This window comes from Rhizobium sp. BK661 (assembly GCF_024808825.1).
In the GTDB taxonomy this organism is placed as follows: Bacteria; Pseudomonadota; Alphaproteobacteria; order Rhizobiales; family Rhizobiaceae; genus Rhizobium.
Genome location: NZ_JANTYT010000007.1, coordinates 169,262 through 224,547, shown reverse-complemented (window position 1 = coordinate 224,547; position 55,286 = coordinate 169,262). Strand labels below are relative to the sequence as shown.

Here is a 55,286-nt window from a genome sequence, read left to right as displayed (position 1 = left end):
GGCGAAAAAGTTCCGGGAATCCGGGCCCTCCGCTCGCTTTTTTTGCTAAAAGTCACCCGGCGAACGGAAAAACCGATCTTCTCCTTGCTCCGCTCAATGTTTTGCCGGCCCCCTCGGGACCGTGGAGCCGGTTGCCGAAACCGGGTCGCTCGCCGGGAATGTGCCTTCCAGTCCCTCGTCGAGCTGTTCTTCCATTGTACTTTGATCACCCGACGCACGAGCGCTGGGCCGCGCTGTCACGGGATCGGAAGTACCCTCGTCGGTCGCGGCGGCGATCTCCAGCATCAGCGCCTTGGCGCGTTCGACCGCGTTTCTTGGGTTGACCGATTGCGCCTCGTCGTTCCGTAGCAGCACGGAAACCACCTCTCCACCATCGCCAACGAATTCGATGGTAAAGCCCCGTTTGCCGCCCATTTCGGGAATGACCTGCGTACCGACGACCTGCATGACGCTCTCCTTAAACATCTCTTCTTTGAAGGAACGGAAGCGACAACCGAAGGTTCCAAGTTGCTGGAAAGGGAGCGGCGCACAAAAAGAAAAGCCACCGCTCCCGCGGTGGCTAAGGTGTGAGGTCAAGAACCTCCAGAGGGAACAGTTGCTTCATCGACCGGGAGGATGGCCGACATGCGTCAGCAACTGCCGGCAATATGCCGCGTTGGCGCCGCCGGCTCAATCAACGAGGCACCGAAATCCTTTGCTTGAGGCAATCAACTTTCCAGATTCCAGGGGAACCGCGCGATATTCTACTCGCAGGCAGCCCTGAAACGGCTCGCTCGCGGCGCGCCGGACGAGGAAGACTAGGACCTGGACGGTCTCGCCGGCCCCGTCGATTCGCGCAGAATGAGTTCGACGGGCCAGAGCTCGTGGATTTCCAATGGAGACCGACCCGACAGCAGTTGCAGGACAAGATCCGCACATCGCGTTCCGGCCGCCCGCATCGAGGACCGCGTCGCCGACAGCGACGGCACCATGTTGTCGGCGGTGAGATACGGAAAGACGTCGTCATGGGCGATGACCGAGACGTCGCGCCCGATCTGCATCCCAAGCGATCGGACCGCGCGATAGACACCGAGCGCCGTCATCATGGATCCCGCCACAAAGGCTGTTGGTGGGTTCGGTTGCTCCAAGAAGGACCGCGCAAACCGAAAACCGAGCTCGTCCGTGAAGTTGCCGCTCGCCATCAGCTGCGGATCAGGCTCGATGCCGTGACTTTGAAGTGCCTTGCGGAAGCCACTGTCCCGGTGAAGAGCGTAGGTCGCGCCCGACCGACCATTGATCATTGCAATGCGCCGGTGGCCAAGATCGATCAGGTGCGACGTGGCGCGCTTGATCGCAGCTTCGTTGTCGATGTCGAGCCAGGCATGCGGCACATCGATGGCCGACCGCCCGTGCACGAGGAACGGCATGCCGAGTTCGTGGAGCAGCGCAATGCGCTCGTCATTGGGTTTGGGCGAGTGCACGATGATCGCGTCGACACGCCGGCTCTCCACGAGTCGACGGTAGAGCTGCATCTCATCCTCATGGTTGGGATCCGCCATCGGGATGACGAGAATGTCGGTCTCCTCCGCCACCAGCCGCTCCGCCATGCCGGCCATGAACTCCGCGAAGTGAAATTCGCCGGCGCGCCCCATTACCACGCCGATAGCCCCTGCTCGACCGGTTTTCAGCCGCACGGCATTGACGTTCGGGCTATAGCCCAGCCGCGCAGCAGCTTCCGCCACACGGGCGCGCGTGGTCTCGCTCACCTCGGGGTAGCCGCTCAGCGCCCGACTGACCGTGGTCGGGGACAATCCTACCTGCTTCGCGAACTCTTTAAGCTTCATCCGACAGTGCGTCTTTCGTCCTGACCTGGCTGGCTGGACGCCAGCAGGTGCTGTCTCCCTTATGGCCTAAGCGTATCAGTTCGCAAATAACCAAACCGTTTTCAATTTTAGATATTCCTTCGAGTGAGGTTTGTCTCTTTTTCCCACAACCGAAACTACCGCCATCCCTATGATTTTTCTTTGTTATCAATATGTGATCGCGGTTGTGCGACTTTGACACGTGTGCCCGCTTGACTCAATATCGACCTTCTGACAATTTTTTCCAGCCAAACCGTTTTCAATTTTTCCAATGTTTGGTTCTTTTGGGAGGAAGATATGAAATTTCATTTCACAGCGGTCGCCATCGCGGCCGCGCTGCTCGGTGTCGCACAGCCCTCGTTCGCCGCCAACATCAGTATTTCCGCAAGCTCGACCGGCAAGAACCTCGACCTGTTCCGCAAGCAGCTCGACGAGTTCGAGAAGGCAACCGGCAACAAGGTCAGCATCGTGACCATGCCGTCGTCTTCGACGGAGCAGTTCTCGCAGTATCGCCTGTGGCTCGCCGCCGGCAACAAGGACGTCGACGTTTATCAGACCGACGTCATCTGGGCGCCGCAGCTCGCCGACCAGTTCGTCGACCTCAAGGATGCCGCAAAGGATGTCGTCGGCGATTTCTTCCCGTCGATCATCGCCTCGCAGACCGTGAACGGTCGCCTCGTCGCCATGCCGCTCTACACCGATGCGCCGGCGCTCTTCTACCGCAAGGACCTGCTCGACAAGTACGGCAAACAGCCGCCGAAGACCTGGGACGAAATGGCGGCGACCGCCAAGGAAATCCAGGACAAGGAACGCGCAGCCGGCCAGAAGGATCTCTGGGGCTATGTGTTCCAGGGCAACGCTTATGAAGGCCTGACCTGCAATGCGCTGGAGTGGGTCAAGTCCTCAGGCGGCGGCCAGATCATCGAGCCGGACGGCACCATCTCCATCAACAACGAGAAGGCAGCAGCGGCGATCGACCGCGCCAAGGGTTGGGTCGGAACGATTTCGCCAGGCGGCGTGCTCGCCTACCAGGAAGAAGAGTCCCGCGGCGTCTGGCAGACCGGCAATGCCGTTTTCATGCGCAACTGGCCCTATGCCTACGCTCTCGGCAATGGCGGGGACAGCGCCGTCAAGGGCAAGTTCGACGTAACGACACTTCCGGTTGCCAAGGAAGGCGACACGCCATCCTCGACGCTCGGCGGCTGGAACCTCGCCGTCTCCAAGTACTCTGAGAACCCGGACGTCGCAATTGCGCTCGTCAAGTTCCTGACCTCCAAGGAACGCCAGAAGCAGCGCGCCATCGAGCTCTCCAACCTGCCGACACTGTCTGCGCTCTACGACGACAAGGACATCGCGGCCGCAGCACCGTTCATGCCGAACTGGAAGCCGATCTTCCAGAACGCCGTTCCGCGTCCATCGGCATCCGCCAAGGTCAAGTACAACGAGGTCTCCTCGAAGTTCTGGACCGCCGTTCATAACTCGCTTTCGGGTAACGGCACCTCCGCAGAAAACCTCGAGCTTCTCGAGGCCGACCTGACGACGCTGAAGGGCGAGAACTGGTAACCGACGGCATCGGCAGCGGCGGGCGTCCGCCGCTGCCCTTCCCCGAAGCCGCCATCGTCAAATCGCCTCAAGAAGCGGGTACCTCATGACTGAAGCCGCAGTTTCCTCAAGCGTCGGATCGCGAGCGCGCGCCGTCAATACCTCGTCGGACCTGCGCTCCGAGCGCATCCGTTCCGCCTGGATATTCCTGGCCCCCACCCTGTTCATTCTGGCCGTTGTTGCCGGATGGCCGCTTTTCAGAACGATCTATTTCAGCTTCACGAACGCATCCCTCACGAGCCTCGGTGACGCCCAGTTCGTCGGCTTCAAAAATTATCTCTCATGGATCACGCTTAAGAGCGGGCGCACCGTCTATAGCGGCCTGCTTGCGGACCCGAACTGGTGGCGCGCCGTCTGGAACACGATGAAGTTCGCGTTCCTGTCGGTGACCATCGAAACCATTCTCGGCCTCGTCGTCGCCCTGGTGTTGAACGCCAATTTCCCCGGCCGCGGCATCGTGCGCGCCGCCATCCTCGTTCCCTGGGCAATCCCGACAATCGTTTCCGCCAAGATGTGGGCCTGGATGCTCAACGACCAGTTCGGCATCCTGAACGACATCCTCCTCGGCATGGGCCTGATCACCCAGAAGATTGCCTGGACCGCAAATCCCGACACGGCCATGATTGCCGTTCTGATCGTCGACGTCTGGAAGACAACGCCCTTCATGGCGCTGCTCATCCTCGCCGGCCTGCAGATGGTTCCCGCCGATATCTACGAAGCCGCCAAGATCGATGGCATCAACCCGATCAAGGTCTTCTGGCGCCTGACCCTGCCGCTGGTCCGCCCAGCCATCATGGTCGCCGTGATCTTCCGCATGCTCGACGCCTTGCGCATCTTCGACCTGATCTACGTGCTGACGCCGAACAATGCTCAGACCAAGACCATGTCGGTTATGGCCCGCGAAAACCTCTTCGACTTCGACAAGTTCGCCTATGGCGCAACCGCCTCGACGGTACTCTTCCTGATCATCGCGACGATCACCGTGCTCTACATGTGGCTCGGTCGCGTCAAACTCGGCGGGAGCGAACGCTGATGCTGCTGACCGCTACCAAGAACACCCTCTTCTACCTGCTCGTCGCCGTCATCGTCGTCATCGCGGTATTCCCGTTCTACTATGCGATCCTGACGAGCTTCAAAGCCGGCACGGCCCTCTTCGAGGTCAATTACTGGCCGACCTCGATCTCGCTCACCAACTACACGACGGTCCTGACCACGGGCAGCTTCATCCGCAGCCTCGGTAACTCGCTGCTTGTCGCCATCCTGGTTGTCGCGGCTTCGCTGTTGCTCGCCGTCACCGCATCTTACGCGCTTGCCCGCGTCAATTTCCGCGGTCGCGCGCTGCTGATGCTGACGATCCTGTCGGTGTCGATGTTCCCACAGATCGCCGTGCTCGCCGGCCTGTTCGAGCTCATCCGGTGGATCGGCATCTTCAACACGCCTTTCGCGCTGATCTTCTCCTACATGATCTTCACCCTGCCCTTCACGGTCTGGGTTCTGACCACCTTCATGCGCGATCTGCCGATTGAAATCGAGGAAGCGGCGATCGTCGATGGCGCCTCGCCGTGGGTGATCATCACCCAGGTTTTCATGCCGCTGATGTGGCCTGCTCTGGTCACGACCGGCCTGCTTGCCTTCATTACGGCCTGGAACGAATTCCTCTTCGCCCTAACATTCACTTCATCGGACGCTCAGCGAACGGTGCCGGTTGCCATCGCCCTGCTTTCAGGCGGCAGCCAGTTCGAAATCCCGTGGGGCAACATCATGGCAGCATCCGTCATCGTCACGGTCCCTGTCGTTGTCCTGGTCCTGATATTCCAGCGGCGCATCATTTCCGGCCTGACTGCCGGTGGCGTCAAAGGTTGAAGAAAGCACGATATGGCACAGATTCGACTCGACAATATCCGTAAGAGCTTCGGTGCGCTTGAAGTCATCAAGGGCGTCTCGCTCGATATCCGCAAAGGCGAGTTCATGGTCTTCGTCGGCCCGTCCGGCTGCGGCAAGTCCACGCTGCTGCGGCTGATCTCCGGACTGGAAGACATCAGCTCGGGTACGCTTTCCTTCGATGGCGAGGCCGTCAACCGCTACGCACCGTCGAAGCGCGGCATCGCCATGGTCTTCCAATCCTATGCGCTCTATCCGCATATGACCGTATTCGAGAACATGGCCTTCGGGATGAAACTGTCAGGACGCACCAGGGAAGAATGCAGGGCCCGCGTCGAGCAGGCCGCCGGCATGCTGCAGCTCTCGCCTTATCTCGAACGCCTGCCCCGCCAACTCTCCGGCGGCCAGCGCCAGCGTGTCGCGATCGGCCGCGCCATCGTCCGCGATCCCAAGGTGTTCCTGTTCGACGAGCCGCTGTCGAACCTCGATGCGGCGCTGCGCGTCGCAACGCGTCTGGAGATCGCCAAGCTTCACCGCAGCATGCACGGCACGACGATGATCTACGTCACCCACGACCAGGTCGAGGCGATGACGCTGGCCGACCGCATCTGCGTCCTGCGGGATGGCGTCGTCGAGCAGGTCGGCACGCCGCTCGAACTCTACGAGACACCGAATTCCGTCTTCGTCGCCGGCTTCATCGGTTCGCCGAAAATGAACTTCCTGACCGGTGAATTCGCGGCACCCTACAGTGCCCACACCATCGGTGTTCGCGCCGAGCATATGGAGATCGTTCAGCAGGACGCCGCCTGGAGCGGCACCGTCATTCATTCCGAAATTCTCGGCTCGGACAGCTTCGTCTATCTCGACATCGGCACATCGGAGCCGCTGGTCGTGCGCGAGACGGGCGTCTCCGGCCACCAGCCCGGCCAGAAACTCGGGGTTTCCCCGATGGCTGGCCGTGTTCACCGCTTCGACCAATCCGGACGCGCGCTCGAAAGAGTACCCCTCAAGGGCGCGGCCTGACACCTACCCGAAACCACAGGATCCGCCTCGCTTCCCATCGAGGTCGATCGACCATCCGCATGAAGGAGCAATCACTTGGCTATTCGCACCATTGTCTGGGGTGAAAACATCCACGAAACCACCAATGCCATCGTTCGGGGCATCTATCCCGAAGGCATGCACACCACCATCGCCAATGCCCTGAACACCGATCCGGCGATCCAGGCGACGACGGCCACGCTGCAGGAGCCCGAGCACGGCCTGACGGAAGCCCGCCTTGCCGAAACCGATGTCCTCACCTGGTGGGGTCACAAGGATCACGGCGCGGTCTCCGACGTCGTCGTCGAGCGCGTTGCCAAGCGCGTCTGGGAAGGCATGGGCCTGCTGGTCCTGCACTCCGGCCACTTCTCGAAGATCTTCAAGCGCCTGATGGGCACCCCCTGCGCGCTGAAGTGGCGCGAAGCCGGCGAGCGCGAGCGTCTGTGGACGATCAACCCGCGCCACCCGATCGCCGCTGGCCTCGATGAAAACTTCGTCCTCGAAAACGAGGAAATGTACGGCGAGCAGTTCTCCGTGCCGGAGCCGCTGGAGACGGTCTTCATCTCCTGGTTCCAGGGTGGCGAAGTCTTCCGTTCGGGCCTCACCTGGCGCCGCGGCGCCGGCAACATCTTCTACTTCCGCCCTGGCCATGAAACCTATCCGACCTATCATGATGCCAACGTCCAGAAGGTACTCATCAACGGCGTGAAATGGGCCTATAACCCGCAAGGCGATCTGAAGAGCATCACCGATGCCCCGAATGTCCCCGTCGAAAGGGCTCTTGAGCCGATCGTCGAGCGCGGCCCGCGTCTGCATCAGGCCGGCGAAGCCGGTTACCGCTGAGGAGCACACATATGCGTCTACTCGTTCTTGGTACCGGCTCGATGGCCAGAAACCAGGTTGCCAACTTCCTCGCCATCGATGGCGTGGAGGTTGTCGGCGCCGTCGATACCGATCCGGCACGCCTTGCCGAATTTGCCGATCACTTCCATATCCAGAATCGCTTCCTCTCCCTCGAAGAAGCGATCGCATGGGGTGAATTCGACGCGGCGACCAACGTCACGCCGGATCGCATCCACCATGCGACCAGCCTGGCGCTGATCGCAGCAGGCAAGCATGTATTCTGCGAAAAGCCGCTGGCGGAGCACTATGCCGATGCACTCGAGATGACGGAAGCCGCTGAAGCTGCCGGCGTCATCAACATGGTCAACCTCACCTATCGCAACGTCGCGCCCCTGCAGCGCGCCCGCGAAATGGTGCTGGCTGGTGAGCTCGGCACAATCAGACACGTTGAGGCCTCCTACCTGCAAAGCTGGCTGGTCTCGCGCGCCTGGGGTGACTGGCGCACGGAATCGCGCTGGCTGTGGCGCCTGTCGACCGGCCACGGCTCGAACGGCGTGCTTGGCGATGTCGGCATCCACATCCTCGACTTCGCCGCCTATGGCGCAGCGACCGATATCGACCACGTCTTTGCCCGCCTGAAGACCTTCAACAAGGCTCCCGGCGGCCAGATCGGCGAATATCTGCTGGATGCCAACGACAGCTTCACGATGTCGGTCGATTTCACCAACGGTGCGCTTGGCGTCATCCATGCGACCCGTTGGGCAACCGGCCACCTCAACGAGCTGAAGCTTCGCATCTATGGCGAAAAGGGCAGCCTCGAGGTCATCCATCGCCCGGATGGTTCCGAACTGCGCGGCTGCTTCGGCGAGGACATCGAGACCGCCACCTGGCGCGACATCGAAGTGCCCGCCGTTCTGACGAACTACCAACGCTTTGCCGAAGCCGTCAGAACCGGAAAGCAGGACGACCCGACCTTCCGCCACGCCGCAAACCTGCAGAAGGTCCTCGACCTTGCGATCGTGTCGGAGAAGGAGCGGCGGGAGCTCAATCTGCTGGAGGCCTCCGAGCAGGCTAACCCGGCAAACAAGCGGATACCGCCGCTAACGGTCGTCGTCTGATACGAGAATTCGCCAAGAGGAATAAAGGCCCGCCGATGCGGGCCTTTATCATTTCAAACTACCGCAGACGATCCGCGAGCAGGCTGATCGAAGCAGCGTCGGCATTGGCGAAGGCAAGCCTGAGATAGTGCTCCTGACCTTCCCCGAAATAGCTTCCCGGCAGGCAGACGACACCGGCCTCCTTCGCCAGGCGCTCCGCGACAGCGGCTGAGCTGAGCTCCGCGAACGGATGGCGGATGAACGCGAAATAGGCGCCAAGCGCCCCGATCTCCCAGCCGGGCAACCCTGATATCACGGCCCGCAACGCATCAGCGCGACGTGCGATCTCCAGGCGGTTTTCTGCCTGCCAGTCGGCAAGGATCGGCATCGCCGCGGCAACCGCAACCTGGGCCGCGCGTGGCGCGCAGATCTGCATATTGTCCATGACCTTGGCGATCTCGGCAACGACGTCGACGCCTGCCGTGATCGCCCCGAGGCGATGGCCGGGAATGCAGAAGGACTTCGAGAAGCTGTAGAGCAGGATCAGCGTGTCTTCCCAACCGGGGATCGCAAGCAGCGGATGCGGAGCGCCGTAGCCGTCGGGAAGGAAGTCGCGGTAGGTCTCGTCGACGATCAGCCACGCCCCATGCTTGCGGCAGAGGTTGAACAGCTCCAGCAGCAACTCAGGCGGATAGATCGCGCCTGTCGGATTGTTCGGTGTCACGACCGCCAGTACCTTGGCGCCATCAGCCAGGGCCTTCTCCGCCGAGTGAATCTCCGGCAAAAAGCCGTTCTCGGGGTCGCACTCGACCAGAACGCGCTTGATGCCGAGCATCGACAAAGTCGTCTCCTGATTGAAGTAGAACGGATTGGTCAGTCCCACCGTATCGCCGGAACCGGCAAGCGCGATTGCCGCCGACATGAAGGCCTGGTTGCAGCCCGCGGTGATATGGATGTTGGCTGCCGAAACGGACGCCCCATAGACCTTGGACATATGCCCGGCATAAGCCTCTCTCAGCACGCCCTCGCCCTCGATCGGACCATAGCCCGTCGTCTTCGGCGACGATGCCGCTTCGCCAAGCAGCCGCAGCATTTCAGGATGGGCCGGATAGCCGGGCACCGCCTGCGAAAGATCGACCAACGGCCCCTTGTCGCCCTTGTATTCGCGAGCCCAGGCGAGCACCGAGGGAATGGGAGGCGGAGACAGACGGGAGACAAGCGGATTGGCGAAGGCAGACATGCAGCTCTCTTCTCAAACGAGGTGAACTGTCACTCCTGCACGGAATGAGCTTCCTCGGCAACCGGCATTGAAGGGTGTCGCACAGAGATCGTCAGGAGCCGCAGCAGGCCTTGAGCTTCGAGAGCTTCGGCACCTCGATATGCCTGTTGGCAACGATCGAGATCACCCCATCGGCCTTCAGCTTCGACATCTGGCGAGAGACCGTCTCGATCGTCAGCCCAAGGAAGTCAGCAATGTCAGCCCGCGATAGCGGCAGATCGAACTTGCGCTTTTCGCCGACGGCCTCGGGATCGAGATGCGTTGCGATCAAAAGCAGGAAGCTCGCAACCTTCTCCGCCGCCGTCTTGCGCCCAAGCGTCACCATCCAGTCGCGGGCTTCGTCGAGCTCGCGCAGCGTCTGCGACATCAGGCGTTCGGCAAGCGCAGGATTGCTTTTGACCATGCGCTCCAGCGCCGCCTTCGGAATGCGACAGAGGTTGACGTCGGAAGCCGCCTCCACCGACACTGCATTCTCATTCGCGTTCAGCCTGCCGAGAAGATCGGGCGCGAACTGCAGGCCGACAATCTGCTGGCGTCCGTCCTCCAGCGTCTTGGTGAGCTTCACGACGCCGCGGATGACGGTCGCGTAGGACTCGGCCGGCATCTTCTCGCCGGCAAGCTCATCGCCGGATTCGTGGTTGACCAGGCGCGTATGCGCGGAAAGCGCCAGCAATTCATCGGCGCTGAGCGCACCGCAAATGCCCTTGTGGCGAACCTCGCAGCTCATGCAACGCACTGGTATGTTTGAATTATGTATGTCTTTGCGCATCAAATCAGCTCCGCGCAAAAGCATAGACTACAGCTGCAGCGGGAGAACAGCGTTTTCTTGATCGAGATCAAAGTGTCGCCGTTCGGGGCCGGTTATGGCTTCCCCAAAAGGACACGCCATGAACGCCGAACTCATCGCCCGCTACGCCGCTCGCGTGCCACGCTACACCAGCTACCCAACGGCTCCGCACTTCCATGACGGCGTCGACGAAGCGGTCTATCGGGAATGGCTCGGCCAGGAGGCGGATGGATCGCTGTCGCTATATCTGCATATCCCGTTTTGCGATCGGCTCTGCTCCTATTGCGGCTGCCATACCAAGCAGGTGCGCCGCTACGACCCGATCGCCGCCTATCTCGATGTTCTCAACAGGGAGATCGAGCTTGTTGCCGGGTGCCTGCCCGAGCGGCGCAAGGTCAGTGCGATCCATTTCGGCGGCGGTTCGCCGACGATCGTGAACCCAATAGACCTGCAGAGATTGCGCGACACACTGGATCGGCATTTCGATATTGCATCGAACGCCGAGATCAGCGTCGAGATCGACCCGACTCATGTCGACGCCGAGCGCCTGCAGGCATGGAGATCCCTGGGCATAACGCGGGCAAGTGTCGGCGTGCAGGATTTCGAGCCGATCGTACAGACCGCGATCAACCGCCCACAAAGCTTCGAGGAGACGGCTGACGTCGTGACCACGCTAAGAGATCTCGGTGTCTCCTCGATCAATCTCGATATCGTCTATGGCCTGCCGCACCAAAACAAAACGATGCTGTTGAGAACGATCGAACAATGTCTCTCCATGGCGCCCGATCGGATCGCCATGTTCGGCTATGCCCATGTCCCCTGGATGAAGAAGCATCAGTCGCAGATTGATGCAGCGACGTTGGCCGGTCCGGTGGAACGCTTCGAGATGGTGGCTGCCGGTGCCGAGGCCATTCTTGCCGCCGAATATGTGGCTGTCGGGATCGATCATTTTGCAAAGCCAGGTGACTGCATGGCACAGAAGCTTTCCCACGGCACGCTTCGACGCAATTTCCAAGGCTACACCACCGACGAGGCGGACGCATTGATCGGTTTCGGCGCGTCCTCGATCGGGCGGCTGCCGCAGGGCTATGTCCAGAACATCACGGCGACGGGGCAATACTGCCGGGCAATCCTGGACGGTCGTCTACCTGTTGCTCGCGGCTTTTCCCTCTCTGACGGCGACCGCGCAGCTGCGTCCGCCATCGAGGATCTGATGTGCAGCTACGCCTTCTCTGTCTCCGATCTCCGATCACGCTTTGGACGCGCCGCCGACGCTGTCGTCACCGATGCGATGCGGGCGCATCTATTCAACGAGGATGAACTGACGACATTCGACGGCAACACCTTCGCGATCACACCGAAAGGCCGGCCCTTCGTGCGGGCGATCGCTGCGAAATTCGATCGTTATCTCGATCAGGGGCGGGCGAAACATTCGATCGCCGTTTGATCCAGATCAAGTTCTGTCGCGGCGAATCTTCCTATGACTCGCCGCGACACCAAATTGCCGCAGCCTTTGTTCCCCGATTGCCCATAGAGCCAAGCCAGTTATAGTAATTTCAGAAATTTCTGAAATCACAGACATAACGGAAACCCCGATGAACCTTCCGCCGCTTGTTCAATCCTTCGTTCTCCACTTCGGTGAAATGGGCTCGCGCTGGGGCATCAACCGCACGGTCGGCCAGATCTATGCGCTGCTCTACGTGTCTCCTTCGCCGCTATGCGCCGAGGAAATCGCCGATGCCCTCAGCATCTCGCGCTCGAATGTCTCGATGAGCCTGCGCGAACTTCAGACCTGGAACCTGGTGCTGCTGAAGCACAAGCCGGATGACCGGCGCGACTTCTTCACCACGCCCGACGATGTCTGGCAGATTCTGCGCACTCTGGCCGAAGAGCGCAAGAAGCGAGAGGTAGACCCGACGCTCTCGGTCCTTCGCGAAATCCTGATGCAGCGGCCGGCAAGTGAAGCCGAGCGCCATGCGCAAGAGCGCATGAGCGAGATGCACGCGCTGATCGAGCAGCTAACGCATTGGTATGAAGACGTAAAACAACTTGAAACCGAGCGCCTTGCAACGCTACTCTCTTTAGGTGCGAAAGTGACGAAGCTGTTGGAGGCCAAGGATCGAGTTGTTTCGCTCGGCCGCAGCCGCCGGCCCAATCCTGCGAACAAGAGTTAGCGCTATGGGGAGTGCTTACTTAGACGCAAGTGGAAAGCAGGCTTTCGGCAAGCCGGAAAAACCTGTGCCCAGACATCGCGGGCTTCGAATGGCAGCAGCCGTCCAGACGCTCGCATCGCTGATCTGGATACCGCAGGCGGCCATTCTCGCCACCGCAGTCGGCAGGATCGCAGATGGCGGCGGCTTCAACGAGGTCTTCGGGCTCGCCGTTTATATCGCCCTGCTTGGGATAACGAAAAGCTGTCTCGAAGCGGCGGGCGGTCGCATGGCATTTCGTGCCGCCCGAACCGAACTGACGGCCCGGCGCGAACTTGCCACAGCAGCCCTCGCCAGACGCTCGCCGATCGACAGCACAAGACCGAGTTCCGGCGAAGCCGCAAGCGTCATCGGCGAGCAGGCCGAAATGATCGTTCCCTATCTCTCGCGCTTTCAGCCGGCCCGTTTCAAGGCGAGTGCCGTACCATCGGTCATCCTAGCCTGCGTTGTCCCGATTTCGTGGATTGCCGCCCTCATTCTCCTGTTTGCCATGCCACTGATCCCGGTCTTCATGGCGCTGATCGGCTGGCGTGCGCAGGCGGCCAGCGAGAAGCAGCTGGCCGCGACCGGAGGCCTCAACGGCTTCCTCCTCGATCGCCTGCGTGGCATGGCGACGATCCGTTCGCTGGGTGCCGTCGATGTTACCGCAACAAGACTCAGGGCAGACTCTGAGTCGCTGAAAACCCGAACGATGGCCGTCCTGAAGATCGCCTTCCTGTCGTCGGCTGTTCTGGAGCTTTTCGCAGCGCTGGGCGTCGCTCTGGTCGCCGTCTACGTCGGCTTCTCGCTGCTCGGCGAAATCCGTTTCGGCGCCTGGGCCGGAGGCCTCGATCTGACGAGCGGCCTCTTCGTGCTGCTGCTTGCACCTGCGTTCTTTGAGCCGCTGCGGGAGCTCTCTGCCGTCTGGCATGATCGCGCCGCCGGCGAGGCCGCCATGAAGGCAATCGATGCTTTAAATGTGGAAGGCCTTCAACTGCCCACCGCAACCGACGCACCCGCCGTGGCACCGGCCGGCGCCATCCGCCTGGCCAATGTCGGCTTCCGTTACGGCAAGGACAGCAACGCCGCCATCGATGGATTTGATTTGAGCGTCCGTGCTGGCGAGCATGTTGCGCTTCTCGGCCCCAGCGGCTCTGGTAAATCGACCCTGCTCGCGCTGATCGCTGGTCACGTGACCGGCGACACCGGCAGCGTCACGATCGACGGACAGCCGGTCAGCCCCGCCCTTCATGATAAGATCGCCTGGGTCGGCCAGAAGCCGCACATATTTGCCGGCACCATCGCGGGCAACATTTCGCTCGGCCGACCGAACGTTTCCATGCAATCTGTGGCAGAAGCACTCAATCTCGCAAAGCTCAACCGTTTCGCCCGCAGCCACGCTCGCCGTCCGCTTGGCGATGGTGGTGTGGGAGTATCAGGCGGCGAAGCGTTGCGCCTCGCCATCGCCCGTGCCGCCTGCAATGCGGAAGCGTGTATCGTACTTGCGGACGAGCCGACCGCGCACCTTGATGCCGAAACCGCAAGCGAGATCACCGAGAGCCTCCTTGCCCTTGCCAAGGGACGCACGCTCGTTGTCGCGACTCACGATCCGCAGCTTGCTGCCCGCATGGAGCAGACGATCCTCCTCGATCGCGAAACTGTACGGGAGGCCGCCGAATGAGCGCATCGCTTTCCACCCTCAGGCCGATCGCCAAGCTTTTCCTTGCCGAACGCCGCCGCGGCCTGCTCCTCGGAGCTGCGCTTTCGGCGACCACGGTATCGGCAGGAATTGCCCTGCTTGGTCTCTCCGGGTGGTTCATCACTGCCACCGGCATTGCCGGACTTTCCGCAGCGGCGGTCGCTACGTTCGACGTGTTCATGCCGTCGGCCGGCATCCGCCTGCTTGCACTCGGCCGGACCGCCTCGCGTTACGGCGAGCGGCTAACCACTCACGACGCAACGCTGAGCGTACTCGCCGCCCTGCGCGAGCGCCTATTTCGTGGATGGGCGGCACCCGGCGCCGCACGCGAACTCGCACGCCGGCCCGCCCGGCTGCTTTTCCGTCTGACCGGCGACATCGACGCGCTGGATTCCCTTTATCTACGTGTGCTGGTTCCGACCGGCGTGGCAATCATTGCGGCACTTTCCGCAAGCATCGCCCTCGGTCCAATGAACCCGCTCTTCGGGCTGGCCGTCGGTGCCACCCTCCTCGGCACGGGGCTCGGCATTCCACTGTTGGCCGGACGCCGGGCAACAAAGCATGCCCGCCGCCGCACCTACGGCATCGAAGCCATTCGCGCCCGCACCATCGATCTCGTCGCTGGGCAAACCGACTTGTTGATGGCCGGACGCCTCGACGCCCAACGGGCTGCGATTGCCGACGCTGACCGCTACGCAGCCTCTGCCGATGATCGCCTGAACCGCATCGAAACCGGCGTTACCTTCGGTTTCGGCTTAGCGACGACCGCTCTTCTGGCCGGTTCGCTACTTGCCGTTGCGGCATTGGCCGGAGCGCAAGCAATCAGCCCAGCGGTTGCCACGCTGGGTATCCTGATCGCATTCGCCGCGGTCGAACCCTTCGGTGCGCTGCGTCGCGGAGCGATGGAACTTGGCCGCACGCTTCTTTCTGCCCGCCGCATCGCGCCTCGCCTGTCGGCAAACGAAGACCCGCACAGCAACGCGACTCCGCGTCCCGGATTTGCGTTTCGCCTGGATCGCGTCAGCGCAGGATACGACGCGGAAACGCCTGTGCTTCACGAGGTCGACCTCGACCTACCGGCAGGCGCGAAGCTGGCGCTGGTCGGCGCCAGCGGTGCAGGTAAGTCGACACTTCTGTCGCTCCTCGCAGCCGAAATGTTCCCAACCGAAGGAGCCGCCGAAGGACTCGACGCCACGCTTCTGACGCAACGGACGGAGCTCTTCCAAGATAGCGTTCGCGGCAATCTCCAACTCGCGAGCCCCGACGCAGCGGATGCCGCGTTGCGCGACGCACTTATCGCTGCAGGCCTCCTGCAGGATGTCGCAGCCCTACCGCGTGGCCTCGACACTCAACTTGGCGAAGGCGGCATGGGGCTCTCGGGTGGTCAGTCGCGCCGCCTTGCTCTTGCCCGCCTGTTCCTCCGCGACACGCCACTCTGGCTGCTGGACGAACCAACGGAGGGCCTCGACGGCGCAACCGCGCGGGACGTCATGCAACGTCTGGCCGAGCAAGCCGTGGGGCGCTCGCTTGTCATCGCCACGCATATCCGTCGCGAAGCAGCAATCGCGGATGTCATCGCCGTCATGGAGGATGGGCGCATCACAGAAGTTTCACGTCGCGGAGAGGCGGCGTTCGAAAAGGCTTTGAACCGGCTGAGACCGGACTGAGCCACACCGCATGGCCGCCCGGCAATCCGGCTTGGCGGAGACTCTTCATATCCCGTGGGACCGTGGGAGAAAGACAATGGAACTGGACATAGTTGCGCTATCGCGCTTCCAATTTGCGCTGACTGCGCTTTACCACTTTTTATTCGTACCTTTGACGCTAGGGCTCTCCGTATTGCTCGCTATCATGGAGACGGTCTACGTCATGACCGGCCGCCAGATCTGGCGGCAGATGACGAAGTTCTGGGGCATACTCTTCGGTATCAACTTTGCGATCGGTGTCGCCACCGGCATCGTCATGGAATTCCAGTTCGGCATGAATTGGAGCTACTACAGCTACTATGTCGGCGATATCTTCGGCGCTCCGCTCGCGATCGAGGGGCTGATGGCCTTCTTCCTCGAGGCGACCTTCGTCGGCCTGTTCTTCTTCGGATGGGACAAGCTGTCAAAGGTGGGTCACCTGGTGGCGACATGGTGCGTGGCGCTTGGCTCCAACTTCTCGGCGCTCTGGATTCTCATCGCCAACGGCTGGATGCAGAACCCGGTCGGTTCGGCGCTCAATCCGCAAACGATGCGGATGGAGGTCACCAGCTTCTTCGACGTGGTCTTCAACCCCGTCGCCCAGGCGAAATTTGTCCACACCGTCTCGGCTGGTTACGTCTGCGCCTCGATCTTCGTGCTCGGCGTTTCTGCCTGGTACATGCTGAAGGGTCGCCATCTGCAAATGGCCAAGCGCTCGATGACGGTTGCCGCATCTTTCGGCCTGGCATCGGCGCTTTCGGTCGTCGTCCTCGGCGATGAAAGCGGCTACCTCGCAACTGAAAACCAGAAGATGAAGCTTGCCGCCATCGAGGCCATGTGGAAGACGGAACCGGCACCGGCTGCCTTCACCGCCTTCGGCTTCCCGGATCAGGAAGCTCGCGAAACGCATTTCGCCGTTCATATTCCCTGGGTAATGGGCCTGATCGGTACCCGCTCCCTGACAACGGAAATCCCCGGCATCGACCAACTGGAACAGAAGGCTGAGGCTCGTATCCGCGACGGTATCAAGGCTTACGACGCGCTGATGCAGATCCGCGCGGCCGCAACGCCGGATGCGATCGCACCTCAGCTGCGCAGTTCCTTCGAGGAAATCGGGCACGAGCTTGGCTATGCTCTCCTTCTGAAGCGCTATGTCGATGATCCACGCCAGGCGACCGACGCGCAGATCACCCAGGCCGCACGCGATACCGTTCCGCATGTGCCGACGCTCTTCTGGTCGTTCCGCATCATGGTCGGGCTCGGCATGTTCTTCATCGTCCTGACGGCAACCTTCTTCTGGCTGTCGGCGCGACGTCACTTGGACAAGTACCCATTGCTGCTGAAGATCGCCGTCTTCGCCATCCCGCTTCCCTGGATTGCCATCGAAGCCGGCTGGATCGTCGCAGAGATCGGACGCCAGCCCTGGGTCATCGAAGGCGTGCTGCCGACGGCAATGGCCGTGTCGAGCCTCGGCGCAAGCACGGTTCTGCTGACGATCTGTGGCTTTGCTGCCCTCTATACCGCCCTCATCGTCGTCGAGATGACGCTCATGATCCGGGCCATCCAGAAGGGACCGGACCCTGACAACGAGCCGGAAGCCGAACTCATCTCCGAAACTCTCGTCCCCGCAGCGGAGTGATCCATCATGATCCTGCACGAACTCATAGACTACGAAATCCTGCGCATGATCTGGTGGCTGCTCCTCGGGGTGCTGCTGATCGCCTTCGCCGCCACGGACGGCTTCGACCTTGGCGTCGGCACGCTGCTTCCCTTCGTCGCAAAGACGGACACGGAGAGGCGCGTCGCCATCAACACGATCGGCCCGGTCTGGGAAGGAAACCAGGTGTGGCTGATCCTCGGCGGCGGCGCCATCTTCGCGGCTTGGCCGCCGCTTTATGCAGTGTCGTTCTCAGGCTTTTATCTCGCGATGTTCGCGATTCTGCTGGCGCTCATCCTGCGTCCGGTTGGGTTTAAATACCGCTCGAAGCGAGAGAGCGCGCGTTGGCGCAGCAACTGGGATTGGGCGCTGTTCATTGGCGGCTTCGTCCCGTCACTGATCTTCGGCGTCGCGGTCGGTAATGTGCTGCAAGGCGTGCCGTTCCGCTTCGATCCAGCTGATATGAGGATCTTCTATGAGGGTTCGTTCTTTGGACTGTTGAACCCCTACGCCCTGCTTTGCGGACTGCTCTCGGTCTCCATGTTGGTCTTGCACGGAGCCTCCTGGCTGGTCCTTAAAACCACAGGCCCGGTTGCCGAGCGGGCAAGAACCTATGGCAGCCTTGCCTCGCTCGCCGTGATCGTTCTCTTTGCGCTTGGCGGAATCTTCCTGGCGATTGGGGTGAACGGCTATAGCATTACCAGTGAGATCAACCCTGGCGGCCCGTCGAACCCGCTCTTCAAGACGGCCACTCATGACGGCTCGTGGCTCGCCAACTACGGCACTCATCCGTGGATGCTGATCGCCCCGATCCTCGGCTTCGCGGGGGCCGCCGCTGCCTTCCTCGCGCTGCGGGCAAGGTGGGAGGTCGCGGCTCTGCTCTTCAGCAAGCTGTCGATCTTTGGCATCATTTCCACCGTCGGCCTTTCGATGTTCCCGTTCATCCTGCCCTCGTCGCTAGAGCCCAACTCGAGCCTGACGGTATGGGATGCATCGTCGAGCCATTCCACCCTGTTCACCATGCTCGTCGTCTCGGTGATCTTCCTGCCGATCATCTTCGCCTACACCGCCTGGGTCTACAAAGTGCTCTGGGGAAAGGTCGACGAGAAGACGGTCACCGACAAGAGCGGCCACGCCTACTGAAGGAGAACAACAATGTGGTATTTCGCATGGATACTTGGCCTGCCCTTGGCCGCCGCCTTCGCAGTCCTCAACGCGATGTGGTACGAACTGATGGATGACGAGGCGAAGAAGCGAAAGCAGTAACGCGCTCCGGCCTCGATTTGAGAACGACAAAGGGACGGTCCTTCGAGGGACCGTCCCTTTTCTTTAGCGGGATAGCAGCGCTTCCGCTGCCGTATTCCTTAACCCTGGCAGACTTCAGTAGCTTGCGGCGACGAAGATCCGAGCCAGCGCCTCAACGCCAGCTTGGTCCTCGGTGTCGAATCTCGCCGCCGTCGGGCTGTCGAGATCGATAACGCCGAGGATCTTGCCGTCGTGATGAAGCGGCACGACGAGTTCCGAACGCGAAGCTGCGTCACAGGCGATGTGTCCCGGAAACGCATGCACGTCCTCGACGAGGATCGATGCCCCTTTTTCGACAGCGGTTCCGCAGACCCCGCGGCCAACCGCGATGCGGACACAGGCCGGTCTGCCCTGGAATGGTCCGAGAACCAGCTCGCTATCCGACTTGAGGAAATAGAAGCCCGCCCAGTTCAGATCCGGCATCATTTCGAACATGAGCGCCGAGGTATTCGCAGCATTGGCGATCGCATCGCTCTCGCCATGCAGAAGCCCCTGCAATTGCTGGCAAAGCTCTTTGTAGAAATCGGCCTTGTTGGCAGAATTTATCGTCGCGGCTTGAAACATGTCCGTTATCGCCCTGTTTGTCTCATCAGCGACGATATAGTCGCACGCATCCCACTTGCCAAACGCAATCGTGAAGGGCGACATGAACCGTCACGTCACCAGATGGTGATAGTTGTCAGCGGCCATCTTGCCGGTCGACAATAAGACTCTATCTAGTTCCTATCGCGACCTATTGCGGATCGCGACTTAAGTCGGCCGGCAGCTGCGGTTTGCGCGCACGGCGATACGGACGGTTAGGTAAAGCGCCTGCCGCCCCTCATTGTTAGGGCATTCCGACAAGCGGAGCAGCCAACTCGACCACGGCTGCGCAGGAAGTCATGAACCGCTTCGGCTGGGCAGATAGATGCATTGATTTCACGCAGAGGTAAGAACGATGACACCGGAAGACAGACGGGCGGTCTTTAGCCACCGCCAGATCGCCGCAATTATTGAAGGCATCATGCAGGAAGACGGCACCGAGGAGCCGATCATGGGAAAATCGCTTGGCGAGGCGATCCTCTTCGTATCGGAAGAAGCGGCGACCAGCGCATCCAGCGCCCATGTCATTTACGGCGACAACGGCTCGCTTAGCTATACCGATTGCCTGAGCGTTTACCGCGACTACGGCGCGGCGCTTCGCCAGACTCCGAATTGAGACAGCGCGCTGGGCTCCCCGCCCAGCGCTCCTCCCGATAAGCGAAGGATGCAGTCGATATGGCGAAGCGAAGTGCAGGTCTGTTGATCTACCGCCTCCATGATGATGACTACGAGGTCCTCCTGGTCCACCCGGGGGGACCCTATTGGGCCAAGAAGGATATAGGCGCCTGGTCGATCCCCAAGGGCCTCGTCAACGAAGACGAAGATGAACTGGACGCAGCAAGGCGTGAAGCCCGCGAAGAACTCGGGATTGAAGTCGAAGGCAGCTTTCATCATCTCGGTGACTACAAGCAACCCGGTGGCAAGATTGTTGCTGCCTGGGCCGTTGAGGCCGACATCGACCTGGAAGCGGTGGCCAGCAATAACTTTCGGATGGAGTGGCCGCCGCGCTCTGGGGTGATGGCGGAGTTTCCGGAAGTCGACCGGGCCGAATGGTTCACATTGTCGGATGCCGAGCGAAAGATTCTGAAAGGCCAACAGCCGCTGCTCGCGGATTTCCTCCGGAGGCGATCGCAGAGCCCATTAGAGATATATGTAACCTAAGGTCCGGCGAACGCTGGCCAGCGATTGTGCATGGCAGCTATTCGCAATCGGCTGTCGCTTTGCCGTCAGCAATCCGTAAAGATTGCAAGACCCTCTTCCGGACGAATCTGACTCATGACAGCCCCCTCCTCTGCACTGCGCGGTGTTCTCGTCGCGTTTGGTGCATATGCCGTGTTTGCCTTCAGCGATGCATCGATCAAGCTCCTGCATGGCGGCGTGCCAGCTTACCAGATCGCTTTTATCGGCGCGCTCTTCGGCGGTGCTGCCCTGCCGTTTATCAAAGGAAGGGGCGACTCCTGGTTCGATATTGTCAGAAGCACGAACCGCCCTCTATGGCTACTGAGGTTCGCCTGCGGCGCGATAGGTGCGATCGCGTCGATCATCACGTTTACGAAGCTGCCGATGGCCGAGGCCTTCTGCTTGCTGTTTCTCCTGCCGTCGTTCGTGACCATCCTGTCGGTAATCTTCCTCAGGGAAGATGTCCGCTGGCAGCGCTGGGCTGCTGTCATCGTCGGCTTCTTCGGCGTTCTGGTCGTGCTGCGACCGGGCTTCCGCGAACTGTCCGCCGGTCACCTGGCCGCGGCGATCGGCGGTCTCGTTGCTGCAATCTCGATTGTCGTGATGCGTAAGATGGGGCCAGCCGAAAAGCGCCTGTCGCTATACGGTGCGGCACTGCTCGGTACGATCGCCGTCAGCGGCATCATGATGCTGTCCGAGATGGTCGTGCCGACACCACGCCAATGGCTGTTCATTGCAAGCTACGGCCTTCTCGGCGCGGCTGGCAACGTGATGCTGATGACCGCCGCCCGGCTGGCGCCGGCCAACCTCGTTGCCCCACCTCAGTACAGTCAGATGCTGTGGGCAATCGCGTTCGGATATCTGATCTTCGACGACAGCATCGACCTGCCGATGGCTGCCGGTATCGTTCTCATCGTCTGTTCCGGCTTGTTGACGCTGGCACGTGAAAAGAAGCGCGGCACTCCGCTGCCACGGGCCGTCGTTTCGGCTGACAGCCAGGCGCCGCTTGCAACCTCGGCGGAAGAGACTGACCACGCAGAACGGCCGGCACAGAGCGGCTCCCACGCGGTCTCCCACGCCTAAAAAAACCGCCCTTGCCTAGGTCGGAAAGACCGTTGGCAAAGGCGGTTCTATTTCGTCAGAGTTTGGCGACGGCAACCGTTAACGCAGGACCGGGCAGCCACGGACGTTGCCGAAGCTGATTTCGTCAGCACCGCGACGCGTCCAGCCTGTCACGATCACACGGCGTGGCGTCACGTCGACCACACGGGCACGGCGGAAGCCGTAGTCGCGTGCGATATCTTCAGCAAGCCGCGGGTCGCAGCCGCGCGGACGTGGCGGCGGGCGATTGTAGTCAGGCGGTGGCGGGCGGTAGTAGCCGGGAGGCGGTGGCGGACGACCGCTGCCAATGTAGACATCTACCTGGGCGGAAGCCGGCGCAACCGCTCCGGCAACCGTGCCGGCAGCGAGCAGAGTCGCGAGGCCGGCCTTGGCCAGAAATTGCATCATCGAAAATTCTCCATCAGGGCACGGAAACGACCGTCCCATTCGATACACTCTTGCCGGAAAAGCTCAGGTCCAACCTTTCCGGATTTTCGCAGTCATATGCGATTCGCACAAAGCAGGCTGAAAATGGCGTCGCCAAGGCAAGCGGGGGCCACCATTGTGGACGAAGCGATTTAGCGGCGGATCAGCGGGCAACCACGAACGTTGGCGAACACCATCTGGTCCCAGCCCCGGTAATTCCGGCCGGAGACGACAACCCGGCGCGGAGTGACATTGGTGACGCGCGCATAGCGCACCCCTGCCCAGCGCGCCTTCTGAACGGCCTGCACGGACGAGCAGGCGTAGACGGGACGATATTGGACACTGGCGACCGGCGGACGTCCCCATTCGGAAGCCGAGGCGTTCGGTGCCGTGAAAGGAATTGAAGCCAATGCGATAAGGGCCGCAAACGAAGCCTTGGCGAGAAAATGGGTCATCATACTACTCTCTAAACGCTCTTTTTTGCATCTCCCGTTTGGGATTGTGCAGACCATAACTATCTGAAAATGAATGATCTTCGAACCTTCCGTTCAGTTCCGGTTCAGGCGCTCAGATGCAGCACGATCTCGCGTCGGTGCGGTCTGTCGCGATGTTCGAACAGGTAAATCCCATGCCAGGTGCCGAGTGCCAACCGACCGCCGATCATGGGAATACCGATGGAAACCTGCGTCAAGGCGGCCTTGATATGCGCGGGCATATCGTCGGGTCCCTCGGTCGTATGAACGATCCAACGCATCGACGGGTCGCTGCTCGGCGGCACCAATCGGCGGAAGAACGCATCGAGGTCTGTCCGAACATCTGGATCCGCATTTTCCTGGATGAGCAAAGAGCAAGACGTGTGGCGCACGAAAACGGTCAGCAGCCCTTCGGCCGCGCCGTTAGCGCGAACGAAGGACGCCGCTTCCGCAGTAAACTCGTAAAGGCCCTGGCCTCTGGTGGAAATGCTGATGATCTTCTGAGCCATAGCCACGATTCCGCTTGCGTCTCTCTTATGAGACGTGGCGTCGCGCTGCCCTCATGTCAATGCAGGTTTCCCGCGCCGCTCAAAGCTGCAGGAAGGGAACAAACCCGCCGAAGATCATGCGCTTGCCGTCGAAGATCGACTTCCACTCGTCGCCTTGCAGACGGGGGTCTGCCATCACCTTCGTCATGATTTCATCTCGCTCCTGGCGTGAGCCGTAAACGATCCAGGAAAAGACCACGACCTCATCGTCGGCCGCCTGAACCGCCCGGGGAAACGAGGTCAGTTCACCGTAGGGGACATCGTCGGCGATGCATTCCACATATTCCTTGGCACCATGGGCCTTCCAGACAGCGCCGGTTGTGGCTGAAAAGGCTTTGTAGGCCTCGATGTTCTTCTGCGGCACGGCCACGACGAACCCATCGACATAGGACATGTTTTACTCCCTTTGCGTTGTTGCACGTCCAAGGACGAACGGAGTTGGCTTGGACCGACATCCCTCTTCGAAAGAAAACTAGGCGGGATCGACGACAGGCAAGGATGTGCGGCCAACTTCCCATCGGGAATAATTCGCCTTCGATTGTCGGCAACTCTCCTCTTTTGGCGTCCTTGCCACAGATTAAACGCCCAGGAGGACAACCGATGCAGAAGATCACGCCTTTCCTTTGGTTCGACAACCAGCTCGATGAAGCCATCAGCTTCTATAGCGCGGTATTCAAGAGCACCGTGGATCCGCAGGTGAAGCGAGGCCCGGACGGTAGGGCATTCGCCGCCACGTTCGACCTGGAGGGCCAGCAGTTCATGGGACTGAACGGCGGCCCTCAGTTCAAGTTCACCGAAGCCATCTCATTCTTCGTCCGCTGCAAGGACCAAGCCGAGGTCGACTACTACTGGGAAAGGCTCCTCGATGGCGGCAAGCCGCAGCAGTGCGGCTGGCTGAAGGACCGCTTCGGCCTCTCCTGGCAGATCATCCCCGATGCGCTGATGCGCTATCTCAACGATGCGGACAGCGAAAAAGCCATGCGCGTGCAGGCCGCGATGATGCAGATGGTGAAGATCGATGTCGCGACGCTCGACGAGGCCTATGCGGGCTGACCTCCGGAAAGCGCGAAAAGCGGTATCCGATCCTTCAATTGCGCTTGCATCTCGGCTTCCTGGCACTGCGTGGTGACGCGCAGCGTGCGAAATTGTTCCACGAGAAAGTCCACGAGCGCCCGAACAGCCGTCGGCAGTCCTCGCGATGCAGTGAAGACGAGATAGATCGTCGCCTGGGACATCTGATGATCTGGCAGAAGGCGAACCAGCCGGCCGTCGCGTATTCCTTCGGCGCAAATGTGGTCTGGCAAGAGCCCGACCCCTACGCCGGCATAGATAGCCTCAAGCACTGCGGAGACGCTGCGGCAGCTCATGCGCGGTTTGTGCTGGTGCCGGTACCGGGTGCCGTCGGGTCCAGTGAATTCCCATATATCCAAGTCCTGCCATTCCGTGAGCGGTCCGGCAAACGATACCGTTGGCGCATCGACGAGACAGTCGATGCCTTCGATCGACGGCAGCGAGCTTGCAACCTTCTGGTTAGCAACAAGGATCAGATCCACCTTGCTAAGCACACGCATCGTCAGCTCAGAATCGGTCTCCTCGGTCAATTGTGCGCGAACAGCAAGGTCGAGGCGCTCGTCAATGATATCGACCCGTCGATCCGTTGTGAATATCTGCAGCTGAACTTTGGGGTATCGATTGAGAAACTCCGGGATCATGGTGCCAAGCGCACCATCCAGCAATCCGTGTGGCACACTTATGCGGATCTGTCCCTGCGGCTCTCCCGTGGCATCGTTGATCGCCTTCGCCGCTCGATCCGCTTCACGCAGCATATTTTCACAGTGATTGTAAAAAGCACGCTCGACTTCCGTCACCCGGAACCGATTGACAGTCCGCTCCAGCAGCCTGACTCCAAGCCGCGTCTCGAGCGCAGTGATGTGCCGGCTGAGCTTGGATTTCGGCATGCTGAGTACCCGCCCCGCGGCGGAGAAACCGTTGTGGCGAACAACTGCGGCAAAATAGACGAAATCGTTCAGATCCTGAAAAACACCCTCTGCGTTGAGCATCGGGGAACCTCTTTCCATAAAGCGATAGGCCTGCGATCGCTACCGATTACCGCTCGCGGCGGGTAATGCCAACCGCCCTACAGAAGTTTTCGTTCCAAATTTGGAACACTGCGTTCCAATCCCTGCCCTTCAATTGGGAGAATGGCGGGATTATCTGCGGGGAGATTTTCTTTGGCGCCATTGCAATGGTGGCGCCAGACGCGCTCCTTATGAGCCTCCGAAAACAGTCTTAGCCGTCCCAATGCCCGCAGCACTGCGGTGCAGTGTGATTTTTCGCCTATGTATTTGATATTGTTACATAAAAACCACACAGAATACCAAAGAACCGTCACAAGGAGGCATTTTGATACCGGGAGAATTGATAGATTTAATCAAGGATGAAATTAAGGCTTCAGCGGTTCGCTGATCCGCCAGCCGAAAGGCAAACTATCGGAACGGCCCCATCTCCCATGGCGGCTGTTCAGTCGAAAAGGAAATGGATTTCAAATGAACATACGGATGGCTTTGTTGACCTCCGCCGCAGCGTTTGCTGCTGGGTCCACGCCGGTCTTCGCTGCTGATGCAATCGTCGCAGCTGAACCCGAGCCGGTTGAATACGTCCGCGTCTGCGACGCGTACGGCACAGGTTACTTCTACATCCCGGGCACCGAAACCTGCCTCAAGGTCAGCGGTTACCTGCGTTTTGAAGTTTACGGCGGCCCGGATCAGAAGGGTACCTCGGACTGGAACGCCCGTACGCGCGCTCAGGTTCAGTTCACCGCCAAGAGCGACACGGAATACGGTCCGCTCACCGGCGTAATCGTTCTCCGCAACAACGGCGACAACACGTCGACCAACTCGACCCTGGACTCGGCCTACATCGACATCGCCGGCTTCCGCGCTGGTCTGTTCTACAGCTGGTGGGATGACGATCTTTCGGGCGAGCCTGACGTTCTGTCGAGCTTCGAAACCCTGCACAACTCCATCCGCTACCAGTATGAAAACGGCGACTTCTACGCCGGCATCAGCGTAGACGAGCTGGAGGACGGCTACTACAAGGACGGTGAGAACCCGAACAACGTCGGCGTTGCGTTCGGCATCGGCGGCAAGGCTGGCGTCGTCAGCTACCAGGTTATTGGCGGCTATGACACTGACAACGAAGAAGGTGCTGTCCGCGGCATGATCTTCGCTGATATCGGCCCCGGCACGCTCGGCTTGGCGGCTGTCTACGCGTCTGGTCCGAACTCTTACTACGCTCAGTCGGAATGGACCGTTGCTGCAGAATACGCGATAAAGGCAACCGACAAGTGGACGGTTACCCCGATGGCTCAGTACTTCGGCAACTACGCTACGGACACGGATAACGGCGCTATCCCGCACTCGTTCGACGGCCTGGGCGACGCATGGAAGGTCGGCATCACCGTCGACTACCAGATCGTAGACAACCTCTATGCCAAGGCGACTGTCGACTATACCGACCCGGATGACGCTGACGAAGTGACGAAGGGCTTCTTCCGCCTGCAGCGCGCGTTCTAATCCAAAAAATCCCGGCGCCCTGGATCAACCTTGGGCGCCGTGTGTATCGCGTTTTCTGATCCGATTGACCTCCGATCAGTTACGGGGACTGGTCCGGTTTCCCTGCCGGACCGTCCTTGTTTTTCTCCTCCCAAGCATGCCACCGCACTTCCGCGGCATCAGCCCGGCAACTCCTCGATTGAATCGACCCGATCGGGATAGAAGGCGAGATGATCCTTGATCTCGCTGACCGCCGCGTACGGACTTTCATAGGTCCAGATCGCATTCGCGAAATCTTCTTCACCCATCATGATGTTGAAATACGATGCTTCCCCCTTGTAGGGGCAATAGGTGTGGTGATCACTTCGAGTGAGAAGCGCCATGTCGACATCGGCACGCGGTACGTACAGCACGGCAGGATAAGAGGCTTCCTTCAGTGTTAAGGCTTTGCGGCTATCGGCAATAACCTGCCCACGCAGCTTCACGACGACGCGGGCTGGATTAGGCCTGACGGTAATCGGGTGATCGGGACCTGGGACTTTCATGGGGTGTGCGGACATCAGCAGCTCCTTTCGGCCAGAAACCAGATATAGGAGCCGCTGTATCAGATTGCAGGAGCCGTGCTCAGCTTCCGCGTATTTCGGAACTACCAGCGTTCTAGCCCAAGCAGCTTGCGTCCAAGCGGCGAAAGCTCTGCCGTCGCCGTATTGTATCTCTCCCATTCGCGCGGATCACCGGGAAAGGCGTCACGCTTAGGGTGGTCACGTTCGCGCCACAGGCGGATGCGCTCGTCCCGCTCGCCGACGTCGTCGTGCTCTGCGGGATGCATTGAGATATATTGGGCCATCCGGACTCGATCGGCCGAGTGGTTCGGTCGCACGCCATGCGCGAGCAGCGAATTGAAGATCATCAAATCTCCCGGCTCCATGTCGATATTGACGATCGACAGTCCGGTCATATCAGGGTGCATGGGGTCGCGGTCTGCCGGCTGCGTCTTCTCCCATTCCTCGAAATGCTGAAAGAGCTCTGGAACACACTGGAACCCACCGACATCGCCATCCTGCTTCTTCAGGCTGAGCACGCCCTGCACGCCGATCGGCAACGGCCGGATCGAGGTGTCGACGTCCCAATGAATGAAGCCGTTCGGATTGCCTTTGACTTGCTTTGGCGGATTGAGATTGGCGCGATCGATGGTCACCCACAGATCTTCCCGGTCCCAGATATCGACGAAGGCGCCGTAGACGCGCGGCTCCATACGGTTATCCCACAGCGCCTGGTGATTATAGATTTCCAGCATGCCGGTGTTGTTGAGCTCTTTCATCTTGTGCTCACGGCGCTGCGGCGCATACCAGGTGGATGCGTCGTTCGGGTCCTTCTCGTCAAAACGCCAGAGCACTTCGACAAGCCGCTCGACATTCGCCGCAGGGACGGCCTGGCGAACGATGACATAACCTTTCGTAATCCAATGTTGCCAGTCCGCCTCCGATAGCACGCGAAGCGGCAACATCTTCTTGATATCCTTGAGTTGCGTCGTCGTCGTTGACGTTGTCGGGTGCGCGTCCCGCTTGAGTGACTGCTGCATATTTATCCTCCATCGAGCCAATCCCTGTTCCACAGGTGATGACGAAGAATACCAAGCCAGATAGTCGGATGTTGTCGCGGCTTGGCAAATACTGATACTATTCTGGCGTCATGAAAAATGCGGGCGCCGGATGAGGCCATATCTCGAAAAACTGATACAAGAACCGGAGAGCTCTCTTAGCCGCCTGAATAGGCGTCTGGACGATTCCATTCCCTTCCAGTGGCATCATCATCCCGAGTTCGAATTGACCCTGACGCTGAACTCGCGAGGCCAGCGCTTCATTGGCGATCATGTCGGGGAGTATGACGATGGTGACCTCGTGCTGGTTGGTCCGAACCTGCCACACACATGGTCCTCGCGGGAGAAGATCGCTCCATCCGCGCCGCATGTAGCACTGGTTACGTGGTTTCATCCCGATTGGACGCAACGGCTGGCGCAGACCTCTGTCGAGCTCCGCGCCATCGAGGCCATGCTTGCCCGCGCCGATCGGGGGCTCCAGTTCAGCCACGGCGCCGCAATCGCGATTCGTCCGCTGTACGAAAGCCTGTTCGTTGCTGCGCCGACCGAACGCCTCTTCACCCTGCTCGCTATTCTGCACCAACTATCCGGGGATACATCATCGCAGCCGTTGGCAACGACATCGCCGCCGCGCGAAACAGCCGGCGAGAATCGCGAGCGGATCGATCGGCTGCTGAACCACATTCACATGAATTATGGCAGGCCCATCGCTCTTGCCGAACTCGCCGATATCGCGGCCCTCAGCCTTTCCGGGCTCCATCGGCTCTTCCTCAAACACACGGGCAAGACGATTTCCGACTACCTCATCCATATCAGGATTGGCGATGCTTGCGCTCGCCTGTCGGGCACGACGCAGCCCATCGCTGTTGTCGCCGACGCGGCCGGCTATGGCTCGCTCGCGAACTTCAACAGGCAGTTCCGAGCGCTGAAAGGCATGACCCCACGGGATTATCGCGCTCTCTTCCAGCATTGATAATGCCGTAGCACCGCATTGCTATTCTGCCTTCATCTCGCGCCGCCGAAACAAGCCAAGGCCCAGGACTGCCGCGAGCACGCAGACAACGCCGGCGATCTGACGGAAATGCAAAGGCTCACCGAGCAGGACGAATGCCATCAAGAGCGCGGAGACCGGTGCGACTGCCGTGAAAAGCGAAGCTTCAATTCCGCTGACACGCTCCGCTCCCGCGTACCAGAGAACAAAGCCGGCAACGGTCGGCACAAGCGCGTAATAGATCACCGCCCACATTGCGCCCGCGGGAAATTCGCCCGGAACGCCCTCCGTCACCAAGGCCGCGACCATCGCCACAATAAATCCAAGTCCCGTCATCACCGCCGACTGTGTCAGCGCCGGAACCTTTGTGCTGAGCTTCTTGTTGAGGAGAATGAATAGGCTTTCGCAGATGACGGCACCGAATACCAACATATTGCCAAACAGCGATCCCTCTCCAGCATCGGGCGAAATGGCGATAAAGAGAACTCCTGCCGTCGCCAACGCAATCGCCAGCACCATCGACGAATGTGGCCTCTCACGCAGGACGACAATGGAAAGCGCCCCGGCGACCACAGGCAGCGTTCCGATGATGACGCCGGCGTCGGCGGCAGCAGTCAACCTCAGGCCCGAAATCAGCAGGGTCGTGTAGCCAACGCTGCCCGCACCAGCCTGAACGAGGAGGATGATCCAATCGCGAGACGGTAGGCTTGGGAGGCGCATTCCGGTCAGGCGCATCAACAGCAAAAAGAACGGGAAAGCAACGGCGAAGCGAAGGGCCGTCGCTGTGAACGGCGGCATGCCTGACGCAATGACGCGGCTTGCAACGACGGTGCTGCCAACCGTCATCATCGCCAACGTCAGATAGACATAACCCTGCAAGTGTCGCTGCATCGCCCTCTCCTGTTTGCGCAGAGGAAAGACGAAAACCGCCGGGCGATCTTGTATGAAATTGCAGTGCAGTCAGGCGACGGCGTTGGCATAGGTGCGCGGAGAGACCCCGTACTTCCGGACGAAAACGCGAGTCATGTGGCTTTGGTCGGCAAAGCCACTGGCAAGGGCCGCCTCCGCCAACGCTACACCGCCGGCGATCAGACGCCGGGCAAGATGGATGCGGCGCTGGACGAGATAGGCATGTGGCGTCATGCCGGTCGCCTTGGCAAAACCACGCAGCACCTGGAACCGGCTGAGCTGGCTGGCGCGGGCCAAGTCGGACAGAGAGATAGCCGCAGTCGGATCGCAGTCAATTATCTCCTGCGCGATCCGGATGGCCCGCGGCGCCGCCTGCGCATCATTTGCGACGGCCTCCGACATCACATGTGCGATGAGTACGAGAAGAGCTTCCTCCCGCTGTAGCCGATGCTCGCCTGTACTTACCACGAGTGCAAACGCCGCCTCGAACTGCGCGGCGATCGTTTTGTCGTGCAGTACAGGGTGTTCTATCTCGACAGCAGATCGCCGTCCCTCCGTGAGATCGGACACGTTGGTCGCGACTATCTCAGGATCGAAGTAGAGGATTCGCCAGGATCTCCCCTCGCCGATCGGCATGCCATCATGCACTTCGTTCGGATTGACGGTGATGATATCGCCGGCACCCGCCTCGACCATCCCCCGTCCGCTCAGAGATTTCTGTGCGCCCGACGAGACCAGCCCGATGCCAAACTGCTCGTGCGTGTGCCGTGCAAAACTCTGGCTGCTATCAGCAGCCACGGCCTCGACACCGGAAATTGCTGACTTGAACATGCGAAACTGACTGCGGGCCATGCATTCGCTCCGGACGTGATGCCGCATAATGCCAGCCCAGGTTGCTCAAAACAATGCAAAGAAAATTCGCTGGGTTCAGGGTGTTACGGCAGCGATTGATCGGCTTGGCGGATCAATGGATTGTGTCGAGAGAATCGCCGCCGCCGAGAATCACAAATACATCCTCAAGCGCTGCGACCAGGATGTCGGTGAGCTCGTCGCCACGGTTCTCGACAAAGGCGGCCTTCGTCGCCTCGTCCTGCAGTTCAAAGAAGCGCTCGATTTCGTTCGACATCTCATTGTCCTTTCCCGCGCCACCGACATGTGGCGATGAGACGAGGCTATTCCGGTTGTCTTGTGCCGAACTGGTGCCAGTTCTGTAGCGGCCTTTCCGGCAGCTAGAAGCTTGGAAGCCCACGACTCTTCCACTCGCTCTTCGGAACGGGATTTCCCACAGCAAAGCTGAAGGATTTAACCTTTGTCGCCCCGTCGTCCACCTCGCAACGGAAGCTGACATCATACCACCGACCAGATGCCCGAAACGCATTGCTGGCTTGAAGGATCGTACCCTTCTTAAGACTGTAGGATGGCAGGATTTCCGGTCGATATGCTGGAGATCCGTGTATCAACTGCTGCTTAAGCTCCGTGCTGCACAGTTCCGCCACGCGGGCACCGCGTGGCATATCTCCCATGGCGGTTCTTGCCACCGGATCGTTCGTCATACTCTGCGAAAACAGCGTCTTCGCCTCCGTCAATTCGACGGGCTTGTCCGCCTGGGCGGTTGCGGTCGCATCGGGCTTTGTTGCCTTGGGCGGCTTTGCAAGCTCGAAACTCGTTTTGGCTTCGTTCTCGGCTCCTGATGCAGGGCCGTTCTTCTCGGCATGACTATCCGCCAAGTCGATCTGGGGCAGTTCGACATCCTGCGGAACCGGAGTGGCAGGAGGCTCCTTGCTTTCGGGGGCCTTGGCCGCATCTGCCGTTTCCTCCGGCCTCGCCTGATCCTCCGGGGGTGCCGGTTTGGGCTCCGGTGAAAGCTTCGCCGTATCCGATTTCAGACCCGTGACGGATGCGTCTCCCTCGGTCGATTTTTTCGGTCCGGTATCCTTGTCGCCAAATTCCGTTACCGGGCGCAGCACCGGCATAGGCTGCCCCTTGCCGGCCGGTTCCTCGGACTCGGCATCCTTTGCAGCTGCTTCGGGCGGTTTCTCTTCCGGCGGCTTCTTTTCCGGCGCCTTTGCCTGTTCAGGCGGAGGCGGCGGTGGTGGTGGCGGAGGCGGTTGTTCGGCCTTTTCTTCCTTCGGCGGTTCCGCGGGCTTCTCGGTCGGTTTTTCCTCTGCCTTTTTCTCCTCCGGCTTTTTCTCCTCGGGCTTTGGCTGTTCCGGTACCTTCAGTTCGGGAGGTTTCTCCTCGGGTTTCTTTTCCTCCGGTGGAGGCACGAGGTCGACGCTGACTGTTTCTTCTTCCGGCTGAGGAGCAGGCAAAGGCAACTTCACGAGGAAGAAGGCGACGACGGCAACGTGCAAAAGCACCGAGGCGAAAATGCCCCAGCCGAATGCTCCCCATTTCTTTGTCGAAACCTGCTGCATGCCTGCGAACGATGCCCTGCGCCACGCTACCGATGTGACCTTTTAAGAAGGCATCATCAAGCCGTAAAACAAAAAAGCCTCACGTACACGAGCACAACCGTGCGCGCACGGCACATCGTCCACATGATTGCCAGCAATCGCCCTCTCCAAGAGGAACCGCAGAACTATCCGAGCGAGCCTATGATCTCGCGATAGGCAGCCTCCGGAAATGCCTTCAACGTCTTGGTGCGCACATTGCCCGCCATCCCGAGCGACAGACCGAAGCGCGCCATCACGGCATCGTCAGGCGCATCGCAGACGGCAACCATGTCGTGATCGCCCAAGGTCAGGAAGAACTGCTGGAACGAGCCACCCATATCACCGAGCAGCCTCTTGGCCGCGTCCAGGCGCTTTGCCGAGTCGCGAACATTGCGAATGCCTTGATCCGTCCAGTTGATAAGCACGATGTAAGTGGTCATTGCGCACCTCCCGACGGAGGGTCTTGGTCTCGCAACAGGCTATGGCGACCCTCGCTCATGCGCTGTGGTCGGTCCCTTCCCCCGTGGCCGATACCTTACTCCTGTCCCCATTCGACAACAAGGAACACCGCAGCCAGCGAAAAGCAAAAGCCGGGCACAAGGCCCGGCTCTCGGATGTTTCTTATCGAAGGTGGAAGCTTAGCTGTCCAGGAAGCTGCGGAGCTTTCTGGAGCGGCTCGGATGCTTCAGCTTGCGCAGCGCCTTCGCCTCGATCTGACGGATGCGTTCGCGGGTCACCGAGAACTGCTGGCCGACTTCCTCAAGCGTATGGTCGGTATTCATGCCGATGCCGAAGCGCATGCGCAGGACGCGTTCTTCGCGCGGCGTCAGCGATGCCAGAACTCGGGTGGTCGTCTCGCGCAGGTTCGCCTGGATGGCGGCGTCGATCGGCAGCAGCGCGTTCTTGTCCTCGATGAAATCGCCGAGGTGCGAATCTTCTTCGTCACCGACAGGCGTTTCGAGCGAGATCGGCTCCTTGGCGATCTTCAGGACCTTGCGGACCTTTTCGAGCGGCATGGCAAGCTTTTCAGCCAGCTCTTCCGGGGTCGGCTCGCGACCGATCTCGTGCAGCATCTGGCGCGATGTACGGACGATCTTGTTGATCGTTTCGATCATGTGCACCGGAATACGGATAGTGCGGGCCTGGTCGGCGATCGAGCGGGTAATCGCCTGACGAATCCACCACGTCGCGTAGGTCGAGAACTTGTAGCCGCGACGGTATTCGAACTTGTCGACCGCCTTCATCAGGCCGATGTTGCCTTCCTGAATGAGGTCGAGGAACTGCAGACCGCGGTTCGTGTACTTCTTGGCAATGGAGATAACGAGACGAAGGTTCGCCTCGACCATTTCCTTCTTGGCGATGCGCGCCTCGCGCTCGCCCTTCTGCACCATGTGCACGATGCGGCGGAATTCCGAAATCGAGATACCGGTTTCCGTTGCGAGGTTCTGGATCTCCTGGCGGATGTCGCGGATCGTGGTGTTTTCGCCCTTGGCGAATTCCTTCCAGCCGCGCGCCGCCAGATTGCCGATCGACTTCATCCAGTTCGGATCGAGCTCGGCGCCCTGGTACTGTTCGAGGAACGAGTCGCGCTTGACGCCGTAGGATTCAGCCAGACGCAGCAGGCGACCTTCGTTCTGAACGAGGCGCTTGTTGATGTCGTAGAGCTGCTCGACGAGCGCGTCGATGCGGTTCTGGTTCAGCGACAGAGACTTGACGGCCTTGATGAGCTCATCCTTGAGCTCCTTGTAGCGACGCTCCTGGGCGGAAGACAGCGTGCCGGTGGCGGCAAGCCGCTGCTCGACCTGCTGGTCCTGAAGCTTGCGCAGCTTCTTGTAAGTCTCGGCGATGATGTCGAGCGTTTCCATGACCTGCGGGCGCAGTTCCGCTTCCATGGCGGCCAGCGACAGGTTGGACTCGTCTTCGTCTTCTTCTTCCTCTTCCGGAGGCAGGCCCTCGCCGCCGACATTGGTGATGTCGTCGTCGCCGGAACGGACGCGGCGCGTCTTTTCCTTCTCTTCGGCCGCCTTGCGGTCGGCCTCAATCTTCTCGGGGCTCTGGAACTGCGGTGCAGCCTTCGCTTCCGGACCGGAATAGGTCGTTTCGAGGTCGATGATCTCGCGAAGCAGCGTCGTGCCTTCGTTGAGTTCGTCGCGCCAGATGATCAGCGCCTGGAATGTTAGCGGGCTCTCACAGAGACCACCGATCATCGTTTCGCGGCCGGCCTCGATACGCTTGGCGATCGCAATTTCGCCTTCACGCGACAGAAGCTCCACCGAGCCCATTTCGCGCAGATACATACGAACCGGATCGTCGGTGCGATCGGTCGGTTCCTTCTTCTTGGCGGTAGCAAGGGCGGTGCCGCCGGAAGGCGCGAGTTCGCCGCCTTCGCTCTCATCGTCGGAGCCGGAATCATCGTCGTCGCTGCTGGCAGTGGCTTCCTCGGCTTCTTCGTCCTCAATGACGTTGATGCCCATATCCGACAGCATCGACATCGTGTCTTCGATCTGCTCGGAGGTTACCTCTTCGGACGGCAGGACGGCGTTAAGCTCGTCCATCGTCACATAGCCGCGCTTCTTCGCGGCCTTGATCATCTTCTTGACCGCGTCATCGGAAAGATCAAGAAGAGGGCCGTCGGTGCCGCCGTCGCGTTCGACTTCCGCTTCTTCGTTCTCTTTGACCTTGGTTGCCATTTATGTCGTCGCCTTCCTGACGCTATTCAAACTCGCCGCAGTGAACGGCCGCACGCAGCCGATACGCCGCAAACGACCGTCTCGAATCACCAACTCTCACCTAACGGGATGAGATTTAATGCCTGATTAACCACGATTGCCGGCGCCGGACGACAGAGCTTAAAAGTCATCGAATGTCCGGCCATGGTTGTGCGATCCGCCCTTGACCCAGTTCACCGCTTTCCAAGTCGAACGGTGATTCCCATATTTTTTGTTCTCGTCAAGCTTTTCCAGAAAAAAAGCCTCAGAAAACCCGGAAAAAGCCTTATCCACAGGCCCGGAACCGCTCAAGCGATTGCCAAGCATAGATAGGATGTCACCGCAAGAAGACAAGAGCAGCCAACATTCTTCTTGAACGGCAAAGTTGCCCCAAGATTCGTCATGCCCGCCGCTAGTTGTTTGCGCCACGCCAAAGCTTAGTGAGACTGCCCATCCCAATGTTGAATCTCAAGACTTGCCAGATCGACCACGGGAATGCAGCGGACGTTGATGCAGGCCATCTCGGCGCCATTCGGCATTTGCGCTTCCGCGAAGGGAGCGATGCCGCACGTGCCGCAGAAGCGGTGTTGGATCGTATGCGTGTTGAACGTATAGGTCGACAGGTCCTCGCGCGGCGTTTTCAGCGTGAACTTGTCGCGCGGCACGAAGGCCAACAGTCCCCCACGCCGTCGGCAAAGCGAACAATTGCAGTCGAGGGCGGAGGTCAACTCCCCCTCCACTTCAAATTCGATCTTACCGCAATGGCAGCTTCCTTCGTAGAGCATCGAACCTCCTCAATTCCAATCCATAACCACCTTGCCGGAGTTGCCGGAGCGCATCGCCTCGAACCCCTCCCGGAAGTCATCAATTCCGATCCGGTGCGTGATGACGGGCGACAAATCCAGCCCGCCCTGCACGAAAGCGATCATCTTGTACCAGGTCTCGAACATCTCGCGGCCGTAGATGCCCTTCAGGTTAAGCATCTTGAAGATGACTTTGTTCCAGTCGATCTCGAAGCCGGCGGGCGCAATGCCGAGGATGGCGATCTTGCCACCATTGTTCATCTTGTCGATCATGTCGCGGAAGGCCGGTGCGGCTCCCGACATCTCCAAGCCGACATCGAAGCCCTCGGTCATTCCGATCGACTTCATCACGTCGGTGAGGTTCTCCTTTGATGCGTCGACGACATAGTCGATGCCGAGCTTGCGGGCGAGATCCAGCCGATGCGGATTGATGTCTGTAATGACCACCTTGCGGGCGCCCGAACGCTTGGCGACCAGCGCGCCCATGATGCCGATCGGCCCCGCCCCGGTAACCAGGACATCCTCACCGACGAGGTCGAAGGAAAGGGCCGTGTGGACGGCATTCCCGAACGGATCGAAGATCGCGGCGATCTCATCCGGAATGTCGTCCGGGATCGGCACGACGTTCGCTTCCGGAATACAGACGAACTCTCCGAAGGAACCGGGACGGTTGACGCCGACTCCGAGGGTGTTGCGGCAGAGATGTCCCCTGCCTGCGCGGCAGTTGCGGCACTTGCCGCAGACGATATGTCCCTCGCCGGAGACGCGCTCGCCCACACGATATTTCGTTACCGCAGAGCCGATCTGAGCGATCTCGCCGCAGAATTCGTGGCCGACGACCATCGGCACCGGAATGGTCTTCTGCGCCCACTGATCCCAGTTCCAGATATGGACATCCGTGCCGCAGATCGCTGACTTTTTCACCTTGATCAGCACGTCGTTCGGCCCGACTTCGGGAACCGGGACATGCTCCATCCAAAGCCCGACCTCCGGCTTCGCCTTCACCAGCGCCTTCATCATATTCGACATGATCTTACTCTCCGAAACCCTTCAAATGACTCCAAGTTCACGACCGGCCTCGGCAAATGCCGCGATCGTCCGCTCGACATCCGCGCGTGAATGTGCGGCCGACATCTGCGTGCGGATGCGCGCCTGTCCCTTCGGCACGACAGGGAAGGAGAAGCCGATCACATAGACGCCCTTCTTCAACATCAGTGCCGCCATATCCTGAGCCAGCTTGGCGTCGCCAAGCATGACAGGAATGATCGGATGCCCCTCACCAGCCAGCGTAAAGCCAAGCTTCGTCATTTCGGAGCGGAACAGTGCCGCATTGGCCGCCAACCTTTCGCGCAGCGCATCGCCGTTCTCGATGAGATCGAAGACCTTCAGTGACGCAGCAGCAATGACCGGCGCCAGCGTGTTCGAGAACAGATAGGGTCGCGACCGCTGCCTCAACCAGTCGATGGTTTCGGCCTTTGCCGAGGTATAGCCGCCGGAAGCCCCCCCAAGCGCCTTCCCGAGCGTGCCGGTGATGATGTCGATCCGCCCCTCGACACCGCAATGCTCTGGAGAGCCACGTCCATGCTTGCCGACGAAGCCAACGGCGTGGCTATCATCGACCATGACCATCGCGCCATACTTCTCGGCGAGGTCGCAGACGCCCTGCAGGTTGGCGATGATGCCGTCCATCGAGAAGACGCCATCGGTGGCAATCAGCTTGAAGCGACTGCCCTCGGCCTTCTTCAGCTCTTCTTCCAACGCCTTCATGTCATTGTTGGCATAACGGAAGCGCTTGGCTTTGGAGAGTCGCACGCCATCGATGATCGAGGCGTGGTTCAACGCGTCGGAGATGATCGCATCCTCCTCGCCGAGCAGTGTCTCGAAGAGACCGCCATTGGCGTCGAAACAGGAGGAATAGAGGATCGTGTCCTCCATGCCGAGGAAGGAGGAAATACGCGCCTCGAGCTGCTTGTGCTCCTCCTGCGTACCGCAGATGAAGCGTACCGAGGCCATGCCATAGCCATAGCGGTCGAGCGCCTTCTTCCCGGCGTCGGCAAGTTCCTCGTTGTCGGCGAGCCCGAGATAGTTGTTGGCGCAGAAGTTCAGCACCCGCTCGCCGGACGCAACGGCGATCTCGCCCGCCTGCTTTGACGTGATGACACGCTCGGACTTGTAAAGCCCGGCATCCTTCAGTGCGGCGAGTTCGGTGCGGAGGTGGGAGAGGAATTGCGAGGTCATTGAATGCCCTTCTTGTGATGTTTCCCGATGCCCTGCACTAGCACATAGCCAAGCGCCTGTCTTGCCGTCCTCAACGTTGCACAGCGATCAGCAGGAACATCGGCCTATCCATCTCTTCAGCCCACTCGGGATGATCGCGAAGCTGCTCGTCGCCCGGCCGCCATTCCTCGACGTGGCGGATCGAAAAGCCATTTGCGATCAGGGTGTTGAGGGTGGTTCCAAGCGTACGGTGATACTTCACGACGCCCTTTGCGAGCCAGTCCGTTGTGCGCTTGCCTTCGCGTGAATAGCCATCAAGCGGCCAGATCCGCCGCCCCTCGCGATCCGCCGTCCAGCCGGGATTGGCCGGCGCCATATAGATCGGATGCTCGATCGTGAAGACGAAATCGCCACCCGACACAAGCGCGCTGTGGATGGTGGCGGCCAAGCGGCTGAAATCCTCGATGTAGTGAAATGCCAAGGAACTGTAAGCGAGATCGAATGATGCCGGTGGCAATTCGAGCGTTTCGAGGTCGGCGATCTCGTAACGAACGGTGGAGTCGACGGTCTCCCGTTTGGCCCGATCGATCATTCGCTCCGAGATGTCAAAGCCGAGGACGCTTCTTGCACCCTGCCCCGCAGCGTAGCGGGCAAACCAGCCGAAGCCGCAACCGAGATCGACGACGCGCTTGCCTGACAAAGCCGGCAGCACCGTCTGGATGGACTCCCACTCCGCCGCGCCATCGAGCCCGTGGAGCGAGCGCGAAAGCTGGCTGTATCCTTCAAAGAATTCAGGCTTGTCGTACATATTTTGGGCCATGGCCGTATCCTTTCAGCCCGCCCATATAGACACACCTCGCCCGATCTCAATGTTTCATTGATAGCCTCACATCGCGGCGACTCCTGGCGCACGCCGCCGTTATTTGCCCGGCAGCATCGTCTGAAGGACGCCATCGCGACGCACGAGCCCGTGAAAGAGCGCCGCCGCAAGGTGCATCAAGACGAGAGCGAAGAAGGCAAAGGCCAGATAGAAATGCGCGCCCCAAAGAAGCGCATGAAGGCTGTCGCTCTGCGGCACGATCGCCGGAAGCCGCAACCCGCCGTACAGCACGATGGGGTAGCCGGCCGCCGACATCATGGCCCAGCCGATCAAAGGCATACCGATCATCAGCGCATACAACGCGACATGAGATAGATACGCCGCAAGCTTCATCGGCTCCGGTAGATCGGCAGGCAAAGCCGGAGCCCCCGATATGAAGCGAACCACAAGGCGAACCAACGCAAGAACGAGAATGGCAATGCCCAGCGTCTTGTGTGTCACCAGCAACGGCACGTATTGCCGCCCGATGGTGGACACCATCCCGACACCGATGAAGAGCATTGTCAGGATGCCGATCGCCATCACCCAATGCAACAGACGCTGGAGGGTGCTGAAGTGCGTGTTCGTGCCCGTCATGGCTTTACGCTCGCTGCTGTTCGGGGATAATGGCTTGCTTCCGAGGTGCGCAGATCGAAGGATTTGGCATAGGCAGCGGAGCGGGCTGCCGGGAACGGATCGTCGGAAACCTTGATGCCATCAGGCAGAATGGTCGGATCGAAATTGATGTCTCGACATGGGCCGTCGGCCTCCGGCTCGATTTTCTGCACGACCAGCGTACCGGGTTCAACGGTCCGTCGCTCCGGCGGCCAGGCCTTTGTCGGATCGGACGTCGGATCGGATGGCTCGGCGACCGTCAGCACGAGCGTCCAGCGTTGCGGCGACGTCGCGACGCGTTCGGCAATCTCGTCCTCCAAGTGATTGGGACCGAGCTTGGCAAAATCCTCGCTCGTGATCGGCATCGCTTGCGCGTCTGCCCGCAATGACCAGCGAACGGCGTGCTCATTGCCCGCGCCATCCGTGAAAATGAATGCATTGAGGCCGTTGAAGGTTACTTCCGCGTAGCTGGCAGTCCAGGGAGCCTTCGTTGCCCATTCGCCGAACGCGGCGAACTCCGGATGAGCCCCCACGAACGTTTTCATTGCCGCGGGATCCTTGCTCCCGGCCGCCTGCAGCAGCTCATAGAATCCCTGCGGCGTGGACACGGCAAAGACCGGCGGATCGATCATCGCCATCCGCCAGACCTCCCCGTCTGGTGTCGAAATCTGCACGCCGAGCCCGCGCACCCTAACGGTGGGATCGGCCGCGTTCGGGTCGGGTGTCGCCAGGTTGAAGCGCCCCACGACCGGATATTGTCCCGCCGCGAATACGGTCGCCCGCGACAGCGCGACACCATTGCCGTTCGCTTCGAATACGCCAGTGAAGCAGACACCCTTCGCGTGATTTCGCCGATGGCCAAGAGCGGGTCCGCCGGGAGGCGCCAAGGCACTGACAAGCTTTGTGGAGGTAAGGCGACCCGGGGAAAGCCACCCGGCTGTGTACGCAAAAGCGCCGGCGCCAAAGGCGACCACGGCAGCAATTAACACCAAAGATCCTAGCGCTGAACGCTGCTGCGATGGCGACGGGCCTGGCATCCAACACTCTCCGTTTTGTCAGTCGGGGTACTGTGGGCTGTTCTCTGCAATGCTGGGAGGTCAGTTCACGTAAGCCGAACAGCCGCACCGAGCACACTAACTGGGCGGCTATCCCATTATTTCCGTTGCGAAAGATGGCACCGTTGCGCCACGAGGTCAAATGCCTAGCTGTCGTGGCTGAGGATCACGTCCAGAAACGCGTCTCCGTAGCGCTCAAGCTTCGACTGGCCGACGCCGGAAACACTGAGCATTTCCTTATGCGTGCGCGGTCGCTCCGTCGCGAAGGCGATCAGCGTCGTATCCGGGAAGACGACATAAGGCGGAACGCCGAGCGAACGGGCAATGGCTGTCCGCTCGGCACGCAGCGCTTCGAAAAGCACGTTGTCGTCACCGGCCAGCACCGACCGACGCTCGGCCTGCGCCACGCGCTTCGAGCGGCGTTCGGCAACCGGGCGATCCTTGCGGAAAAAGACCACCCGTTCATGCTTGAACACGGCGCGGGCCTCCGGCTCCAGCTTCAAGGCCCCGAAGGCCTGCTGATCGACCCTGACCAACCCCATGGCGAGCAATTGCCGGAAGACCGATTGCCAGGTGCGCGCCGGCAGATCGTTGCCCGCGCCGAAGACCGGCATCGTCGTGTGGCCGAAGCGCTCCGTCTTCTCGTTGACGTTGCCGAGCAGGACATCGACCACATGCCCGGTGCCGAAGCGCTCGCCTGTGCGATAGATCGCCGCGAGCGCCTTGATCGCGGCCTCGGTACCGTCCCAGGTTTCAACCGGCTTCAGGCAGGTATCGCAGCCGCTGCACTTGCCGGCATACGCCTCGCCGAAATGCGCGAGGATCGCCTGACGCCGACACGAAGCAGTCTCGCAAATTGCCAGCAGCGCATTGAGCTTGGAACGCTCTACACGTTTGATATCGTCGGCCGCTCCACCCTCGTCGATCATCCGCCGCCGCTGGATGACATCGGCCATGCCGTACGCCATCCAGACCTCGGACGGCAGACCGTCACGCCCGGCGCGACCGGTCTCCTGATAATAGGCCTCGACCGAGCCCGGCAGGTCGAGATGCGCGACGTAGCGAACGTTCGGCTTATCGATCCCCATGCCGAAGGCGACAGTTGCAACGAGACAAAGCTCTTCCTCTTTCAGAAAGGCGTCCTGGTTGGCGTCCCGAAGTGCCCGGTCCATGCCGGCGTGGTAGGGCAGCGCTCGGATGCCGTGGCCGTTCAACCACTCGGCCGTATCCTCGACCTTGGCGCGCGACAGGCAATAGACGATGCCGCTGTTGCCCTTGTGGCCGGCGAGAAACCGCAGCAACTGCTGGCGCGGCTGGTCCCGCTCGACGATCTCATAGGAAATGTTCGGCCGGTCAAAGCTGGTCGTGAAGACCTTGGCATTGTTCAGCGCCAGGCGCTCGATGATATCCTCGCGGGTATGCGGGTCTGCCGTGGCCGTCAACGCGATGCGCGGCACACCCGGGAACTGTTCCGCAAGCTTGCCGAGCTCGCGATATTCGGGGCGGAAATCATGTCCCCATTGGGAAACACAGTGCGCCTCGTCGATAGCGAAAAGCGAAATTCTCGCATTACCAATCGTATCGCGAAATCCATCCAGAAGAATGCGCTCGGGTGTGACGTAGAGGAGATCGAGCTTGCCCGTGGAAATCGCGCGGCGAACGTCGATGAACTCCTCGCGCGACAGCGTGGAATTCAGCGCCGCCGCCCTGATGCCGATCTGCTTCATCGCTTCCACTTGATCGCGCATCAGCGCAATTAGCGGCGAAACGACAATGCCGAGACCCTCGCGGCAGAGCGCCGGAATCTGGAAGCAGAGCGACTTGCCCGCCCCGGTCGGGAAAAGAACGACGGCATCTCCCCCCGAGACGACATGATCGACCACTTGCTGCTGCTTGCCACGAAAGGCGGGATAGCCGTAGACGCGGTTGAGAATCGCAAGTGGCGACCGCTCGGCGCCGAACAACGCATCGCCAGCGGAAAATTCTCGGTCCTTCGGATCCCTCAATGGCTCGCCGCTCCCTTGACGCGACCGGAGAGCACGCCGAAGCCGTCAATGATTGCTTCCTGATTCTCGAGGCGAAGCCCTTCGAAATGGACCTCCTGGAGCGCGCGCATCAGCTGGTCGATCACGTCCCCGTTGCCGGCCTCGGTCGCTGCGGCGATCTCACGCTCAAGTTCGATCTTCTGGAAGCGCAAAGCCTTGGCGCGTTTGTGGAAGGCGAGCGCCTGCCGGTAGCCTTCGCGTGCATCCTCCATCGCCGCCTCTGACGTGGCGATCCAAAGCCGGGCGTTGCGGATTTGCTGCTCAAGACCCTGCAGCAGCGCGCCAAACCCCTGCTCCTCCATACGCTCCAGCAGGTATTCGCGCGTCAGGTGCGGCCCGGCGACGGCAGCGGCAGCGCCGAGCATCACCGACCAAAGCCGCTGCAGTTCGCGGTTGTCGTAATCGATGGAAGCGATCTCATCATATTCGTCCTGCATCAAGGCAGGATGATTGATGACGGTCAGAGCCAACACGCTCTCGCGCAACGCCGGTGTTTCCTGATGGCCCTTCACCAGTCCCGAGCGCGCCAGCCGATCTGAAATGCCGCCTCCGGAAAGCCGCGGACCACGTGGGCCTTCGTTGCCTCGGCCACGCGATTGGCCGGAGCCGCGATCAAAGCTTCGCCGCTCATTGCCGCGATTCTGGAATTGCGGCTGAAAGAAGCTGTTCAGGCGGTCGCGCATATCCTGTTGGTAGTGCCGGCGCACATTTTCATCGGCAATGACGGCAACCAGCTGCTTCAACCGCGCTTCGAGCTCCGCTTTCCCTTCGGGCGTCTCGAACTGCCCGGTATTGATCTCACGGCTCCAGATCATTTCTGCCAGAGGCTTCGCTTGGCTCATGACCTTATCGAAAGGTGCGCGGCCCTCGTCGCGGACGAGATCGTCCGGATCCTTGCCGTCGGGGAGGAGAGCAAAGCGCACGGTACGCCCCGGCTTGATGTGCGGGAGCGCAAGATCGGCGGCACGATTGGCGGCGCGAATGCCGGCGCCGTCTCCGTCGAAGCAAAGTACCGGCTGTGGCGTCATCTTCCAGAGGAGTTCGAGCTGGTTCTCGGTCAGAGCCGTGCCGAGCGGCGCCACGGCATTCTCCACACCGGCCTGATGCAGCGCGATCACGTCCATATAGCCTTCGACGGCGATGATCGTGCCCTCACCGCTTGCACCCTGCGTCGCACGGCGGGCGCGCGCGAAATTGTAAAGCACATTGCCCTTGTGGAAGAGCTCAGTCTCATTGGAATTGAGGTACTTCGCGGGAGCATCCGGTGACATCGCACGTCCGCCGAAGGCGATGACCTTCTCGCGGGATGACAGGATCGGAAACATGATGCGGTCGCGGAAGCGATCATAGGAAACCGGAATATCGGGACCATGGACAACCAGACCGCACGCCTCGATCTGCTCCTTGCCAACACCCTTTCCTGCCAGAAACTCCTTCAGGGCATTGCGGCTATCAGGCGCGAAGCCAAGCCGGAAGGTCTCGATCGTCCGTCCCGTCAGCCCGCGATCACGGAGGTAGGCGCGCGCCCGCGCGCCATTCGCCGTCTGCAACTGATCCTGGAAGAACGTGGTCGCTAGTTCCATCACGTCGAGAAGCGAGGTACGCTCCTTCTCGCGCTTCTCCATGACCGGATCGGCAATCGGCATGGCAACGCCCGCCATGTCAGCGATCTGCTGCACGGCTTCCGGAAAACTCAATCCCTCAAGGTCGGTCAGGAAGCGGAAGTGGTCGCCGGTGACGCCACAGCCGAAGCAGTGGTAGCGTCCCTTGCGGTCCTCGCAGTGAAAGCTCGGTGACTTCTCCCCGTGAAACGGGCAGCAGGCCCAATAGTCCCCGCGAGAGACATTGGTCTTGCGTTTGTCCCAGCTCACGCGACGACCGATTACGTCCGAAATCGGCACGCGATCGCGTATCTCGTCGAGAAAGGAGTTGGAAAAGCGCATTGGAACCTCTTGATTGGGGTCCATATAAGCAGGTTCGTCAGCACATGCCACGGCATTTGCCCAAACGACGCGCTATTCACAGGATCGTCGCGCCATCGGAAATTGTCCCATCAGCGCGTTCAAAAATGCGTTACCACCCCTGCGACATGGGGTGCGACACTGACAGGCCGAGCCCGCCTTTTACGTGTATGCAACGTCAGCATCGGGAGCGACGAATTTCTTGCCGATCGTCAAAAATCGATGGCAGAACAACGGCTTCTGGACCGCTGTGAACGGTGTTTTCCTGCACCGAAGTCACAATCCTTAGCCCAAATGCCACACCTGAGGCAGGCTCCGGCGCCAATCATTATTTTTTTGTAATTTGAATCACTTGCCGCGCCGCAATAACCTCAGGGTCAACAAAGCGATCCCCAAGCGAGGCACCATCCCTACCCCCGGCGCCGCCTCGCGAGGGTGCCTTTGCGAGTACCCGCTGGCTTGGATCTCGGTCCTGCGTCGCCACCGGAAGCAAAGAGCAAGAAGGCAGGAGCACCCCCAGCTCCTGCCTTCTTTAATTTCGCCCCTAGGTTTCATTTTTTGATATTTTCGTCGCCACCAGCGGCCGCAGAAGGCATTGACAGTTATCGCACGATGCCCAATGAAGCGAGATAGCGGGATGGTCGAATGCCACATAGAGTTGAAGATTTTTTAGAAAGCGATGCCTTCTTTGTGGCCGTATTGCATTGCGCCCGCGAAATGCTGGCGATCTATCGCGAAAGCCCGCGTATCGCTTCGATCTTCGCCGCTCAACAGCGCTGGCTGATGGCCCATGCCGGTTTCGCCCTTCATTTCGGCTATCCCGGCGAACCGAAGCTAGGCCTCTATTCGGGCCGTTTCATCGCCTTCGTTGTGGCGAACAGGATTGCAAGCCGCAATACCGCCGCTGCTTTCATCCAGGAAATGCTCGCCTACCGGTTTCTTCGCCCTGTCGAGAGCGCAAGCGACAAGCGCACGCGCCTGTTGGAGCCGACCGAGACCGCCCACGAACACTTCTTCCGATGGCTCGCCACCCACCTTTTCATTCTTGATAGTCTGGACGGCGGCAATCGGCTGGACCGGATCAACGCCGATCCGTCTGCCTTCGCCAAGATGCAGCCGCTGATTTCCAAGGCGATCATCGATAGCGACGCCGTGCGCGATCCCGGCGCAACATACAATTTGTTCAACTGGGCCAATTCCGGTGGCCTGATCATGGACTACCTCATGAGCCGCATCGACACCTTCGATCGCAGGTCGGATCGGGTCGACATCGGGCGATTGTCGCTAAAGGACATCCGTGACCAGTTCATGATCTCCAACACGCATCTGAAGCGCCTGCTGACGCAGGCCTCGGAAATGGGAAGCGTCGGCTGGACTCAGCCGCCCTACAAAGGCGATACCTGGCTCTCGCAGGGTTTTGTCATGGAATATTGGGGCTACCAAGCAGCCAAGTTCGCCGTTGTCGACGCTGCCGCGGAGGCGGTGCTTGGGCCCGCCGCCGGGAAGACGGCGAGCCTGCGCTGATCAGTTCAGCTGCTCCTTGACCGCGCCGGAGGCCTTGGAGAAATCCATCTGGCCGGCATAGCGCTCCTTGAGCACCGCCATCACCTTGCCCATGTCCTTCGGCCCGGCAGCACCGGTCTCGGCGATGATCGCCGCAATATTGCTGCGGACTTCCGCGTCGGAGAGCTGTTTCGGCAGGAAGTCCTGCAGCACGGTGATCTCGGCGCGCTCCTTGGCAGCCAGCTCCGGCCGGGCGTTCTCTTCGTAGATCTTCGCCGATTCGTCGCGCTGCTTCACCATCTTGGCAAGGATCTGCAGAATCTCGTCGTCGCTGGCCTCTTCCTTGCCTGCGCCGCGATTGGCGATGTCACGGTCCTTGATCCCGGCCTGAATCAGGCGAACCGTCGAGAGACGCTCGGCGTTCTTGGACTTCATGGCATCCTTGAGGGCGGCGGCGAGTTGATCGCGCAACATCATAATCACTCCTGTTTGGTTGCCGCTTCATAAACCACGCGAATGCATGGGATCAAATAAATTGCGGAAAACGACGGCAGAAAGCGCGAGAAAACCGGCAGAATGTGCGGTACAAAGATTGACCTCGCGCAATAGCGTGGCTATTTACCGCCACCTGCACCAAAATTCGTGATCAGGCCTGAGAGCGCGCGCCTTGCCGCGTGCGTATGCTTGCGAACCAAATGGCCGGCCAACGTTGCCCAAGGACGTGTGGCCGCCGGAAACGGGATGAAGATGACCGCGACAGCACCCTGGACAACCGAAAAGCCGACCGCCCTGCTCGTTCTCGCAGACGGAACCGTCATTGAAGGCAAGGGCATCGGCGCGACCGGCAAGGTCCAGGCCGAGGTGGTCTTCAACACGGCGCTGACCGGCTACGAGGAGATCCTGACCGACCCTTCCTATCTCGGCCAGATTGTCACCTTCACCTTCCCGCACATCGGCAACATCGGCACCAACGACGAAGACATCGAAGACCTGACGCCGGCGGCACGCCACGGCGCGGTCGGCGTCATCTTCAAGGCCGACATCACCGATCCGTCCAACTACCGCGCCGTCAAGCACCTCGACGCCTGGTTGAAGGCTCGCGGCATCATCGGCCTCTGCGGCATCGACACGCGTGCGCTGACCGCCTGGATCCGTGAAAATGGTTCCCCGAACGCGGTCATCGCCCATGATCCGAACGGCGTCTTCGACGTCGAGACGCTGAAGGCGGAAGCCAAGGCCTGGAGCGGCCTCGAAGGCCTCGACCTCGCCAAGATCGCTTCGTCGGGCCAGTCGTCGCAGTGGGCGCAGACCCCGTGGATCTGGAACGAAGGCTACGGAGAGCTGAGGGCCGAAGACGCCAAGTACCACGTCGTCTGCCTCGACTACGGCGTAAAGCGCAACATCCTGCGCCTCTTTGCCGGCCTTGACTGCAAGGTCACCGTCATGCCGGCGACTACGAGCGCCGAGGAAGTTCTCGCCATGCAGCCCGACGGCATCTTCCTGTCGAACGGCCCGGGCGACCCGGCCGCAACGGGCGAATACGCCGTTCCCGTCATCCAGAAACTGATCAAGACCGACATTCCGGTTTTCGGCATCTGCCTCGGCCATCAGATGCTGGGACTCGCGCTCGGCGCCAAGACCGAAAAGATGCACCAGGGCCACCACGGCGCCAACCATCCGGTCAAGGACCACACCACGGGCAAGGTCGAGATCGTCTCGATGAACCACGGCTTCGCGGTCGACACGAAGTCTCTGCCCGATGGCGTTGAAGAGACTCACGTTTCCCTCTTCGACGGCACCAACTGCGGCCTGCGCGTCGCCGGCAAGGCGATCTTCTCGGTTCAGCACCACCCGGAGGCTTCCCCCGGCCCGCAGGACAGCCACTACCTCTTCCGTCGCTTTATCAATCTGGTGCGCGCGAAGAAGGGCGAGGAAGCCCTCGCAGAGCGCTGAGACGCATTCCTGCAATTCTAAAGCCCGCTCCGGCGGGCTTTTTTATTTTTTGCAGCTATTACGCGCAGCTGCGACCGCAGCCACGCGATATCCGTTTGAAAGGTGCCGCAACTGCTGATTTACTGCATTTCAGTGAGGGAGGCAGCCATGAGGTGCTTGATACTAGCAGTTGCGTGCTTGCTCCCGACGGTATCTCTTGCCGCCGGGCCTGTGAAGGTCGATGCAAAAGATTACAGCTGCGCGCAGCTCGCGCAGATCATACGCCAGTCCAAAAAGGTCTATGTCCGTCTCGGCTTCGGCGGCCGCAACTTTCGCTATCCGCCGGCGCAGTGTGGGCCTGGCGACAAGCTGAGTACGGCAAGTTTGCGTGACGGCAGCGGGAAACAGTGTCTGCTGGACTACGCCTGCGTCAATGATCCGATGTCGATGTATAACTACTAGGCTGTAGGCCACTGGGGGCTCGAGGCGAGCAGGCCGTCGGGTTGGTGGCGCGCCTATGCTGGAACATATGTCAACCTGATCACGTCTGCGCCGATTCGATCGCTCGCGACCAGGCGCAGCGGCGGCCGCGGGCCTGCAAAAAGCGGTTTGCCGCGACCAAGCACGACGGGATGGAGGTACAGCCGATACTCATCGACCAGACCGAGATCGGTCAGACTTCGCGCCAACTCAGGCCCGGAAACTTCAATGTCCCCATCCAGTCGCGTTTTCAGCCCGCGTATCGTCGTCTCGACGTTATCCACGACAAGGGTGGCGTTCGGCCCTACTGATTGCAACGAGCGCGACACGACCCATTTCGGTTGGCGCCGCCATGCCGCTGCATAGTCGCGCTTCGCGTCGTCCCACTCGGAACGGTCGTCGTCCCAGTACCGCATCACCTCATACATGCGACGACCGTACACACTGCCGGCAAGGCCGCGAACGTCATCAATGAAATGACGAAAGAGCGCGGGATCAGGCGAAAATTCCGTATGGTCGACGTAACCATCAAGGGACTGGTTCAAAGCAAATACGAGCTTCGCCATGCTGCAGCTCTCCCCCAAGTTGCTGAAATACGGCTTGGCCGATGCTACGCAGAAATGAGGTTGGCTACAATCCGATGCCGCTTCGTTGACCAGATCACTCCGAAGGCACCGCTCTCCGGCCTGCACGCACAAGCGGATCGGGTCCTCACGACCGCCCATGATCATTTCGGGCTTACGGGTTCACCGCCTAACCGCAGCGTCAGCCCCGATGTCGTCCATTCGCCCATGCTCGCCAGTGGACATTGTTGTTTCGGCCTATTGACCTCAACTTAACTTGAGGAATTACACCCGCGTTGGTGACATCCAAAGCAAAGGAGATGAGGATGAATGGAGAGTTTTACCGGATCGACAAGTTTGCGGTTCCGGAGGCTGCGCGCGAGGAGTTTCTGATGAACGTGCTGAAGACGCACGAGGTTTTGCGGGCGCAGGACGGTTTTATCAGCCATCAGGTGCTGGAACAGGTTTCCGGCCCGGGCGAATTCAATTTCGTGACGATTGCCCAATGGGAAAGCGCCGAGGTGATCGAACGGGTGAAGGCTGCGGTGCAAGCCGCCCATCGCGCCCGAAACTTCGATCCGCAGGCGCTGTTTCAGCGGCTCGGCATTCGCGCCGACATTGCCAACTACAAGCCGGTGGCGGCTTGATTCCGAATTGGCCGGCTAGACGCCGGCCATATCCTTCTCGCGACGGAGAAGCAGGTAGAAGCGTCCGCAAAGCATCACGGCTGCCGCCGCAAGCCCGACCAGGAAGCCGAACCAGATGCCGATACCACCAAAGCCAAGCGGGAACGCAAAGGCCCAGGCGAGGAAGAACCCGATCGGCCAATAGGCAATCAGCGCCAGAATCATCGGCACGCGCGCATCCTTCAGACCACGCAACAATCCATTGGCGATTGCCTGCAGGCCATCGACCAACTGAAACAGACCCGCCACGACGATCAGCGGCCCGGCATAGGCAAGCACCTGCGGCGCCTCCGGTAATTTGGTATCGAGGAACCAGCTTCCCAGGAATTCAGGAACGGCAGCAAACACAATGCTACCGGCGACAGCAATCACACAGGCGATGACGACGACAGCGATCGAGGCCCGCACGACTGCAGTGTAATCACCCTGCCCATGCGCTACACCAACCCGAACGGTTGCCGCCTGCGACAAGCCGAGCGGGATCATGAAGGCGATCGAGGCCCATTGCAGCGCGATGCCGTGAGCGGCAAGCTCGATCGTTCCGATATGCCCCATCAGCAGCGACGCCACGGTAAAGAGGCTCACCTCGGCCAGGATCGTCACGCTGATCGGCAGACCGAGACGGACAACCTCCCAGAATGCCTTCCAGTCCGGACGCCAGAAGCGCACGAAAATTTCGTAGCGTCGCGTCTCCGCCCTGCTCTGGACATAGCCAACGATGAACAGGAAGCCGGCAATCTGCACGACCACTGACACGATCGCCGCGCCCTCCAGGCCCATCGCCGGAAAGCCGAAATGGCCGAGCACCAGCGCATAGGCAAAGAAGGCGTTCAGCACGAGCATTGCGATCGTCACGTTCAGAATGACGGCCGCACGCCCGATCGCGCTCACCAGCGCCCGCATGACGTTATAGAGCAGGCCAGGCAGCACGCCGAACTGGCCGATCAGGATGTAGCCATGCGCCAGTGCCGCCACGTCCGGCTTCTGCCCGGCGGCGAGCAATATCCGCTCAGAGTTGAAGAATGCCGGCAGCATGATCACCCAATAGGCCAGCACGACCCATAGACCCATGCGCAGCGAGCGGCGCACGCTGACGACGTCGCCCTTGCCGTAGGCTTGTGCGACCATCGGTATGACAGCAATGGCAAAGCCCGACCCAAAGACGAGGATCGTGAAAAGGAACTGTGCCGACAATACCATCGCAGCCAGATTCTCCGCACCGAGACGGCCGACGATCATCACATCGGTCGTGTTGATGCCAAGCTGGGCAAGCTGCGCGCCGATCAGCGGGATGCCGAGCGCCAGCGTCGCGCGGAAATGCGCAGCCCAATGGTTATCGGTTTTCGGCGCAAGCTTGCGCGCGTCGATCGGCGTGTCCATGACACTGTTCCTGTGATTGAATTGGTGATGGCCGCAACTTGCGGCAAAGTAATCAACAGGGCTTAGTTCAAAGCCCGGCAAAGAACTACGCAAAACTGTGCAAATGATGAAAAATTCATCATCGCATCACGAATTCTGATGGCTCACTCCGCTGGCTGTTCCACGACCTCGGCGGCTTTGATCGTGCGCACCCTCGCTAGAAACACGAGGGCTGCAATCAGGATGATGACGGCCGCGAGCAGATATGGAGCTCCGGCGAAGCGCACCGGGGCCTCTGGCCGCGTGAAGTAGCCGAACAGCTGGGTAAAGATCAGTGGCCCGACAATTGTCGTGATGCTGCTGAGGCTGGTCAGCGCCCCCTGCAACTCTCCCTGAGCCGACGGCGGCACCTTGGCTGCAGCAATACTTCTGAGCGGCGGATCGGCGACGTTCTCCATCACGGTCAGCACGATAACAGTATAGACCATCCAGCCCTCCCACGCGAAGGCGTAGCCGGTCAGGCCGACAACGGAAAAGGATAAGCCAAGCACAGCCGTCTTCCACTCGCCAAGTACCGGCACAATCCTCGGCAAAATGACAGCCATGACGAAGGCCGCACCGATCCCATAGATGCCGAGTGATAGGCCGATCTGCCCCTCGCTCCAACCGTAGCGATAGGTCGATACGAAGGACCAGACGGCCGGATAGACGGCATGCGCCAGCCAGAAGAGGAACATGACGGCACAGATCGGGCCGATGCCCGGATAGCTCCGCATCTGCTTCAGCGTGCCGAGTGGATTGGCGCGTTTCCATTCGAAGGCCCGACGGTGCCTAGCGTCCAAGGTCTCGGGCAACAGGAAGTAGGCCGCAACGAAATTTGCGAATGAGAGCGCCGCGGCTCCGAGGAACGGCACCCGGGGTCCGAATTCGCCGAGGACGCCGCCAATGACCGGTCCGATCGTGAAACCGACGCCGAAGGCAATACCGATCAGCCCGAAATTCTTGGCGCGATTTTCATCGTTGCTGATATCGGCAATGTAGGCGGAACAGGTCGCAAAACTGCCGCCGCTAAGGCCGGCCAGCGCCCGGCCCACGAACAGCATCCAGAAGCTGGTTGCCACCGCACAGATGAAATTGTCGATAGCAAAAGTCAGCACCGACAGCAGCAGGATCGGACGTCGCCCGAAACGATCGCTGAGATTGCCGAGAAATGGCGCAAACAGGAATTGCATGCCCGCATAAACGACGAGCAGCCACCCGCCGTCGAGGGCTGCGTCGCTTACCGAGCCACCCGTCAATTGCTCCAAATACGCCGGCAGTACCGGCATGATGATCGCGATCCCGATCACGTCGAGAAACAGGATCATGAAGACGAGGAAGAGGCCACGACGAACGAATTTCGGATCGAGCATCAGAGATCTCTACAGTAGGTTGTTTTCTGGAAAAGACGAACTCGTCGCCGATCATGTTACATAGCTCACGCATATTAGCGAAACAATCCGTGAACATTTCAAATCTTTTGATAGGCGCACGACTTCTGTTGATGGAGAAGCGGAACAAAGGCAGATTCTAGCCGCCTTTGACCCGTTCGCCTTTGACGAAGTCGACAAAAGCGCGAAGCGAGGGTGGCAAATGCTTACGACCGGCATAGTAGAGAAATGGCCCGGAAAATTCACTCACCCATTCTTCGAGAACAGGCACGAGCGCACCCGTTTCGACGGCCGGGGAGACGACCTCCTCGAATGTGCGTATGATCCCAAGCCCCGCAACGGCGGCAGAAACTTCCATATCGATTGCATTGGCGACAATCGGCCCCTTCGGCGTAATCATCAAGGTTTCTTCGCCGCGCTCGAACTCCCATGGCAAAGCGGTTCCGCTGAGGAAGCGGTGCCGGACGCAATCGTGCTCAAGCAGATCGCGCGGGTGCTTGGGCACACCACGCCGCGCCAGATAATCCGGCGCGGCGGCCGTGACATATCTCTGCCTGCGCGGCCCAATTGGCACAGCAATCATGTCCCGCTCGAGACGCTCGTCATAGCGAATGCCGGCGTCATAGCCGGCGGCAAGCACATCGACGAAAGAGTCTTCGCCGACGATCTCAAGCGAGATCTGCGGATAACGCCTCAAAAAGCGATTGGCGAGATCGGGCAGAAACAGCCGTACGGCGATCATCGGCACGTTGAGCCGCAACGTCCCGCTCGGGTTGTCGCGAAATGTGTCGAGCTGCTGGAGTGCCTGGGAAACTTCCCCTAGAGCGGGTGCAAGCCGCTCGAGCAACCGTTCTCCCGCCTCCGTCGGTGTGACACTGCGCGTCGTTCGATTGAGCAGGCGAACGCCGACGCGCTCCTCGAGGCGGCGCAGCGAGTCGCTGAGCGACGAAGCCGAAACGCCACGCTTGCGCGCCGCCGCGCGAAAGCTGCGCTCCCTTGCAATGGCTGTGAAGGCATCCACATCATTGAGGGGAAGGTCTTCCATCGTGCATTTTCCCGTACAGCCCGTTCACATTTGCATGGATTATCGCACGAAGGCCGGCGCGCTAAAACTCGTCCGAACATCAACACATGCATGGAGACAGAAATGGAGATGCATCGATTGGGAAAAACCGGTCCCATGGTGTCGGCGATCGGACTCGGCTGCATGGGCATGTCCGGCATGTACGGGCCATCCGACCGCAGCGAAAGCATCGCAACGATCCACGCGGCTCTCGACGTCGGCATCAATCTGCTTGATACCGGCGATTTCTATGGCATGGGCCATAACGAAATGTTGATAGGCGAAGCGCTGAACGACCGTAAGCGGGATGAGGTCGTCATCAGCGTCAAATTCGGAGCGCTACGCGATCCGGTCGGCAACTGGAGCGGTTACGACTCCCGCCCGGCGGCGATCAAGAACTTCCTTGCCTATACGCTGAAACGCCTCGGCGTCGACTACATCGATGTTTACCGCCCTGCGCGCCTGGATCCCAATGTTCCGATCGAGGAGACGGTCGGCACGATCGGCGACATGATCAAGGCTGGTTATATAAGGCATGTCGGCCTGTCCGAAGTCGGCGCGGACAGCATTCGCCGGGCGGCGAGCACCCATTCGATCTGCGACCTGCAGATCGAGTATTCGTTGATCTCACGCGGCATAGAGGACCAAATACTGCCGACCTGCCGCGAACTCGGCATTGCCATTACCGCCTACGGCGTTCTCTCACGCGGCCTGATCAGCGGCCATTGGCAGAAGGGACAGGGAAGCGGCACCGGCGATTTCCGCGGCATGAGCCCGCGCTTCCAGGACGGCAATATCGATCAGAACCTCGCGCTCGTGGAGGAGTTGCGCAAGATCGCGCAGGCGAAGCAGGTATCGGTGGCGCAGATCGCCATCGCCTGGGTGTCCGCTCAAGGGCAGGACATCGTGGCTCTGATAGGTGCACGGCGACGCGACCGGCTGACGGAGGCACTCGGCTCACGCGCTGTGCAATTGTCCGCAGAAGACATGGCTACCATCGAACGAGCCGTCCCCAAGGATGCTGCAGCCGGCGCCCGCTATCCCGAAGCCCAACTCAAGCACATGGACAGTGAAAAGTGATCTGGTCCAGCCTCGCCCCGCGGGAGAGGCTGCCGAACCTCATACGGGCCCTGAGAACGTATCGCAGGCGGACAACTGCCCACTGTCGAAGCCGCGTTTGAACCACCGCGCCCGCTGCTCGGACGTGCCGTGGTTGAAACTCTCCGGCACCACGTAGCCCTGGCTGCGCTTCTGCAGCGTGTCGTCGCCGATCTTCTGCGCGGCGTTCAACGCCTCCTCGAGG

At 60.3% G+C, this 55,286-nt stretch carries 57 protein-coding genes (1 of these 57 cut by a window edge); 24 read left to right on the top strand and 33 right to left on the bottom strand.

What is annotated here, in order from left to right; all coding sequences use genetic code 11:
- Window positions 1–93: 93 nt before the first annotated feature.
- Together FHX16_RS17220 and FHX16_RS17215 are read right to left on the bottom strand one after the other, a co-directional pair.
- A complete protein-coding gene (locus FHX16_RS17220; RefSeq protein WP_183861030.1) occupies window positions 94–447 on the bottom strand; it encodes a hypothetical protein in 354 nt (117 codons plus the stop codon).
- Between the two features lie 350 nt (window positions 448–797).
- On the bottom strand, window positions 798–1,823 hold the full coding sequence (locus FHX16_RS17215) for a substrate-binding domain-containing protein (protein WP_183861032.1): 1,026 nt from the start codon (window positions 1,821–1,823) through the stop codon (window positions 798–800).
- A 315-nt stretch (window positions 1,824–2,138) separates the two neighbouring features.
- On the opposite strand from FHX16_RS17215, the gene FHX16_RS17210 reads away from it, so the two are divergent.
- From FHX16_RS17210 to FHX16_RS17185, 6 genes are all read left to right on the top strand, one after another.
- The gene (locus FHX16_RS17210) at window positions 2,139–3,404 is read left to right on the top strand and encodes an ABC transporter substrate-binding protein (RefSeq protein WP_183861034.1); all 1,266 of its coding nucleotides are present in this window, start codon (window positions 2,139–2,141) and stop codon (window positions 3,402–3,404) included.
- A gap of 85 nt (window positions 3,405–3,489) precedes the next feature.
- Complete coding sequence (locus FHX16_RS17205) at window positions 3,490–4,476, top strand: carbohydrate ABC transporter permease (RefSeq protein ID WP_183861036.1); 987 nt, start codon at window positions 3,490–3,492, stop codon at window positions 4,474–4,476.
- A complete protein-coding gene (locus tag FHX16_RS17200; protein WP_153270916.1) occupies window positions 4,476–5,306 on the top strand; it encodes a carbohydrate ABC transporter permease in 831 nt (276 codons plus the stop codon). Before FHX16_RS17205 ends, FHX16_RS17200 begins: the two co-directional genes overlap by 1 nt.
- A gap of 12 nt (window positions 5,307–5,318) precedes the next feature.
- Entirely contained in the window at window positions 5,319–6,347 is a 1,029-nt protein-coding gene (locus tag FHX16_RS17195) for an ABC transporter ATP-binding protein (RefSeq protein WP_183861038.1), read from the top strand.
- A 75-nt stretch (window positions 6,348–6,422) separates the two neighbouring features.
- Window positions 6,423–7,208, top strand: coding sequence for a ThuA domain-containing protein (locus FHX16_RS17190; protein WP_183861040.1), 786 nt, complete (start codon window positions 6,423–6,425; stop codon window positions 7,206–7,208).
- 11 nt (window positions 7,209–7,219) lie between these two features.
- Window positions 7,220–8,326, top strand: a complete 1,107-nt coding sequence (locus tag FHX16_RS17185; protein WP_183861042.1) for a Gfo/Idh/MocA family protein — start codon at window positions 7,220–7,222, stop codon at window positions 8,324–8,326.
- Between the two features lie 58 nt (window positions 8,327–8,384).
- Here FHX16_RS17185 and FHX16_RS17180 read toward each other — a convergent pair whose 3' ends face one another.
- Together FHX16_RS17180 and FHX16_RS17175 are read right to left on the bottom strand one after the other, a co-directional pair.
- Window positions 8,385–9,545 (bottom strand): aminotransferase, encoded by a 1,161-nt coding sequence (locus tag FHX16_RS17180; RefSeq protein WP_183861044.1) that lies wholly within the window; start codon window positions 9,543–9,545, stop codon window positions 8,385–8,387.
- A gap of 91 nt (window positions 9,546–9,636) precedes the next feature.
- Window positions 9,637–10,353, bottom strand: a complete 717-nt coding sequence (locus FHX16_RS17175; RefSeq protein ID WP_246712578.1) for a Crp/Fnr family transcriptional regulator — start codon at window positions 10,351–10,353, stop codon at window positions 9,637–9,639.
- A gap of 118 nt (window positions 10,354–10,471) precedes the next feature.
- Here FHX16_RS17175 and hemN point away from each other — a divergent pair, with 118 nt between their 5' ends.
- The 7 genes from hemN (at window position 10,472) to cydX (ending at window position 18,867) form a co-directional block, all read left to right on the top strand.
- Complete coding sequence (gene hemN, locus FHX16_RS17170) at window positions 10,472–11,818, top strand: oxygen-independent coproporphyrinogen III oxidase (RefSeq protein ID WP_183861046.1); 1,347 nt, start codon at window positions 10,472–10,474, stop codon at window positions 11,816–11,818.
- A gap of 148 nt (window positions 11,819–11,966) precedes the next feature.
- Entirely contained in the window at window positions 11,967–12,545 is a 579-nt protein-coding gene (locus tag FHX16_RS17165) for a GbsR/MarR family transcriptional regulator (RefSeq protein WP_016554605.1), read from the top strand.
- 4 nt (window positions 12,546–12,549) lie between these two features.
- Window positions 12,550–14,241, top strand: a complete 1,692-nt coding sequence (gene cydD / locus FHX16_RS17160; RefSeq protein WP_183861048.1) for a thiol reductant ABC exporter subunit CydD — start codon at window positions 12,550–12,552, stop codon at window positions 14,239–14,241.
- Window positions 14,238–15,926 (top strand): amino acid ABC transporter ATP-binding/permease protein, encoded by a 1,689-nt coding sequence (locus tag FHX16_RS17155; RefSeq protein WP_183861050.1) that lies wholly within the window; start codon window positions 14,238–14,240, stop codon window positions 15,924–15,926. The genes cydD and FHX16_RS17155 overlap by 4 nt, the downstream gene beginning before the upstream one ends.
- Before the next feature lie 76 nt (window positions 15,927–16,002).
- Window positions 16,003–17,583, top strand: coding sequence for a cytochrome ubiquinol oxidase subunit I (locus FHX16_RS17150; protein WP_183861052.1), 1,581 nt, complete (start codon window positions 16,003–16,005; stop codon window positions 17,581–17,583).
- 6 nt (window positions 17,584–17,589) lie between these two features.
- The gene (gene cydB, locus FHX16_RS17145) at window positions 17,590–18,744 is read left to right on the top strand and encodes a cytochrome d ubiquinol oxidase subunit II (protein ID WP_183861054.1); all 1,155 of its coding nucleotides are present in this window, start codon (window positions 17,590–17,592) and stop codon (window positions 18,742–18,744) included.
- A 12-nt stretch (window positions 18,745–18,756) separates the two neighbouring features.
- Window positions 18,757–18,867 (top strand): cytochrome bd-I oxidase subunit CydX, encoded by a 111-nt coding sequence (gene cydX, locus FHX16_RS17140; protein ID WP_007790147.1) that lies wholly within the window; start codon window positions 18,757–18,759, stop codon window positions 18,865–18,867.
- A gap of 114 nt (window positions 18,868–18,981) precedes the next feature.
- Here cydX and FHX16_RS17135 read toward each other — a convergent pair whose 3' ends face one another.
- The gene (locus FHX16_RS17135; protein WP_183861416.1) at window positions 18,982–19,470 is read right to left on the bottom strand and encodes a GAF domain-containing protein; all 489 of its coding nucleotides are present in this window, start codon (window positions 19,468–19,470) and stop codon (window positions 18,982–18,984) included.
- A 373-nt stretch (window positions 19,471–19,843) separates the two neighbouring features.
- Between FHX16_RS17135 and FHX16_RS17130 the strand changes: the two genes are divergently transcribed.
- From FHX16_RS17130 to FHX16_RS17120, 3 genes are all read left to right on the top strand, one after another.
- Window positions 19,844–20,104 carry a hypothetical protein gene (locus FHX16_RS17130; RefSeq protein ID WP_016554611.1) on the top strand — a complete coding sequence of 87 codons (261 nt, stop codon included), beginning with the start codon at window positions 19,844–19,846 and terminating at the stop codon, window positions 20,102–20,104.
- A gap of 59 nt (window positions 20,105–20,163) precedes the next feature.
- Window positions 20,164–20,649, top strand: coding sequence for an NUDIX domain-containing protein (locus FHX16_RS17125; protein WP_183861056.1), 486 nt, complete (start codon window positions 20,164–20,166; stop codon window positions 20,647–20,649).
- A 114-nt stretch (window positions 20,650–20,763) separates the two neighbouring features.
- Window positions 20,764–21,750: a DMT family transporter gene (locus FHX16_RS17120; protein WP_259129484.1), complete on the top strand. Its 987-nt coding sequence runs from the start codon at window positions 20,764–20,766 to the stop codon at window positions 21,748–21,750.
- A gap of 78 nt (window positions 21,751–21,828) precedes the next feature.
- On the opposite strand, the gene FHX16_RS17115 is transcribed toward FHX16_RS17120, so the two are convergent.
- The 4 genes from FHX16_RS17115 to FHX16_RS17100 form a co-directional block, all read right to left on the bottom strand.
- On the bottom strand, window positions 21,829–22,176 hold the full coding sequence (locus FHX16_RS17115) for a hypothetical protein (RefSeq protein ID WP_183754408.1): 348 nt from the start codon (window positions 22,174–22,176) through the stop codon (window positions 21,829–21,831).
- A 170-nt stretch (window positions 22,177–22,346) separates the two neighbouring features.
- A complete protein-coding gene (locus FHX16_RS17110) occupies window positions 22,347–22,649 on the bottom strand; it encodes a hypothetical protein (RefSeq protein WP_183861418.1) in 303 nt (100 codons plus the stop codon).
- 104 nt (window positions 22,650–22,753) lie between these two features.
- Window positions 22,754–23,176 (bottom strand): secondary thiamine-phosphate synthase enzyme YjbQ, encoded by a 423-nt coding sequence (locus FHX16_RS17105; protein WP_259129483.1) that lies wholly within the window; start codon window positions 23,174–23,176, stop codon window positions 22,754–22,756.
- A gap of 79 nt (window positions 23,177–23,255) precedes the next feature.
- Window positions 23,256–23,609 (bottom strand): DUF1428 domain-containing protein, encoded by a 354-nt coding sequence (locus FHX16_RS17100; protein ID WP_016554617.1) that lies wholly within the window; start codon window positions 23,607–23,609, stop codon window positions 23,256–23,258.
- Between the two features lie 206 nt (window positions 23,610–23,815).
- On the opposite strand from FHX16_RS17100, the gene FHX16_RS17095 reads away from it, so the two are divergent.
- Complete coding sequence (locus FHX16_RS17095; RefSeq protein WP_183861062.1) at window positions 23,816–24,268, top strand: VOC family protein; 453 nt, start codon at window positions 23,816–23,818, stop codon at window positions 24,266–24,268.
- Here the strand turns inward: FHX16_RS17095 and FHX16_RS17090 are convergent.
- Window positions 24,256–25,275: a LysR substrate-binding domain-containing protein gene (locus tag FHX16_RS17090; RefSeq protein ID WP_259129480.1), complete on the bottom strand. Its 1,020-nt coding sequence runs from the start codon at window positions 25,273–25,275 to the stop codon at window positions 24,256–24,258. The genes FHX16_RS17095 and FHX16_RS17090 overlap by 13 nt on opposite strands.
- Before the next feature lie 486 nt (window positions 25,276–25,761).
- On the opposite strand from FHX16_RS17090, the gene FHX16_RS17085 reads away from it, so the two are divergent.
- Entirely contained in the window at window positions 25,762–26,790 is a 1,029-nt protein-coding gene (locus tag FHX16_RS17085; protein WP_183861072.1) for a porin, read from the top strand.
- A 158-nt stretch (window positions 26,791–26,948) separates the two neighbouring features.
- Here FHX16_RS17085 and FHX16_RS17080 read toward each other — a convergent pair whose 3' ends face one another.
- Together FHX16_RS17080 and FHX16_RS17075 are read right to left on the bottom strand one after the other, a co-directional pair.
- Window positions 26,949–27,329 carry a DUF427 domain-containing protein gene (locus FHX16_RS17080; protein ID WP_183754399.1) on the bottom strand — a complete coding sequence of 127 codons (381 nt, stop codon included), beginning with the start codon at window positions 27,327–27,329 and terminating at the stop codon, window positions 26,949–26,951.
- Between the two features lie 86 nt (window positions 27,330–27,415).
- Entirely contained in the window at window positions 27,416–28,351 is a 936-nt protein-coding gene (locus tag FHX16_RS17075) for a phytanoyl-CoA dioxygenase family protein (protein WP_183861074.1), read from the bottom strand.
- A 130-nt stretch (window positions 28,352–28,481) separates the two neighbouring features.
- Here FHX16_RS17075 and FHX16_RS17070 point away from each other — a divergent pair, with 130 nt between their 5' ends.
- Window positions 28,482–29,342 (top strand): AraC family transcriptional regulator, encoded by an 861-nt coding sequence (locus FHX16_RS17070; RefSeq protein WP_183861076.1) that lies wholly within the window; start codon window positions 28,482–28,484, stop codon window positions 29,340–29,342.
- Window positions 29,343–29,363: 21 nt separating this feature from the next.
- Here FHX16_RS17070 and FHX16_RS17065 read toward each other — a convergent pair whose 3' ends face one another.
- The 15 genes from FHX16_RS17065 to dnaG form a co-directional block, all read right to left on the bottom strand.
- On the bottom strand, window positions 29,364–30,251 hold the full coding sequence (locus FHX16_RS17065; RefSeq protein WP_183861078.1) for a DMT family transporter: 888 nt from the start codon (window positions 30,249–30,251) through the stop codon (window positions 29,364–29,366).
- A 69-nt stretch (window positions 30,252–30,320) separates the two neighbouring features.
- Complete coding sequence (locus FHX16_RS17060; RefSeq protein ID WP_259129479.1) at window positions 30,321–31,121, bottom strand: AraC family transcriptional regulator; 801 nt, start codon at window positions 31,119–31,121, stop codon at window positions 30,321–30,323.
- A gap of 112 nt (window positions 31,122–31,233) precedes the next feature.
- Entirely contained in the window at window positions 31,234–31,395 is a 162-nt protein-coding gene (locus FHX16_RS17055; RefSeq protein ID WP_183861080.1) for a hypothetical protein, read from the bottom strand.
- Window positions 31,396–31,498: 103 nt separating this feature from the next.
- Window positions 31,499–32,686: a DUF930 domain-containing protein gene (locus tag FHX16_RS17050; protein WP_183861082.1), complete on the bottom strand. Its 1,188-nt coding sequence runs from the start codon at window positions 32,684–32,686 to the stop codon at window positions 31,499–31,501.
- A 164-nt stretch (window positions 32,687–32,850) separates the two neighbouring features.
- Entirely contained in the window at window positions 32,851–33,144 is a 294-nt protein-coding gene (locus FHX16_RS17045) for a GYD domain-containing protein (RefSeq protein ID WP_183861084.1), read from the bottom strand.
- Window positions 33,145–33,342: 198 nt separating this feature from the next.
- Window positions 33,343–35,394: an RNA polymerase sigma factor RpoD gene (rpoD, locus tag FHX16_RS17040; RefSeq protein ID WP_016554629.1), complete on the bottom strand. Its 2,052-nt coding sequence runs from the start codon at window positions 35,392–35,394 to the stop codon at window positions 33,343–33,345.
- A gap of 159 nt (window positions 35,395–35,553) precedes the next feature.
- The gene (locus FHX16_RS17035; protein ID WP_183861086.1) at window positions 35,554–35,871 is read right to left on the bottom strand and encodes a hypothetical protein; all 318 of its coding nucleotides are present in this window, start codon (window positions 35,869–35,871) and stop codon (window positions 35,554–35,556) included.
- Complete coding sequence (locus tag FHX16_RS17030) at window positions 35,850–36,197, bottom strand: GFA family protein (RefSeq protein WP_183861088.1); 348 nt, start codon at window positions 36,195–36,197, stop codon at window positions 35,850–35,852. The genes FHX16_RS17035 and FHX16_RS17030 overlap by 22 nt, the downstream gene beginning before the upstream one ends.
- 9 nt (window positions 36,198–36,206) lie before the next feature.
- Window positions 36,207–37,244: an L-threonine 3-dehydrogenase gene (gene tdh / locus FHX16_RS17025; protein WP_019279927.1), complete on the bottom strand. Its 1,038-nt coding sequence runs from the start codon at window positions 37,242–37,244 to the stop codon at window positions 36,207–36,209.
- A gap of 21 nt (window positions 37,245–37,265) precedes the next feature.
- Window positions 37,266–38,453, bottom strand: a complete 1,188-nt coding sequence (locus FHX16_RS17020) for a glycine C-acetyltransferase (protein WP_183754385.1) — start codon at window positions 38,451–38,453, stop codon at window positions 37,266–37,268.
- A 70-nt stretch (window positions 38,454–38,523) separates the two neighbouring features.
- Window positions 38,524–39,252, bottom strand: coding sequence for a bifunctional 2-polyprenyl-6-hydroxyphenol methylase/3-demethylubiquinol 3-O-methyltransferase UbiG (locus FHX16_RS17015; RefSeq protein WP_183861090.1), 729 nt, complete (start codon window positions 39,250–39,252; stop codon window positions 38,524–38,526).
- A gap of 99 nt (window positions 39,253–39,351) precedes the next feature.
- Window positions 39,352–39,888 (bottom strand): cytochrome b, encoded by a 537-nt coding sequence (locus tag FHX16_RS17010; protein WP_183861092.1) that lies wholly within the window; start codon window positions 39,886–39,888, stop codon window positions 39,352–39,354.
- Window positions 39,885–40,943: a catalase family peroxidase gene (locus FHX16_RS17005; RefSeq protein ID WP_183861094.1), complete on the bottom strand. Its 1,059-nt coding sequence runs from the start codon at window positions 40,941–40,943 to the stop codon at window positions 39,885–39,887. Before FHX16_RS17005 ends, FHX16_RS17010 begins: the two co-directional genes overlap by 4 nt.
- Before the next feature lie 164 nt (window positions 40,944–41,107).
- Complete coding sequence (recQ, locus tag FHX16_RS17000; protein ID WP_183861097.1) at window positions 41,108–42,967, bottom strand: DNA helicase RecQ; 1,860 nt, start codon at window positions 42,965–42,967, stop codon at window positions 41,108–41,110.
- Entirely contained in the window at window positions 42,964–44,949 is a 1,986-nt protein-coding gene (gene dnaG, locus FHX16_RS16995; protein ID WP_183861099.1) for a DNA primase, read from the bottom strand. The genes recQ and dnaG overlap by 4 nt, the downstream gene beginning before the upstream one ends.
- A 663-nt stretch (window positions 44,950–45,612) precedes the next feature.
- Between dnaG and FHX16_RS16990 the strand changes: the two genes are divergently transcribed.
- Window positions 45,613–46,491, top strand: coding sequence for a hypothetical protein (locus FHX16_RS16990; RefSeq protein WP_259129475.1), 879 nt, complete (start codon window positions 45,613–45,615; stop codon window positions 46,489–46,491).
- Here FHX16_RS16990 and FHX16_RS16985 read toward each other — a convergent pair whose 3' ends face one another.
- A complete protein-coding gene (locus FHX16_RS16985) occupies window positions 46,492–46,944 on the bottom strand; it encodes a GatB/YqeY domain-containing protein (RefSeq protein ID WP_183754780.1) in 453 nt (150 codons plus the stop codon).
- 273 nt (window positions 46,945–47,217) lie between these two features.
- Between FHX16_RS16985 and carA the strand changes: the two genes are divergently transcribed.
- Together carA and FHX16_RS16975 are read left to right on the top strand one after the other, a co-directional pair.
- Window positions 47,218–48,423: a glutamine-hydrolyzing carbamoyl-phosphate synthase small subunit gene (gene carA, locus FHX16_RS16980; protein ID WP_183754298.1), complete on the top strand. Its 1,206-nt coding sequence runs from the start codon at window positions 47,218–47,220 to the stop codon at window positions 48,421–48,423.
- 147 nt (window positions 48,424–48,570) lie between these two features.
- Window positions 48,571–48,864, top strand: coding sequence for a hypothetical protein (locus FHX16_RS16975; RefSeq protein ID WP_183861103.1), 294 nt, complete (start codon window positions 48,571–48,573; stop codon window positions 48,862–48,864).
- Window positions 48,865–48,917: 53 nt separating this feature from the next.
- Here FHX16_RS16975 and FHX16_RS16970 read toward each other — a convergent pair whose 3' ends face one another.
- Complete coding sequence (locus FHX16_RS16970; protein WP_259129474.1) at window positions 48,918–49,448, bottom strand: dihydrofolate reductase family protein; 531 nt, start codon at window positions 49,446–49,448, stop codon at window positions 48,918–48,920.
- Between the two features lie 323 nt (window positions 49,449–49,771).
- On the opposite strand from FHX16_RS16970, the gene FHX16_RS16965 reads away from it, so the two are divergent.
- Window positions 49,772–50,092, top strand: coding sequence for an antibiotic biosynthesis monooxygenase (locus FHX16_RS16965; RefSeq protein WP_183861107.1), 321 nt, complete (start codon window positions 49,772–49,774; stop codon window positions 50,090–50,092).
- 15 nt (window positions 50,093–50,107) lie between these two features.
- On the opposite strand, the gene FHX16_RS16960 is transcribed toward FHX16_RS16965, so the two are convergent.
- The 3 genes from FHX16_RS16960 to FHX16_RS16950 form a co-directional block, all read right to left on the bottom strand.
- On the bottom strand, window positions 50,108–51,511 hold the full coding sequence (locus tag FHX16_RS16960) for an MATE family efflux transporter (RefSeq protein ID WP_183861109.1): 1,404 nt from the start codon (window positions 51,509–51,511) through the stop codon (window positions 50,108–50,110).
- Between the two features lie 143 nt (window positions 51,512–51,654).
- A complete protein-coding gene (locus tag FHX16_RS16955; protein WP_183861111.1) occupies window positions 51,655–52,902 on the bottom strand; it encodes a TCR/Tet family MFS transporter in 1,248 nt (415 codons plus the stop codon).
- A gap of 157 nt (window positions 52,903–53,059) precedes the next feature.
- Entirely contained in the window at window positions 53,060–53,965 is a 906-nt protein-coding gene (locus tag FHX16_RS16950; RefSeq protein WP_183861113.1) for a LysR family transcriptional regulator, read from the bottom strand.
- 102 nt (window positions 53,966–54,067) lie between these two features.
- Here FHX16_RS16950 and FHX16_RS16945 point away from each other — a divergent pair, with 102 nt between their 5' ends.
- Complete coding sequence (locus tag FHX16_RS16945; protein ID WP_259129473.1) at window positions 54,068–55,063, top strand: aldo/keto reductase; 996 nt, start codon at window positions 54,068–54,070, stop codon at window positions 55,061–55,063.
- Window positions 55,064–55,102: 39 nt separating this feature from the next.
- On the opposite strand, the gene FHX16_RS16940 is transcribed toward FHX16_RS16945, so the two are convergent.
- Window positions 55,103–55,286, bottom strand: partial view of a neutral zinc metallopeptidase gene (locus FHX16_RS16940; RefSeq protein WP_183754280.1) — the 3' portion only. It continues 734 nt past the right edge of the window; only the last 184 of its 918 coding nucleotides appear in the window; the start codon falls outside the window, past its right edge; it ends in the stop codon at window positions 55,103–55,105.

Excerpts from the sequence above, each read along its gene's own strand:
- FHX16_RS17220 (WP_183861030.1), bottom strand. The coding sequence starts at position 447 with ATGCAGGTCGTCGGTACGCAGGTCATTCCCGAAATGGGCGGCAAACGG.
- FHX16_RS17215 (WP_183861032.1), bottom strand. The coding sequence starts at position 1,823 with ATGAAGCTTAAAGAGTTCGCGAAGCAGGTAGGATTGTCCCCGACCACG.
- FHX16_RS17210 (WP_183861034.1), top strand. The coding sequence starts at position 2,139 with ATGAAATTTCATTTCACAGCGGTCGCCATCGCGGCCGCGCTGCTCGGT.
- FHX16_RS17205 (WP_183861036.1), top strand. The coding sequence starts at position 3,490 with ATGACTGAAGCCGCAGTTTCCTCAAGCGTCGGATCGCGAGCGCGCGCC.
- FHX16_RS17200 (WP_153270916.1), top strand. The coding sequence starts at position 4,476 with ATGCTGCTGACCGCTACCAAGAACACCCTCTTCTACCTGCTCGTCGCC.
- FHX16_RS17195 (WP_183861038.1), top strand. The coding sequence starts at position 5,319 with ATGGCACAGATTCGACTCGACAATATCCGTAAGAGCTTCGGTGCGCTT.
- FHX16_RS17185 (WP_183861042.1), top strand. The coding sequence starts at position 7,220 with ATGCGTCTACTCGTTCTTGGTACCGGCTCGATGGCCAGAAACCAGGTT.
- FHX16_RS17180 (WP_183861044.1), bottom strand. The coding sequence starts at position 9,545 with ATGTCTGCCTTCGCCAATCCGCTTGTCTCCCGTCTGTCTCCGCCTCCC.
- FHX16_RS17175 (WP_246712578.1), bottom strand. The coding sequence starts at position 10,353 with ATGCGCAAAGACATACATAATTCAAACATACCAGTGCGTTGCATGAGC.
- hemN (WP_183861046.1), top strand. The coding sequence starts at position 10,472 with ATGAACGCCGAACTCATCGCCCGCTACGCCGCTCGCGTGCCACGCTAC.
- FHX16_RS17165 (WP_016554605.1), top strand. The coding sequence starts at position 11,967 with ATGAACCTTCCGCCGCTTGTTCAATCCTTCGTTCTCCACTTCGGTGAA.
- cydD (WP_183861048.1), top strand. The coding sequence starts at position 12,550 with ATGGGGAGTGCTTACTTAGACGCAAGTGGAAAGCAGGCTTTCGGCAAG.
- FHX16_RS17155 (WP_183861050.1), top strand. The coding sequence starts at position 14,238 with ATGAGCGCATCGCTTTCCACCCTCAGGCCGATCGCCAAGCTTTTCCTT.
- FHX16_RS17150 (WP_183861052.1), top strand. The coding sequence starts at position 16,003 with ATGGAACTGGACATAGTTGCGCTATCGCGCTTCCAATTTGCGCTGACT.
- cydB (WP_183861054.1), top strand. The coding sequence starts at position 17,590 with ATGATCCTGCACGAACTCATAGACTACGAAATCCTGCGCATGATCTGG.
- cydX (WP_007790147.1), top strand. The coding sequence starts at position 18,757 with ATGTGGTATTTCGCATGGATACTTGGCCTGCCCTTGGCCGCCGCCTTC.
- FHX16_RS17135 (WP_183861416.1), bottom strand. The coding sequence starts at position 19,470 with ATGTTTCAAGCCGCGACGATAAATTCTGCCAACAAGGCCGATTTCTAC.
- FHX16_RS17130 (WP_016554611.1), top strand. The coding sequence starts at position 19,844 with ATGACACCGGAAGACAGACGGGCGGTCTTTAGCCACCGCCAGATCGCC.
- FHX16_RS17125 (WP_183861056.1), top strand. The coding sequence starts at position 20,164 with ATGGCGAAGCGAAGTGCAGGTCTGTTGATCTACCGCCTCCATGATGAT.
- FHX16_RS17120 (WP_259129484.1), top strand. The coding sequence starts at position 20,764 with ATGACAGCCCCCTCCTCTGCACTGCGCGGTGTTCTCGTCGCGTTTGGT.
- FHX16_RS17115 (WP_183754408.1), bottom strand. The coding sequence starts at position 22,176 with ATGATGCAATTTCTGGCCAAGGCCGGCCTCGCGACTCTGCTCGCTGCC.
- FHX16_RS17110 (WP_183861418.1), bottom strand. The coding sequence starts at position 22,649 with ATGACCCATTTTCTCGCCAAGGCTTCGTTTGCGGCCCTTATCGCATTG.
- FHX16_RS17105 (WP_259129483.1), bottom strand. The coding sequence starts at position 23,176 with ATGGCTCAGAAGATCATCAGCATTTCCACCAGAGGCCAGGGCCTTTAC.
- FHX16_RS17100 (WP_016554617.1), bottom strand. The coding sequence starts at position 23,609 with ATGTCCTATGTCGATGGGTTCGTCGTGGCCGTGCCGCAGAAGAACATC.
- FHX16_RS17095 (WP_183861062.1), top strand. The coding sequence starts at position 23,816 with ATGCAGAAGATCACGCCTTTCCTTTGGTTCGACAACCAGCTCGATGAA.
- FHX16_RS17090 (WP_259129480.1), bottom strand. The coding sequence starts at position 25,275 with ATGCTCAACGCAGAGGGTGTTTTTCAGGATCTGAACGATTTCGTCTAT.
- FHX16_RS17085 (WP_183861072.1), top strand. The coding sequence starts at position 25,762 with ATGAACATACGGATGGCTTTGTTGACCTCCGCCGCAGCGTTTGCTGCT.
- FHX16_RS17080 (WP_183754399.1), bottom strand. The coding sequence starts at position 27,329 with ATGTCCGCACACCCCATGAAAGTCCCAGGTCCCGATCACCCGATTACC.
- FHX16_RS17075 (WP_183861074.1), bottom strand. The coding sequence starts at position 28,351 with ATGCAGCAGTCACTCAAGCGGGACGCGCACCCGACAACGTCAACGACG.
- FHX16_RS17070 (WP_183861076.1), top strand. The coding sequence starts at position 28,482 with ATGAGGCCATATCTCGAAAAACTGATACAAGAACCGGAGAGCTCTCTT.
- FHX16_RS17065 (WP_183861078.1), bottom strand. The coding sequence starts at position 30,251 with ATGCAGCGACACTTGCAGGGTTATGTCTATCTGACGTTGGCGATGATG.
- FHX16_RS17060 (WP_259129479.1), bottom strand. The coding sequence starts at position 31,121 with ATGGCCCGCAGTCAGTTTCGCATGTTCAAGTCAGCAATTTCCGGTGTC.
- FHX16_RS17055 (WP_183861080.1), bottom strand. The coding sequence starts at position 31,395 with ATGTCGAACGAAATCGAGCGCTTCTTTGAACTGCAGGACGAGGCGACG.
- FHX16_RS17050 (WP_183861082.1), bottom strand. The coding sequence starts at position 32,686 with ATGCAGCAGGTTTCGACAAAGAAATGGGGAGCATTCGGCTGGGGCATT.
- FHX16_RS17045 (WP_183861084.1), bottom strand. The coding sequence starts at position 33,144 with ATGACCACTTACATCGTGCTTATCAACTGGACGGATCAAGGCATTCGC.
- rpoD (WP_016554629.1), bottom strand. The coding sequence starts at position 35,394 with ATGGCAACCAAGGTCAAAGAGAACGAAGAAGCGGAAGTCGAACGCGAC.
- FHX16_RS17030 (WP_183861088.1), bottom strand. The coding sequence starts at position 36,197 with ATGCTCTACGAAGGAAGCTGCCATTGCGGTAAGATCGAATTTGAAGTG.
- tdh (WP_019279927.1), bottom strand. The coding sequence starts at position 37,244 with ATGTCGAATATGATGAAGGCGCTGGTGAAGGCGAAGCCGGAGGTCGGG.
- FHX16_RS17020 (WP_183754385.1), bottom strand. The coding sequence starts at position 38,453 with ATGACCTCGCAATTCCTCTCCCACCTCCGCACCGAACTCGCCGCACTG.
- FHX16_RS17015 (WP_183861090.1), bottom strand. The coding sequence starts at position 39,252 with ATGGCCCAAAATATGTACGACAAGCCTGAATTCTTTGAAGGATACAGC.
- FHX16_RS17010 (WP_183861092.1), bottom strand. The coding sequence starts at position 39,888 with ATGACGGGCACGAACACGCACTTCAGCACCCTCCAGCGTCTGTTGCAT.
- FHX16_RS17005 (WP_183861094.1), bottom strand. The coding sequence starts at position 40,943 with ATGCCAGGCCCGTCGCCATCGCAGCAGCGTTCAGCGCTAGGATCTTTG.
- dnaG (WP_183861099.1), bottom strand. The coding sequence starts at position 44,949 with ATGCGCTTTTCCAACTCCTTTCTCGACGAGATACGCGATCGCGTGCCG.
- FHX16_RS16990 (WP_259129475.1), top strand. The coding sequence starts at position 45,613 with ATGCCACATAGAGTTGAAGATTTTTTAGAAAGCGATGCCTTCTTTGTG.
- FHX16_RS16985 (WP_183754780.1), bottom strand. The coding sequence starts at position 46,944 with ATGTTGCGCGATCAACTCGCCGCCGCCCTCAAGGATGCCATGAAGTCC.
- carA (WP_183754298.1), top strand. The coding sequence starts at position 47,218 with ATGACCGCGACAGCACCCTGGACAACCGAAAAGCCGACCGCCCTGCTC.
- FHX16_RS16975 (WP_183861103.1), top strand. The coding sequence starts at position 48,571 with ATGAGGTGCTTGATACTAGCAGTTGCGTGCTTGCTCCCGACGGTATCT.
- FHX16_RS16970 (WP_259129474.1), bottom strand. The coding sequence starts at position 49,448 with ATGGCGAAGCTCGTATTTGCTTTGAACCAGTCCCTTGATGGTTACGTC.
- FHX16_RS16965 (WP_183861107.1), top strand. The coding sequence starts at position 49,772 with ATGAATGGAGAGTTTTACCGGATCGACAAGTTTGCGGTTCCGGAGGCT.
- FHX16_RS16960 (WP_183861109.1), bottom strand. The coding sequence starts at position 51,511 with ATGGACACGCCGATCGACGCGCGCAAGCTTGCGCCGAAAACCGATAAC.
- FHX16_RS16955 (WP_183861111.1), bottom strand. The coding sequence starts at position 52,902 with ATGCTCGATCCGAAATTCGTTCGTCGTGGCCTCTTCCTCGTCTTCATG.
- FHX16_RS16950 (WP_183861113.1), bottom strand. The coding sequence starts at position 53,965 with ATGGAAGACCTTCCCCTCAATGATGTGGATGCCTTCACAGCCATTGCA.
- FHX16_RS16945 (WP_259129473.1), top strand. The coding sequence starts at position 54,068 with ATGGAGATGCATCGATTGGGAAAAACCGGTCCCATGGTGTCGGCGATC.